Origin of the sequence: Caloramator quimbayensis (assembly GCF_900167605.1) — a bacterium.
GTDB classification, from domain to species: domain Bacteria; phylum Bacillota; class Clostridia; order Clostridiales; family Caloramatoraceae; genus Caloramator_B; species Caloramator_B quimbayensis.
This window is the reverse complement of sequence record NZ_FUYH01000014.1, coordinates 1-57,671: the sequence shown is the minus strand read 5'-3', so window position 1 is coordinate 57,671 and position 57,671 is coordinate 1. Positions and strand designations below refer to the sequence as shown.

Genomic DNA, 57,671 nt, shown 5'->3' with positions numbered 1-57,671 from the left:
AGCCTTTTATTATCTTCATGGCATAAAAGCCATTTATTCCTTGCAAATAAAATCTTTGATTCCTCATCGCAAAGATTAATTTCTTCTGTCAAACTCATATTTGTTCCCTTTGGAAGAATAACAATGCACTTAAATCCATCTTTAAAGGTTTTAATAGGCGAAAAATGAAGGGTTGTTGAATAAAGCTCAATTGCTGTCCCTTTATTGATAAAAAAGGCTTCAACGTTTTTTGTTTCATAAGAATTATTAACTATATCCCTTATATCTCCTAAAAGCAATATCATATCCGTAGCTGCTACATCAATTTCACTGCTCTTATGATATTCGAGGGCGTTGAGTTTAGAGTTTTTGCCATTGCAGTAGCCAAATTGAACATCTATATCCCCATAAAAAAACTTTTGAATTTGTTTTTTTATTCGAAGCTTTTCAAGATTTTCATCTGAAGCAACATAGATGTTTCCTTCTGCTGGTATTTGAGTTTTATATTCTAAATACTCAATTGCCTCTTTAAAATCGTATCCTTCAATTATTCTTCCATACTTTTTAAATTCTAAAGATTTAATATCGTGAATTTTAATACCTTCTTTTTCCATATAAATTACCTTCCTAAATCATGCTTATATTCTTAAAAAGCTCTTCATATTTTGAATTCTTTTTATAAAATACTGGAGGATAGCCTATTGGGGATTCAACCTCAATATAGCCTCCATCGTATTCATTTTTGCTCCAGAGATGAACCCACTTATCTCTTGGAAGATATGCCTTCCAAGAGCTCTTTGAGCTTTCATAAACCGGAGCAACTATTAAATCATCCCCAAGCATATATTCATATTTTAAATCATATAAATTTTTATCCTCTTCATAATTTAAAAACAGCGGTCTCATTACAGGTATCCCATAATTTGCATTTTCAATAAGTGCTTCCTTTATATATGGTTTTAGCATAGAGTGTATTTTAGTCATTCTCTCAAAATGTTTTAAAGTTTCTTCATCGGAATCAAACTGCCAATTATCAGCTGGTCTGTTTCCTTCATGGGTTCTCATAATAGGAGTAAATGCAGCAAAATCCGTCCATCTTAAAAGAAGTTCCTTGCTTCTTTTCATATCAAAGAGGGTTGTATATCCTCCAATATCGCTGTGGTGTATTCCCATGCCTGACATGCCAAGGGATAGAGCTGCTACTATTACAGAGGCAAGTCCATCATCAATACTCCAGTCAACGTTTTGATCCCCTGCCCAGGTAATAAGATTATATCTTCCGCATCCTGAATAACCAGCTCTCATGAAGAATATTATCTCTTCTGTCTTTCCTGCCTCCTCAATAGCTTCCCTGTTAACCTTTGCCCAAAGAACAGGCCATAGATTGTGCATTTTTTCTCCGCTTATATTATTATAAAGCTTAACATCGATTGGCAAATACTCTCCAAAATCTGCCATCCATCCAGAAATTCCAAAATCAATCATGTATTTTTTAATTATGCCTTTATACCAATTAAATGCATCAGGATTGGTTAAATCAACAATTCCAACATAAAATTCCCCAGCATCTATTACATATTCGCTTCCATCATTTCTTTTAACTATATATCCTTTTTCCGCAGCTTCTTTGTATAAAGAACCATCCGTTGCAAGATAGGGATTTATATAGCCAAGAAATTTTATTCCCTTTTCATTTAACTCTTTAATATATTTATCAAGACCTGGATATAAATTCTTATCCCAAATCCAATTCCACATAAGCCTTTTCCCGAAGGAAGTAATCCTTTTACCCTCCCAATCCTGACACCAGACTCCAGTAACTTTAATTCCGCTCTTTAATGCCCTTTCAACCTTACCCTTTACAACATCAGTTCCACCCTGTATTCCAAGACATATACCCTCTATTACCCAGTCAGGTAAAACTGTCTGTCTTCCTAAAAGCTGAGTTAAATTCTGTAATAATATTTTATAATTATTCTCTGCCCCGAAGTATATTCTATTAGGGACGTTCCAAATTTCAAGTTCATGATAATTTTCATTAGTAAAATCAAAATTCATATAGGTACTTTCATCAACATGGCAAAAATATTTTTTATTTGATATAAAGGTTGGCTGAGGATAAAAGGTTGAATAATAATCTCCTCCAGCATCATCATAAATATCAGCAAGTGCAGTTATTAAAGTTTTTTTATTTCTTCCAACCCCCTGCTCTGTTGTAAATAGAGGGAACTTTTTACCCCTTAAATCAAAATATGAAAATTGCTCTCCACAGCCATAAACATGTTCATCAGACTCCGCAGCAATCCTTATCCAGATCCTATTTATATTCCTGCTGTAATCAGTAAAGTTAACTAAAAGATTACTTTTATTCTCCTCAATACATAAATTTACATAACAAATATTATTTCTACTTAGCTTAATATCGACTTTATTGTTTTCTTGTTCTATTTCATAATCCAAAAGAGCAATTTTTTCAACTAAATAGTCGCTTATTTTAAAGTTACCTCTGTACATATTGTAATCTGCTATGCCTGTACCAACATACATAAAAGGCTTATCTTTTGAATGGGAAATCAAATCTATTCCTTTATATGTTATTTTAAATCCATTTTCAAACTTTAATATTTCCATAGGCCCCTCCTATTTTATAACCTCAAATCCCATAATCTTTGCGTATATTTCAAAGGGTCTTATAAAATCTCCATAAACTACTGAAACATGATGTGCTATGCCGTTATATATAACCTTATTCAAAACATCATTTATATTGTCCTCAAATCTTACCTTAACATAGGTTCCCTTTAATAGCTTTTCCATAGGAATTCCCTTTGCCCTTTGAAGGAAAAGCCTATATTTGCCTCTTGCTGAGTCAAATCTTAATATGCTAAGTTCTCCATCCTTCATTACAAAATCAGCAGTAACTCCTTTCCCTCCTGCAAAATAAGTATCGAGGGATCTTACACATTTACCATCCCAAAGGTTGCAGGGTGCAACTCCGCAGTGCCAAAGAAGCGCATAATCCTCTTTTAAATCAACTTGTGAAAGATCTGCAAGGAAAGGATATTCAGCGCCTATTGCTCTATGGGAAAGCATTGATATTGCACCTTCTAAATCTCCTTCACAGGACAGGATATAATCTTCGCTTTGAAGTATAGACATAGCAGCACAGGGGGAAATTCCAAAATCTGCTGCGAATTCAGGCCAGCATCTTACAGCCAAAGCAGTTATACTGTTCTTATTTACAAAGGCTTTTATTTTTTCACAAAGCTCTGCTACCTTTTGGATTTGTATATCATTTAGTGATGAAACATCAAATAGATTTTTAATTTGAACTATTCTATTCAATACATCCTTTTCATCGATTTGAGTATTATATATTTCAGAAAGCTCATAGTGATCTACTAAAATACCAAGCTTTTTATATGTATTAAGCTCATCGATATCAAGATTAAAAAATCCATGGGCTCTATATCCCACAACCCCAATATGAGCCTTTGATAATGCTGTCTTTATTCTTACTGCATCTAAGAAATCTTCATCTATTGTATCAGATATTATAGTATAATAGTCATCTTTTCCTGATTTATATAAATTTGAAGCATTAAGATTAACACCGCATACGGAATTTAATCTAATTTTTCCGCCATTGTAGGGAAGTTCATTTAATCCCCAGAGCATAACGGGTTTATCGATTACCTTTGTAAGCTCTAAAATTAAATGTCCAAGGTGGAATGTTCCGCTTATTACTACTAAAGCATCTATATTTTTGCTGTTTAAATAAAGCGCAGCTTTTTTTGCATCTTCCACCTCAATAACAAGATCATCTATAAAATGAAAGTTAACATTCTTAATCTTTCTTAAATCTTTTTTAATATTTTGATAAATATCATAGGCAGCATTAAAATCAAAAGTTTTTCTTGCAAGGCAAACAACACCAATATCGATTTTTTGTTTCATAATAATCCCCCTTATTTATTTGTTAACCTTTTTAATTAATTTTGCATCTAATATAATCCTATTTCAATATTAATTCTATGTCAATATATATCACTAATAAATTAAGGAAATTCAAAAATATTTTATTTTTTTAAAATATGAAACAAAAATCTTTAAAGTGTTTAGAATTAATTGTATAATATAATTAATTAAAATTTTTAATTATGAGGTGAAGAAAATGAAAATAGCAATCGGTTCAGACAAATCAGGCTTTATTTTAAAAGAAGCAGTAAAAAATCATTTAATTAATTCTAATTACGATGTTATTGATATCGGTACAAAGGATATTGAAAAGCCTATGCCCTATTTTGAAGTTGCTCCTATAGGAGCAAAAATGATTCAAAATAAAGAATGCGACAGAGCCATTTTAATATGTGGTACTGGTATGGGTATGGCAATAGTTGCAAACAAATATCAAGGAGTTTATGCAGCATGCGTTGAAAGTTTATACGCTGCTAAAAAATGCCGTTCAATAAACAATGCAAATATACTTACAATGGGCGGATGGATAATTTCAGATGTGATGGGTATTGAAATGGTAGATGCATTTTTAAATACAGAATTTACACAGGATCTTGAAGAATGGAGGCAGGAATTTTTAAAGAAAGCCTATGTTAAAGTACAGGAAATAGAAAATGAAGTCTTTGAAAATTCCCTTTAAGAGGTGATAAATATGGAATGGAGATATTCTCAGCCTGTTACTATAATATTTGGAAGCAATAAATTAAATTCTCTGCATGAAATATTAAATGAATATGGTTTAAAAAATGGTCTTCTTGTATGCGATCCTTTCTTTGAAAAAAATGGTTTAAGTCAAAGGGTAGTAGAACTATCTAAAGGTCTTATAAAGGATGTTTTCTTTGACATCACTCCAAATCCAACAGTGGAAAATGTAGACAGCTGTGCTGATATTATAAGAAAAAACAATATTGAATTTCTTATTGCATTAGGAGGAGGAAGTTCCCTCGACTGCGCTAAGGCCTCTGCAAGCATTTGCAAAACTAATGACTCAATAAGAGAATATATTGGCACAGGAAAAGTTTTTAATAACGATTCTCTTCCTATTATTGCAATTCCAACAACTTCAGGTACAGGAAGTGAAGTTACCTGCGTATCAGTTTTAACTGACCATAAAAATAACATAAAAGCACCTGTTGTACATAAAAATTTTTATCCTAAGATAGCAATAATAGACCCAGTTTTAACTATTACAGTACCTCCATACATAACTGCATCAACAGGTTTTGACGTATTAGCCCATGCCCTCGAAGGCTTTTGGAGCAAAAACCATCAGCCAATATGCGATGCTTTGGCAATACATGCTGCAAAACTCGTATTTGAAAACTTATATGATGCTTATGTTGACGGTTCTAATTTAGCAGCAAGAGAAAAGCTTAGCGAAGCAAGCGTTATTGCTGGACTTGCCTTTTCTATTCCAAAAACTGCAGGTAGTCATGCATGCTCATATCCTTTAACAAGCATATACAAAATCCCCCACGGAGAGGCATGTGCTTTTACCCTGGATTTATTTACAAGAATAAACACTAAGGTTGATGACAGGCTTTCATATTTTGCAAATCAGTTAGGATATGACAGTGCCTATGAAATGGCTGATAGAATCCTCGAATTAAAAAAGATGATGAATATGAAGATAACATTAAAAGATGCTGGTATTAAATTAGATGATTTAGAAGAACTTTCAAAGCTGTGCATGCATCCGAATATGCTGAATAATCCAATAGAAATGAATCCTTCTTCAATAAAAAATATGTTTTTAAGTTTAAATTATTAAAGGGCAGATTACCTGCCCTTTTTTATTGCTTCCTTTGCTGCTGAAACTATATTTTCTGGTGTCATATTATATTTTTTCATTAGATAATCCATTGGTGCAACTTCTCCAAAATGATCTAAAACTCCAACAGATTTTAAATAAACTGGGCATTCTTCAATTAAAAGCTCTGCTACTGCGCTTTTAAGCCCTCCAATTACGTTATGATTTTCGCAGGTTACAACCGCCCCTGTTTTTCTTACTGAATTTAATATAGTCTCTTTGTCAAGAGGTTTTATAGTATGAACATTAATAACCTCCGCCATAATTCCTTCTTCTTTTAAAATTTCGCAGGCTTTTAGAGCTTCATTAACCATTATACCTGATGCTAAAAGGGTTACATCCTTACCTTCCTTTAAAACATCTGCCTTAAACAAATTAAAATCATAATTTTCATTATATATTACAGGAGCAACCTTTCTAAAAAGTCTTATATATACCGGACCATCGTAGGAAACTATTTGGTAAAGCGCCTTTTCAAGCTCGACTGCATCAGCAGCTTCAAATATTACAATACCTGGTATGCTTCTTAAAACTCCAATATCCTCCATGCTCATATGTGTTCCGCCATTTAGCTCTGCCGATACTCCTGGGTCTGAGCCTATTATTTTAACATTTCTTTTAGCATAGGTAATTGATATTGCTATCTGGTCGCATATTCTTCTTGCAGCAAAGGCAGTAAAAGAACCTATAAAGGGTATAAATCCATAAGCCGCCATACCCGCTGCAACACCTGCCATATTCTGTTCAGCAACTCCCATATCAAAGGCCCTGTCAGCATATTTATTTCTAAGTGATAAAGTACCATTTGCCTTTGCAAGATCAGCATCAAGTACAACTATTTTAGGATTTTCGCTCATCATTTTATCAAGAGTATTACAAAATACTTGTCTTACTTCAACATTTTCATACATTTTATTTCCCTCCTATTCAAGCTCTTTAAGTGCTGCTATTCTCTGCTCGTTAGATATTTTTGTATTGTGGTTTCCTGCACCCATATTCTCTATAAAGCTTACTCCCTTTCCTTTAATTGTATTTAGTATAATCATGCTTGGCTTTCCCTTTGTTTCTTTTGATTTTAATAAAGCATTATATATTTCATTAATGTCATGGCCATCCACGCTGTATACGTTCCATCCGAAGGCCTTCCATTTTTCTTCAACATTTAAAAGGGACATAACTTCATCAACAGTTCCATCTATCTGCAGTTTGTTATAGTCAGTAAAGGCTATAAGATTATCAAGTTTAAAATGAGCTGCTGCCATTGCTGCCTCCCAAACCTGTCCCTCCTGACTTTCTCCATCTCCTATCATGCAATAAATATATGCGTTGTCTTTTAATATTTTAGATGCCTTTGCCATACCAACAGCACAGGATATTCCCTGTCCTAAGGAACCTGTTGTCATATCTATTCCTCTTGTTTTTAACATATCACAATGGCTTGGAAGGTTCGTCTCTGGTCTGTTTAATGTATCAAGCATTGATATATCAAAATACCCTTTATCCGCAAGTACAGCATACAGCGCTGGGCCTGCATGTCCCTTAGATAACACAAATCTGTCCCTTCCCTCCATATCAGGATTTTTAGGGTCTATATTCATAACCTTATAATATAATACTACAAGTGCTTCAACTGGAGATAAACATCCTCCGATATGACCAACACCAAGCTTTCCTATTTCATCAATAATTAAACGGCGTACATGTTTTGATTTTAATTCGAGCTGTTTTATTTCATTCTCATTCATTTTTAAGACCTCCAATTATTTAAAACTTTTAACTAATTATTGTAATAAAAGGATGCATTATCCTTTTACTGCACCGCTTGTAAGTCCAGATATAATCTGTTCTTGGAAAGTTATATATCCAATAAGGCTTGGTATTATACTTATAACTATGGCAGCATACATAGATGTATAGTCAGTTGTAAATTGATTTGAGAAGTATCTTATACCAACCTGAATTGTTCTCACGCTTTGTGAAGAAGTTAAAAGCATAGAGTAAATAAATTCATTCCAGCAATATAAAAATTGCAGAGTTGCTGCTGTAACTATTCCAGTCCTTGATAGTGGAAATATAATTTTAAAGAACCTTTGATAAAAATTACATCCATCAATTGTTCCTGCCTCTTCAAGTTCAACAGGAATTGTTTTCATAAATCCTCTTATAATAAAAGTTGATATTGGAATGCTTATAGCAGAATAAACAAGTATTAAGGCAAATCTCGTATCGTAAATTCCAAGCTTGTTTATTATTTTTACATAGGGAACCATAAGTGAATTAATAGGAACCAATATTCCTATTACAAGAAGTGAAAATATAGCCTCACGAAATCTAAATTCAAATCTTGATAAAACAAAGGATGCCATAGATGCAATCATTATATTTAAAAAAGTAGCACCTAAACTTACTATAATTGAATTTAGAAAAAGAATTCCAAGACCTGAAACCTTAAAAGCATTAGCATAGTTTTCAAATCTTAGCTTTGAAGGAAGGCTGAAGGGAGAGCCCATAAGCTCAGTATTAGTTTTTAAAGAAGATATAACAAGCCATACCATAGGCATTAAAGTATAAAAAAGGAAAAAAATAAGTACTATCCACATCAATACTTTTCCAGCTTTTGTTTTAAAATCAACTTTATGCATTAAAACGTTTTTCATAATATCACCTGCTCAGCCATCATTTTAATTATTCTCTGTTCTAAATATTCTTTTAACCGTTAGTATAACAAGTGAACCTATTAATAAAAGCACCACCGCTGAAGCATCAGCAATTCCATATTTAAAATCACCTATTTTCTTAAATAGGTATAAAACCATAACCATTGTTTTATTTGCAGGACCCCCATTTGTCATAACATAAGTCTGTTCAAACTGCCTTAACCCATAAACCATAGCTACCGTCATACAAGTACCTATAGTTCCTTTAATCATTGGCAGGGTTATATAGAAATCCTGTTGAATTTTCGTTGCCCCATCTATGCTTGCAGCTTCATAATAACTTTTTGGAATCGATGATATATCCGCAAGAAGTATAATCATAAAATACCCTATATAAAATACTCCGTACAATACAACCGAATAAAACGCAGTATGCAAATCTCCAAGCCAATTTCTTTGAAGATGCCCAAGTCCTAATATTTTTAATAAGCCATTTAATATTCCGTATTCGCTGTTATATACTGCCATCCACATCATAGATAGAGAAACAGTTGAAATAACATTAGGGAAATAATAAATAGTTCTTAAGGCTTTCCAGCCAAAGGGCTTTTTAGAGAGCATAAGCGCTACAATAACTGCCAATGGAACCTGTATAAAACCTCCTGCAATAACCCATCCAATGTTATTTCTAATCGCAAGCCTGAATATAGGATCTTTAAATATCGTAGTATAATTTCTTAATCCAACAAAGACTGGGCTGCTCATTCCATCCCATTCAGTAAAACTTGTAACTAGTATAAATCCAACTGGATAAACAAAAAATACTGTAAATAGTATTACTGCAGGTGCTAAAAAAAGAATCATTCCAATTTTATCGCTTATTGATATTTTTCGCATTTAAATCACCCTTGCACTTTTATTTAGAGCTTGTACATATGGGAAGAAAAACTTCCCATATGTACTTTTTTTATTCTACTTCTTATCTGCAGCTTTAAGTGCTTCTATAAATTGTTCAGGTGTCTTTTCTCCAAGTACGAGACTTGAAAGTGCCTGTGGAAACTCAGTTCCAACTGAAGGACTAACCATTAACTGAAAATGTGGAACAAGGTATGGTGCCTTATTCATCTGTTCAATCATTTCTCCCTGAAGTCTTTCTACTTTTCCATCTTTAGGTTTTAAATTTGTTTTAACAACGAATAAAGAGCCTGAATCAACTGAAAGCTTTTCAACATTTTCTGGCTTTGTTAAATACTTTAAGAATTCAACAACTGCTTTTTCTTTATTCTTATCAGTTTGTTTTGCAGCTCCTATATTGGACTGAACAAATCCTATATATCCTCCTTCACTTCCCTTTCCTCCTTCATATAAAGGTGCTGGAGCTACTTCAACATTGTCATACATATTGTTTATTCCTTCATTTTTAATTCTTCCAATAAACCATGGTCCATTTAAAAGAATTGCAACTCTTTCATTGAGGAAATGACCAGCTGTAACTGCTGCTGTTGCACCTACTGCATCTCCTGTTGTGTATTTAAAAAGTTTTTGCATCATCTTAGCAGCTTCAAGAAATGCTGGATCATCTAAGCCATTTTTATATACATCAGGTCCTCCGATTGCAACTACAAGCTGTGAATACCAAAGCATTGAAGTCCATGCATTGGCGCCTGTCATTTGTGCTGCAGGAACTATATTTTTAGCCTTCATTTTTTCGCACATATCAAAAAATTCTGTATATGTTTTTGGAAAATGATCATATCCTGCCTCAGCTAAAAGCTTTTTATTATAAAGTGCAGGTGCAACTCCATATTCGTAGGGTACAGCAAGCATTTGTCCATTGTATGTAACTGAATCAAGAACTCCTGGTAAGAAATCGTTTTTCCAACCATCGTTATAATACTGTGTTAAGTCCATAAGCTTGCCTGATTTATAATAGGGTTCTGCCATAGCACCGGTTTTAAATATAAATACATCTGGCATTGTACCAGCTGCTATGTTTGACTTCATCTTATCTTCATAAGCATCATAATCCGCAATTTCTTCTACTACAACTTTAATCTTTCCCTTGTTTTGTTCATTAAACTGATTTATAAGTTCTGACATAACCTTAGCCTTTGAATCTTTGGCAACCCAAAAGGACGGAAACTTTATTTCTATTTCTTTTTGGGCTTGAGTTTCTGCGCTTTTACCACATGATGTCAAACCGATTAGCATAGTTGAAAGAATCATAACTACAGCTAACACTTTGGCAAAATTCCTTTTTAACATTTTTAATCCCCCTCTTTCTTTATATTTATCAGCAGAGTCTGCTGAATAAATCATTAAAAAAATTCAATCAAGAATTTTATGAATATTTTTTATTTATTAAAAGTTTTAACATTTATATTGTAATTTATCCTTTTAAACTCTGTCAAGTATATAAAATATATCTTTTAATTATATTTATATTTATTTAAGTATCTAAGAATAACTTAATTCAATATTTAATATTCATTTTTATTAATACTTTTAATTTTTTTTAATAATTATATAATTCCCCCGACTTTATAAAACATCTCTCTAAGAGCAAGAGATACTCCACCTATATAATTAGTTTTATTGTTTTGTTTGCTGATATAAATAAGCTCATCAATATTTTTATTTATATTCAGGCTGACTAAAGAGCTTAATATTTTATTTAAAAAAACCTCATTATTAAATGCCTCTCCATAAAGAACTATTCTTTGAGGGTCAAATAGGCTTATTGCATTAGAAATACCAGCTGCAAAATAATAAATTGTCTTATCTAAATATTCCATAACATATTTATCACCTATTATGTAAGCTTGTATTACTTTATTAAAATCTATTTTTTCTTCTTTTCCATCACATATGTCATATAATACAGGGGTATTATTTGAAGAAAAAACGCTTTTAATATGTTTTAATATAGCCTTATAGGATGCAATACTTTCAAGGCATCCATTCCTTCCACACTTGCATTTTGGCCCATTTAAATCTATTATTGTATGCCCAAGCTCCCCTGCCGTTTTAGAGCTCCCATAATATATTTCACCATCTATAATCATTGAAGCTCCAATTCCTGGGCCGTATTTTATAAAAAGCATATTATTAAGGCCTTCTGTCATAGAATTATCTATTTCCGATAAAGCTAATGCCCTTACATTATTCTCAAGAACAGTTTTAAGTCCAATATTTTTTTCTATAATTTTCACTACAGGTACTTTTTCCTCCCAAAGTCCATAAGCTCTTAAGCTGAGCCCCTCTTTTTCATCAACAAGTCCAATAATACCTACTCCAACACCAAGAACATCTTCTTTAATAATATTGTTCTTCCAAAGAAGAGTAATACATTCGCTGCATATTTCCTGAAGTGTTTCTCTGTATGTTTTATTATAATTTAATTCAATAGTTTTTGAACTAATTACTTCACCCTTTAAATTTGCTATTCCGATACTAATAAGTTCAGTTTCTATATTTATACCAAGAACATATTTAAAATTGCTGTTAATATCGATTAATACTTTTTTTCTTCCTACCCTTTTATCTTCTTCGAATGATTGACCTATTTCTTTTAATATGCCTTCACTTATCATTTCATTTACAAGTATTGTTACTGCAGCAGGAGTAAGCTGCATAATTTTAGCAATATCCTTTCTTGATGTAGGTCCAAGGCATCTTAGAATATTTAAAATCTGACTTCTATTAGATTGTTTAAGTGCCACCATATTCCTGCCAAGTTCAGCCTTCATAAAAATCCCCCATTTACAACCGTAATATTTATTTTAAGTTTATATTAAATATTTTAAATAATCAATAATATTATAATAAACTGTAATTTTTATGTTTAAAAATTAATAAATTTTAATATAACTTTTAAGAAGGATTTTTAAATAAAATGTTTAATATATTAATTAAAGTTTTTAATTAATATGGAGGTAAAAATGAGTATAACAACTGTAATACTATTTGGATTAGTCGTTTTGATTACCCACTTTATCGAAGGAATAACTGGATTTGGATGTACTGTTTTAGCCCTTCCTTTTTGTACTATGCTTGTTGGTTTAAAGACAGCTGTTCCTTCCCTTATTATTATTGCACTTTTTATGGCTATCTATGTTGTAGTAATCTCATATAAAGACATAGTATGGAAAGCGTATTTAAAAATTATATTTTTTGTGCTTATAGGTCTTCCTATTGGTATTCACTTTTTTTCAATTCTTCCTGAAAATATTTTAAAAAAAATATTAGCTGTATTTATGATATTAGTTTCAATTAGAGGAATTTATACAAGTTATAAATCAATAAAGCTTAGAGAATTAAATCCAATAATTTTAGATTTGACTCTTTTTTTAGGAGGATGCATACATGGTGCCTTTGGTTCAGGAGGCCCGCTTTTAGTAATTTATTCTGCAAGAGCGCTCAAAGATAAAAGCAATTTCAGAGCTACCCTTTGTATGGTATGGGCAACATTAAACTCAATAATAGTTTATAGATATTTTTCTAATAATGTTTTAAATTCTAATATTTATAGAATTGTACTTTATAGTCTTCCGTTTTTGATTTTAGGAGCAATTTTAGGCAACATAGCCCATCATAAAATACAAGATAAATATTTTTCTAAAATCGTCTACGCTGTTTTACTAATATCTGGTATATTTATGTTAATATAAAAATAAAAAGGGGGAGTTCATTTGGAAAGCCGTAAAATTACATTAAAATCAAAACTTATGTATGGATGCGGAGACATATTTGGAGGGGGCGCTTTTCTTGTTATTAGTTTGTTATTTTTAAATTTTTTAACAGATGTTGAAATGCTCTCTCCTGCACTTGCTGGCAGTATTTTTTTAATAGGGAAAATATGGGATGCTATATCTGATCCTCTTATGGGAACAATCTCTGACAGAACAAAGTCCAAGTATGGAAGACGACGTGTATACTTTTTATTTGGAATTTTGCCAATTTTCTTTTCATTTTTTATGCTTTGGTACTCCTTTGGATTAAAGAGCCAATCTGCACTCTTTATCTATTACCTTTGTGCTTATTTGCTTTTTAATACAGCTTTTACTATGGTTATGATACCCTATACTGCTATTCTCGCAGATATGACGCAGGATTATAAAGAAAGAACATCCTTTTCAGGCTTCAGGCTTACTTTCTCTGCTTCCTCTGCTATACTTGCAGGAGTTGTACCAAAAATAATTATTAATAGATTTAGTTATAATTTAAAACTTGGATATATGATAATGGGACTTATTTTTGGTATTTTTTATGCTCTCCCATGGATTTTTGTATTTTTAGGAACCTGGGAAAACAAAAGAGTTGAAGAAATTAATATTAATAAAAGCAGTCTTTTTGAAGACTTGAAAATCGTATTTAAAAACAAAGCCTTTAGAATACATGCTGGTATGTTCATTTCAAGCCAGACTGCTGTTGATTTTTTAACTACAATCGTTATTTATTATTTAACATATTATTTAGGACGTCCGCAATCCTTCTCATTAGTTCTTGGAGGGCTGCTCATTACTCAGGTAATATGTATGCCTTTGCATATTAAGATATCTAAAAGATATGGTAAAACTGCACCCTTAAAAATAGGTCTTTCTATTTGGTTTGCAGCTATGGTTATAGCTTTATTTATAAAACCAAACTCAAATATATTATTCGTCGTTTTAATTGCAGCTATAAGCGGTATAGGAACCTCCTCTTCAGTTTTTGTTCCTTGGTCTATTATATCTGAGGTTGCAGATGTTGATGAAATGATATCAGCCAAAAGAAGAGAAGGACTTTATTGTGGAATGGCAACTCTTTTAAGAAAAACTGCTCAGGCAGTAACCGTATTTATAATAGGAGTTGTACTTCAATGGATAGGATATGTTCCAAACATAGAGCAGCTCCCAAATGTAAAACTTGGAATTAAACTTTTATTTAGCTGTGCTCCTATGATTTTTATAATTATTGCCTTTATATTTGCAAATAAATATTCAATGACTGAAGAAAAATACTATGTACTTATGGATGAGATAAAGAGAAGAAAAGGCGGAGGAAAGCCTGAAGAAGTAGATATAAAAGTAAAAAAAATATGCGAAGAACTAACTGGTTTAGAATACACCAATCTTTGGCAGGATAAATCAAGTATAAATACAAATATAAACTTATCAGTTTGAACTTAAAAGCACAATGTATTTTAAATACATTGTGCTTTTTATATTACTTAAATAGACTTATCAATACTCCTCCGAATTTAACAAACAAAGGAGCAAATACAAGCGAAACTATTGTCATAAGCTTTATTAAAATGTTCATCGCAGGACCAGCTGTATCTTTAAATGGATCTCCTACAGTATCTCCAACTACAGCGGCTTTATGCGCAAAACTTCCTTTTCCTCCATGTTCTCCTGTTTCTATATATTTTTTAGCATTATCCCAAGCTCCGCCTGAGTTAGCCATAAATATAGCAACAAGAACACCTGAAACTACAGCACCAGCTATAAGTCCTCCAAGAGCCTCAGGTCCAAGCAGAAGTCCTGCAGCTATAGGAACAACTACTGCTAAAACTCCGGGTAGAACCATTTCTTTTAATGCAGCTGCTGTTGAAATATCAACGCATTTACCATATTCTGGCTTTGCCTTTCCTTCCATAAGCCCGGGTATCTCTTTAAACTGCCTTCTTACTTCTTCAATCATATGGTTCGCAGCTTTTCCAACTGCGTCCATAGCAAGTGCAGCGAAAAGATATGGTACTGCACCTCCAAGTAATACCCCAATAAGAGTAACTGGGCTTAAAAGGTCTATTGATTTTAGTCCAACTGCCTGTGAGTAAGAAGCAAATAATGCAAGAGCAGTTAACGCAGCTGAACCTATAGCGAATCCTTTACCTATTGCAGCAGTTGTATTTCCAACAGAATCCAATGTATCTGTTATTTTTCTAACTTCATGGGGAAGCTCTGCCATTTCAGCTATTCCACCTGCATTATCAGCAACAGGACCATAGGCATCAACTGCAACTGTCATTCCTGTTGTTGAAAGCATTCCAAGAGCTGCAAGTGATATACCAAACAATCCGCTTAATACATCAGAAGCATTTGCAGTACCCCCCATTACAAAGAAGGATATAAGAACTGCAACTGCAATAAAGAATATCGGAAGAACAGTTGAATACATACCAACTGAAAAACCTGAGATTATAGTTGTAGCAGGTCCAGTCTCTGACTGCTGTGCTATCCTTTTTACATATTTATAATCTGCTGATGTATACATTTCAGTTAATTGTCCTATTACAATTCCAACTAAAATACCTGCTGTAACTGCATAAAAAGCATTTAAATTATTAAATATCATTTTACTTAATATACCCGATGATATTATTACGATTAAGCCGCTAATGTATGTTCCATTCATTAATGCTTTTTGTGGGTTTGATCTTTCATTTCCTTTAACCATAAGTGAACCTATTATTGATGCAATAATACCTATAGAAGCAAGGGTTAAAGAAAATGCTACTCCTTCACCTGTTTTATAAAGTACTGCACCAAGAGTTAATGTTGAAATTATTGAGCCAACATAGGATTCAAAAAGGTCTGCTCCCATACCAGCAACATCACCAACATTATCTCCGACGTTATCAGCTATAACCGCTGGGTTTCTTGGGTCATCTTCAGGAATACCAGCTTCAACCTTTCCAACAAGGTCAGCACCAACGTCTGCTGCCTTTGTATATATTCCTCCTCCCACACGGGCAAAGAGTGCGATAGAACTTGCACCGAGTCCAAAACCAGTAATAATATTTGCATCTCTTATTATATAATATAATAAGCCAACGCCTAAAAGTCCAAGTCCAACAACTGACATTCCCATAACAGCACCGCTTGAAAATGCTATTTCAAGAGCCTTATTCTGACTTGTTCTTGCTGCATTAGCTGTTCTGCAGTTAGCCTTAGTAGCAACCTGCATTCCAAAATAACCAGCAAGTATTGAGAATACAGCACCAATTACAAAACATATTGCAGTAGTCCAGCTTATAAAAAGTCCTAAAACTAAAAAAACTACAGCAATAAAAACTGCTAATGTTCTATATTCTCTTGTTAAAAATGCCATAGCACCTTCGTGTATGTAATTAGAAATTTCCTTCATTCTATCGGTACCGGAATCAGATTTTAAAATCTTTTTAGCAAGGAGCGCCGCAAAAATAAGTCCAATAATTCCTGCAACGGGTGCAAAAATAAGTGTAAAGTCGTTCATTATACTTACCTCACTTTAGTTTTATTTGTTTAATAAATATACAAGAAACATAGAAGTCAAAACAAATAATACCATTAGTACTGTGGTTAATTTTGAAAGCTTTCCCTCATAGGTTCTTGCTTTATTCTTGCCAAAAAATGTTTCAGCTCCACCAGCGATAGCTGAAGAAAGTCCCTGAACCTTTGCTGGTTGAAGTAAAACAACTAAAATAATTGCAAGACATATTAAAATGTGAAAAATTATAAAAGCTGTTTTCATATAAAACACCTCCATTTTTTTATTTTAAGACATACATATTTTATCACACTAAAATGATAAATACAACCAATTTTAGTTATACTTTATTCATTTAATCTTATTTTGTTATATTAATCATAAACATTGTGTTATGCTTTTTCCCATATTATATAAATAATGGAGGTTTACATCCCCCATTATTTATATTAAAAAACACTTATTCTTGCTTAAAATTGTAAAACACTTTTTTACCTAAATATCTTGCAGTATTTCCTAAATCATCTTCTATTCTAAGAAGTTGATTGTATTTTGCTACTCTGTCAGTTCTTGCTGGAGCACCTGTTTTAATCTGACCGGTATTCATAGCAACAACCAAATCTGCAATAGTTGTATCTTCTGTTTCTCCAGAACGATGTGATACAACCGCTGTATATCCCGCATGCTTTGCCATTTCAATAGCTTCAATAGTTTCAGTTAATGTACCTATTTGGTTAAGTTTTATAAGAATTGAGTTTGCTATTCCCATTTCTATTCCCTTTGAAAGACGATTTGTATTTGTAACAAATAAATCATCTCCAACAAGTTGAAGCTTTTTCCCAAGCCTTTGTGTTAAAACTTTCCATCCGTCCCAATCATCTTCAGATAAACCGTCTTCAAGGGATATTATAGGATATTTATTTATTAAAGACTCATAAAAATCTACCATCTCATCGGATGAAAGAACTTTACCTTCACCTTCGAGGTGATATTTATTGTCTTCTTTTCTAAAAAGTTCAGAAGCTGCAACATCAATTGCTATAGATATATCTGACCCGCTCTTATAACCTGCTTTTTCTATTGATTCTAATATTATCTCAATAGCTTCTTCATTGTATTTAAGGTTTGGAGCAAACCCTCCTTCATCACCTATTGATGTATTATAACCTTTTGAATTTAGAACTTTTTTTAAAGTATGATAAACTTCAGAGCACATTCTAAGAGATTGTGAAAAACTTTCAGCACCTATTGGCATTATCATAAATTCCTGAATATCAACGTTATTATCTGCATGTTTTCCACCGTTTAAAATGTTCATCATAGGTACAGGAAGTATATTTGAATTTACTCCTCCAATATATCTGTAAAGGGGCAGCCCCAAAGTTTTTGCAGCTGCTCGTGCAACTGCAAGCGAGACACCGAGTATTGCATTAGCTCCAAGGTTGCCTTTGTTATCTGTTCCATCAATTTCTATCAAAGCCTTATCGATTTCTATCTGGTTTAATGCGTTCATACCTATAAGCTCAGTGCTGATTACTTCATTTACATTTTGTACTGCTTTTAAAACGCCTTTTCCAAAATATCTGCTTTTGTCATCATCCCTTAATTCTACAGCTTCAAATTCTCCAGTTGATGCTCCCGATGGAACAATAGCCCTTTCAATCGTCCCATCTTCGAGCTCTACTTCAACCTCGACCGTTGGATTTGACCTTGAATCTAAAACCTCTCTTGCATATACATCGATAATCTCAACATATTTTTTCACTTTTTTCTCCTCCTATAATATAATTGGTTCTCCTGTCATTTCCTTTGGAATTTCAAGGCCCATACATTTTAAAATAGTAGGCGAAATATCACAGAGCCTTCCTCCATCCCTTAATTTGACATCCCCTTCACCAATCACTATAAAAGGTACTTTGTTTGTAGTATGAGCTGTGTAAGGCTCACCTGTTTCATAGTCTATCATCTGTTCAGCATTACCATGATCTGCTGTTATATAAACCGAACCATTTTTTTCAAGAACCCTTTTAACTACCCTGCCAAGGCATTCATCAACAGCATTTATTGCAGAAACGGCCGCATCATAAACACCTGTATGCCCTACCATATCTGGATTTGCAAAATTTAGAACAATAAAATGATATTTGTTTTCATCTATCTCTTTTAAAACCCTTTCAGTAACTAAATATGCACTCATTTCAGGCTGCATATCATAGGTAGGAACTTTAGGAGAAGGTATCAATATTCTGTCTTCATTTTCATAGGGTGTTTCAATGCCGCTGTTAAAGAAAAACGTAACATGAGCATATTTTTCTGTTTCTGCTATTCTAAGCTGTTTTATACCATTTTTGCTTAAATACTCTCCTAAAGCATTAACATACTTTTCAGGCTTATATGCAACATCCACATCAGTAATGGAGTTATCATATAAAGTCATACATACATAGTATACCCTGAAATAATCCCTTTTAAACCCTTCAAATTCTTTATCAACAAATGCTCTTGTTATTTCCCTTGCCCTATCAGGTCTGAAATTAAAAAATATAATTGAATCGTTTTCTTCTATTTTTGCAGTTATTTTATCATCTTTAACGATTACAGTTGGGAGAACAAATTCATCTACCCTGTTTTCACTATAGGATTTTTCTACTGCTTCCCTTGCACTGCCTGCTATTTCTCCTTCACCTTTAACCATCGCATTATAGGCAAGTTGAACCCTATCCCATCTTTTGTCTCTATCCATTGCATAGTATCGTCCTGATATTGTCGCTATTCTACCTATACCAATCTCTTTCATATAATTTTCAAGCTCATCGATATAGGTAAGAGCGCTCTGAGGAGGTACATCCCTTCCATCGAGAAAACAATGAACATAAACTTCAGATAATCCTTCAGATTTACAAAGTTTTAATAGAGCTTTTAAATGATCTATATGGCTGTGTACCCCTCCATCAGATAAAAGTCCGTACAAATGCATTTTACTGTTGTGTTTTTTTACATTATCAATAGCGCTTAAAAAGGCTTCATTCTTAAAGAACCTTTCCTCTTTAATCTCTTTATTTATTCTTGTAAATTCTTGATATATTATACGTCCTGCACCTATATTTAAATGACCAACTTCAGAATTTCCCATTTGTCCTTCTGGAAGTCCAACATCCAGTCCACTTGCACTTAAAGTTGTATGCGGATAATTATCCCAATAATAATCGAAGTTGTTAGTTTTTGCATTAGCAATGGCATTTCCATCTTTTCTTTCATTTATTCCCCATCCGTCAAGAATAAGTAACATGCGAAGTCTGTTTTGCATCATAATCCTCCTTAAAAGTTAACAATAGCAGCAAATTCATCTGCTTTTAAGCTTGCTCCTCCAACCAATGCTCCATCTATATCGCTCTGTGCCATTTGTTCCTTTATAGTCGAAGCTTTAACACTTCCTCCATATTGTATTCTAATCGTTTCTGCAGTATTTTCATCATACATATTTCTAATGTTCTGTCTTATAAAAGCAATAACTTCATTTGCATCCTCAGCTGTAGCTGTCTTACCAGTTCCAATCGCCCAAATAGGTTCATAGGCGATTACCATATTCTTAACATCCTCTGCCTTTATATCTTTTAAATCCTGTTCAAGCTGCATCTTTATAAGTTCAAAAGTTTGATTGCTTTCTCTCTGCTCCAAAGTTTCTCCAACGCAAAGTATTGGTTTAACACCATATAAGAAAGCTGCTTTTAGCTTTTTATTTATGAGCTCATCATCTTCTTTAAAATACTGTCTTCTCTCGCTATGTCCGATTATCACATATTCAACTCCAAGTTCTTTTAGCATTAATGGTGATACTTCACCCGTAAATGCTCCGCTTTCTTCATAGTACATATTTTGTGCTCCAACTTTAATGTTGGTATTTTCAACAAGAGTAACTACCTGAGGAAGTGATGTAAAGGGCGGACATAAAACTACCTCGCAGTTTGCATCCTTTACCTTATCTATTAATGCTAAAACAAGCTGTGCAGCTTCTTTTCCTGTTTTATTCATTTTCCAGTTTCCGGCAATTATTGGTCTTCTCATTTTAATCAACCTCTTTCAAATATCTTTTATTTATTGTTAAGTGCTGCTATACCAGGAAGTTCAAGCCCTTCTAAAAATTCGAGGGATGCTCCTCCTCCAGTTGAGATATGAGTCATTTTATCAGCATATCCAAGCTGCTCAACAGCAGCTGCTGAATCTCCTCCGCCAATTATTGTAGTACCATTTACTTTTGATAAAGCCTCAGCTACCTTTTTAGTTCCGTTTGCAAATGCAGGCATTTCAAATACTCCCATAGGACCATTCCAAATTACTGTTTTTGCATCACTAACTGCTTCTTCAAATAGTTTTACTGATTCAGGTCCTATATCAAGGCCCATAAATCCTTCAGGTATTTCAGTCTTAGACACTTCCCATGCAGCATCTGCTTTAAATTCCTTAGCAACGATATGGTCAACTGGAAGATAGATTTTTACTCCCTTTTTATTTGCCTTATCGAGCATTTCCTTTGCATATTCAACTTTATCTTCTTCAACAAGGGAGTTTCCAATTTTAATTCCCTGAGCCTTAAGGAAAGTATATGCCATTCCACCGCCTATTACAAGTCTATCAACTTTTTCAAGAAGGTTATTTATAACTCCTATTTTATCTGAAACTTTAGCACCGCCTAATATTGCAACAAAAGGTCTTTCAGGATTTTCAAGAGCTTTTCCCATTATGCTGATTTCTTTTTCTATAAGGAATCCTGCAACTGATGGTATATAGCTTGCAATGCCGGCTGTTGATGAGTGTGCCCTGTGAGCTGTTCCAAAAGCGTCGTTTACAAATATATCAGCAAGAGATGCAAGCTTCTTTGCAAATTCCATATCGTTCTTTGTTTCTGTAGTTATAAAACGAACGTTTTCAAGAAGAACAACATCTCCTTCTTTCATATCACCTGCCAGCTTTACTGCATTTTCTCCAACAACTTCCTTATCCTCAGCAAGAAGTACTTCTTTCCCTAATAGCTGTGAAAGCCTTTGAGCAACTGGTTTTAAACTGTATTTTGCATCATAGCCTTCCTTTGGTCTTCCAAGGTGTGACATTAAAATAACCTTAGCACCATTTTCGATTAAATAATTTATTGTTGGAAGTGCTCCAACTATTCTTCTATCATCTGTTATATTCCCTTCTTTATCCATAGGAACATTAAAATCACATCTTACAATAACTTTTTTTCCTTTTACCTCGATATCTCTTACAGTCTTTTTATTCATAGTATCATCTCCTTATTTATTTATAAAAGTAATGTCCGGCCCTATAAGAACCGGACACGATTTATAATCTTAGCTGATTATCCGGCCACAATCCGGAATTTTCTTATGTATTATAATCTTTCAGCTACGTAATTTACAAGGTCTACTATTCTGTTTGAATAACCCCATTCGTTGTCATACCATGCAACTACCTTAACCATATTTCCTTCAAGAACCATTGTTGAAAGAGCATCAACTATTGAAGATCTTTCATCTCCTCTATAGTCTATTGAAACGAGTGGCTGCTCTTCATAGCCAAGTATTCCCTTCATTGAACCTTCTGCTGCTTCTTTTAATGCTGCATTTACTTCTTCAGCAGTTGTTGCTTTTGACACTTCACAAACAAGATCAGTTACTGAAACTGTTGGAGTTGGAACTCTTAGAGCAAAGCCGTTAAGCTTACCCTTGAGGTTTGGAAGAACTTTACCAACAGCTTTAGCTGCTCCAGTTGTTGTTGGTATTATTGATTCAGCTGCTGCTCTTGCTCTTCTTAAATCCTTATGTGGTAAATCAAGTATTCTCTGGTCATTTGTATAGGAATGTACAGTTGTCATTAAACCTTTTACTATTCCAAACTTTTCGTCAAGAACTTTCGCAAAAGGAGCAAGACAGTTTGTTGTACATGATGCATTTGATATTACATGGTGGTTTGCAGGATCATACATATTTTCGTTTACTCCCATAACAATTGTAATATCTTCATCAGTTGCAGGAGCTGATATAATAACCTTCTTTGCACCAGCTTCAATGTGTGCTGCTGCCTTTTCCTTCTTTGTGAAAAGACCAGTTGATTCAATAACGATATCTACTCCAAGATCTTTCCATGGTAAATTCTTTGGATCCTTTTCAGCAAAAACTTTAACTTCTTTTCCATTTACAACAATTGAATTATCCTTTGCTTCAACTGTTCCATCGAATTTTCCAAAACATGAATCATATTTCAAAAGATGAGCAAGAGTTTTAGTGTCAGTTAAATCATTAATTGCAACAATTTCAATATTGCTGCCTAATTTAGTCTGAGCAATTTTAAATGCATTCCTTCCAATTCTACCAAATCCATTAATAGCGACTTTAATAGTCATATTATCCCTCCTAATATATTTAAATTGTTATATAATCTGCCTTGATTTTTAATCTTAGCAGTACATCACTTTTTAATATCACCCTTTAATTTCAATAACTCCAAAGCACATCCTTCATCGGTTACTAAAACCATATTAGGATTTTTTGTTTTAACTGCCTCAACTGCCTGTGCCTTGCTTTTTCCCCCAGCAATTGCAATAATATGCTCAATATTTTTAACATCTTCAAAATCTAAAGTCATTGTGGGAGTCTTATATATAATTTCACCGGCTTTATTAAAATAGCAGCCAAAAGCTTCAGCAACAGCTCCTTTTTGAAGAAGCTCATTTATTTCATCATCAGAAAGGCCTCTTCTTTTTGCCATTTCATCTGCTCTTCCTATCCCAAATATCAGTATATTAGATTTTGAAATTTTTTCAACTGTATCCTTTATATCTGGCTCATTAAGCATCGTTTCAAGAGCGTCACGGCTTAAATTATCGGGAACATGTAGTAATTTATAGCCTGCACCAATTCTTAAAGCAAGTTTTGATGCAAGAGTGCTTGCCTGAGTCTCAACTATTCTGCCTATTCCACCGCGCGCCGGAATTACAAGAAGATTGTTTTTGTTTATTTTTGGAAAATTTTCTACAACCTGTGCTACAGAACTTCCTCCTGTAACAGCAATAATATAATTATCTTCTATAAGGCTTTTTATATAGTTAGCGGCAATCCTTCCCATTTCTTTAAGAACTGTATTGTCGCTTTCGATATCCCCTGGGATAACTTTAACTTTATTAATTCCAAGATATTTTTGCAAAGTCTCTTCTATATTAGAAAGTCCGCTTATTTCATGAATCATTTCCTCTAATTTTTCAAGTATATTTTCTCCATCTTCTGTTATCATCATTCCAATAGAATTTATATCAACAAGTCCCTGCTCTTTTAAAAAGCTCACTTCAGTTCTTACAATTCTCTCCCCCATGTTAAGTTCCTGAGAAAGAGCTCTTCTTCCTATCGGCTGATTATAATATATGCTCTTTAGTATTTTATATCGTTTTTTTAAAAGTTCAATCATCTCAGGAATTATTCTTTGCTGAAGGCTGAGAATATTATTCATCCACTTCACTTCCTTTGGATTATTCTTGTCCCTATGGATGATTTTTGTCCCATCCATCTCAAAAGTTATGGGACATCATATGTCCCTTTGTCATTTATCTGTCCCACATCTTAAATATATCATTCATTTTGTTTTTTTTCAATATATAATTATAAATTATAGGATTTTATGTTATTTTTTCTTTTAGAGGAAGAAGGTATATTCATTTCTTCTCTATACTTTGCTACAGTTCTTCTTGATATGTTTAATCCTTCATTATTCATTTTATCTGCTATTTGCTGGTCTGATAATGGATTTTCAATATTTTCAGACTTAATTATTTCTTTAATTCTCTCTTTTAATCTAACTGTTGAAATATCCTCCCCTGTTTTAGTTTGTATTCCTTTTATAAAAAAATTCTTAATTTCAAACAATCCTTTAGGAGTTTGTATATATTTTCCCTTTACTGCCCTGCTTACAGTAGATTCATGAAGTGATGTGATATCAGCTATTTGTTTTAATGTAAGAGGTTTTAAATCGCTTCCATATTCAAAAAAATCAATTTGATACTCAACAATGGCAGTAACAACTTTTTTGATGGTTTCTATCCTTTGCTCAATGCTTTTTATAAGCCACAATGCTGAAGACAATTTTTCTTTTACATAATTATACTCAGGACAGTTTTTATTATTAATAAGTTTCCTATACAATGAGTTTATTTTTAAATTAGGAACACAATCTTCATTAACTGTTACAACATATTTACCATCTATTTTTTCAAGTATAACATCGGGTACAATATACTTAGTTTCATCAGAGCTATACCTAACACCCGGTTTTGGATCAAGAGTTTTTATTATATTTATATACTCTAAAGCTTTTTCATTGCTTATTCCGTTTTCCTTTGCTATTTTTATTATATTGCCCTCTCCTACTTCTTGAAGCATCGTATTTATTATATTTTCCAATATAGGATCATCAATATCCCTATTTTTTAATTGTATAATAAGGCATTCCTTAATATCCCTCGAACATACCCCAGAAGGCTCAAAGGTTTGTATAAGCGAGATTATTCTTTCAACATTTTCAATATTAACATTAAGCTTTTTTGATATTTCATTGATATCAGTTGTTAAATATCCATTTTCATCTATACAATCAATTACAAAATCCCCAATCTTTCTATCTATTTTATTTATCGGTGACAACATCAATTGTTCTTTCAGATAATCCCAAAGAGATGTTTGTTTTATTACAAAATTCAAAGGTGAAATATATTCTTTGTCCTCATCAAAATTTTGTTCTTCATCTCTATATTCATCTAAGTAATTGATAAAATCTATTATTTCTTCCTTATCTTCTTTTTCTTCCTTTTCTTTTTCATCCCTTTCAAGAAGAGGATTTTCTATAAGCTGTTCTTCAACATACTCATTTAGCTCGACTGAATTCAGCTGCAAAAGCTTTACAGCAAGCTGCAGCTCCTGAGTCATTATAAGTCTTTGTTCCTGTTGAAGTTTAAGATTATAATCGAGCTTCATAAGCATACCTCCAAATTTTTCTGAATGTTGATTTTTTATACGAAAATATTATAACATATTTCAACAAATTCTTATAGTATAGAGGCTTAAAAAAATAAGCATCCAATTGGATGCTTATTTCTCTCCTTTTTCGTAGGGTATTCCATCGGCCGCAGGAGGAACTGTTTTCCCTACAAAGCCTGAAAGAACTATCATAGTTATAATAAAAGGTATTGCTGAATAAAACTCTGTTGGGAATGGCCATCCCAATCCTTGAGCAACGATTTGGAACGCATCTGCGAGGGCAAATATTAAACATGCCCAAAGAGCTCCAAAGGGTTTATAATTACCAAATATCATAGCTGCAATTGCAATAAAACCCTTACCACTAACCATACCTTCTCTAAAAAGATTGGTATTGCTAAGGGATAATGATGCCCCTCCAAGCCCTGCTAATGCACCAGATAATATTACACAAAGATATCTTATTCCATAAACACCGATGCCTAATGTGTCTGCTGCCTTAGGATGTTCACCAACAGCTCTTATTCTAAGCCCTAATGGTGTTTTATAAAATATGTAATTTGTAACTATTACTAAAGCAATAGCTATAAATACATACCAATTAAGTTCCCCAAGGAATTTACCAATAACAGGAATACTCTGCATTGCTTCTTTAGGATAATAAAGAGGTGTTACACCATCAGTTTGTCCTTGCCTATTAAATAGAACCATTAATAGGTAGCTTGTTATTGCAGCAGCAAATATATTTATAGCAACACCAGATATAGTCTGATCAGCTTTTAAATGTATGCTCAAGAAAGCATGAACAGCTGCTATAGCTGCACCAGAAATTACAGCAAATATGATACCTATCCATGGATTATTAGTTTTAAAGGAACCATAAACTGCAAAAAATGCACCAATCGTCAGCATTCCCTCAAGGCCTATGTTAACTACACCTGATTTTTCTGAGAAAAGTCCTCCAAGGGCAGCAAATATTAATGGAGTTGCAAGCCTTAAAGTTGAAGCAAGCAGTGCAACAATTATAGGAAGTCCTGTGTTATTCATTTAAAAGCGCCCCCTTCTTTCTCTTTTCTGCAATCCATTTATATACATAATCAGCTGCAACAAATATAAGTATTATAGCTTGAATTAAAAATACTATTTGTTTTGGTATATTTGCCATCTGAAGTGAAATAGAGCTTGTATTTAGTGCTCCAAATAAAAGAGCTGAGAATATAATTCCTATTGGATTGTTTTTAGCAAGAAGAGCAACAGCAATTCCATCAAAGCCATAACCCGTAAAGCTAACCATCTGTATTGCATGATGCTGAATCCCTGATACATAAACTGCTCCTCCAAGACCTGCTATTCCTCCAGAGATAGCCATAGCAAGAATTATATTCTTTTTAATGTTAATTCCTCCGTATTCAGCTGCATATTGATTTATTCCAACAGCCCTGATTTCATATCCCCATGTAGTTTTCCAAAAGAATATATATATGAGCACCACCATTAAAAGACCTATATAAAGTCCTATATTTACTCTATAATCATCTCCTAAAAACCTCCAAAGCATCGCTGAAGGCTGGATGTCTGCAGTCTGCGCAAGACCTTTTTTATTAAACGGTCCCATTATAAGGTAATTAGAAAAATATAATGCTATATAGTTCATCATAATTGAATTAACTACTTCATTTGAACCTACTTTAGCCTTAAGATATCCTACTATCCCTGCCCATAGAACTCCTGCAAGGGTTCCAGCAATAAGTACGAGTATTACATGGATTACAGGTGGTATCCCTGGAATTATACCAACGATTGCTCCAACTGTAATGCTTATCATAAACTCTCCTTCTACTCCTATATTGAAAAGCCCTGTCTTAAAGGCAACAGCATTTGCAAGCCCAGTAAAAAGAAGAGGTATAACATATACTAAAGTCTCAATAAAACTATCCTTTCTTCCGAAACTTCCATTCCATATAGCCTTGAACATAACCTGAACGCCTTTAAAAAAGCTTATATGTTTTGCCCACATAACAAATATAACTGCTACAAACATAGCAACTATTATTGAAATTAAAGGGAATAACAATGATGAGGCTACAGATTTTATTATCTTTTTATTTTTCATTGTACCCCTCCTTTACTTTGCGATTCTAATGTTCCTCCAGCCATAAGTATTCCAAGGTCATTTTCTGTTGCATCCTTTGCATCAAGGACTCCAACTATTTCTCCATCATAAATTACAGCTATTCTATCAGAAAGCGCCATAACTTCATCAAGCTCTAATGAAACAAGAAGTACACCTCTGCCTTTATCCCTTTCAGCAACAAGCCTCTTATGAATATATTCAATAGCTCCAACATCAAGTCCACGGGTTGGCTGTGCTGCTATTATCAAATCAGGATCCTTTGCAATCTCTCTTGCAACAACCATCTTCTGCTGATTTCCTCCTGATAAGCTTGATGCAGCCACATCCTCATTAGGAGTTCTAACATCAAATTCATCAATAAGCTTCCTTGCAAATTCCTTTATTTTTGCATAGTTCATCATTATTCCATTAGCAAAAGGTTTTTTACTATGCATACCTAATATAGAGTTTTCCGCAAGAGAATATTTTAATACAAGTCCTCTCTTATGCCTGTCCTCAGGTATATTGCTTATACCAGATTCTATTATTTCTTTAGGACTTTTGCCAGTTACATCTTTATTATTTATTATAACTTTTCCGCTTTTAGCTTTCCTAAGTCCTGTTATTACCTCAAGGAGTTCAGTTTGACCATTGCCATCTACACCTGCTATACCAAGAATTTCACCTGCCCTAACCTGTAAATCTATTCCCTTGAGTGCTAAAAGTCCTCTATGGTCGAGAGCTTCAAGTTTTTCAACTTTAAAGATTACTTCCTTTGGATTAGCAGGTTTTTTTTCAACAACTAAGTTTACCTTCCTTCCAACCATCATCTCAGCAAGCTGCTCAATATTAGTCTCCTTAGTATTAACTGTATTTATTACCTTTCCACGTCTTATAATTGTTACTCTGTCACTCATACCCATTACTTCCTTTAGTTTATGGGTAATTAATATAATGGATTTGCCCTCTTTAACGAGATTTTTAAGTATTACACCTAATTCTTCTATTTCCTGAGGTGTCAAAACCGCTGTAGGTTCATCGAGGATTAAAATTTCAGCTCCTCTATAAAGTGCTTTTAATATTTCAACTTTCTGCTGCTGTCCAACTGTAATATCTTCAATTACAGAATTAGGGTCTATTTTAAATCCATAGGCATCTGCAATTTTTTTTGTATCCTCTACAGCTTTATTCATATCCAAATTTATAGATTTTTTAGGTTCTTTACCCAAAACAATATTTTCTGCAACAGTAAAATTCTGCACAAGCATAAAATGCTGATGAACCATACCAATTCCATTAGCAATAGCATCCGATGGGGATTTAATATTTATTTTTTTCCCCTTTACAAATATTTCTCCTTCATCAGGCTGATATAGTCCATATAGTATATTCATAAGAGTGGTTTTCCCTGCTCCATTTTCACCAAGCAAAACATGTATTTCACCTTTTTTGAGCTGAAAGTTTACGTTTTCATTTGCTCTAACTCCTGGAAATACCTTTGTTATTCCTTTCATTTCTACAACAAAATCCATTATTCATCCTCCTCTCCATCTTTCTATATGGCTTAAAAAAGCTAGATGCTGGAGCATCTAGCTTTTAATTACCCCTATAATTATATTTCAATATAAAATTGATAATAATTATAGAAATTCTCCAAATAAGTCTGTCTAAAATGCTGACTATTTAATTTCAACTGGCTGGAATTTCTTAACATCATCGAGTGTAGAAGGAACAACTATTGTTCCATTTACTATTGCTTCTTTATATTTGTTTGCAAGATCAAGAGTTGATTGCTGAACAGCTGGGTTAACTGTTGGTGATACTCCAACTCCATCTTCCTTAAGTCCAAGAATTAATGTTTTTCCGCCTTGGAACTTATTTTCTATTGTATCTTTAGATGCAGAATATGTTCCAACGTCAACTCTCTTAAGCATTGAGCAAAGAATAACATCCTTTGCATCTGGTACTGTTAAAGCTTGGTCAGAGTCAACACCTATTGCCCATTTTTTCATTTCTTTTGCTGCATTGAATACTCCAAGTCCAACTCCTCCAGCAGCATGATATATAACATCGCATCCTGAATTGTAAAGTGATTTTGCAAGCTCATATCCTTTGTTTATATCGCTGAAGCTGTTTGCATATTTTACATTCTTTCTATTTTCGAGATCCTTAGCTGCCTCAGGATTTACTGACTTAACACCAGCTATAAATCCTGCTTCAAACTTTTGAATAAGAGGCATATCGCTACCGCCTACAAATCCAATCTTTCCAGTTTGGGAAGTCTTTGCAGCTATAACTCCCATAAGGAATGAACCTTCTTCTTCCTTGAAACATATTGACTCAACGTTTGGAAGTTCAACTACTGAATCGATAATAGCAAACTTCTTGTCAGGATATGCCTTTGCAACCTTTGTTAAAGCATCCTGCATCTTAAACCCTACAGCAAAAACAAGATCATTTGCTGAAGCAAGGTTCTTAAGATTTGGTTCATACTGGTCGTTCTGCTTTGACTCAAGTATAACTGGTTCTACAGTATACTCGCTTGCAATCTTATCTAGTCCAGCAATTGCTGCATCGTTAAATGACTTGTCTCCCTTACCACCTTCATCTGTAGCAAGACCAATCTTAACGCTTGTTTCAATTTTTTTAGGTTGTTCCTGCTGTTGTTGCTGTTGTTGTGACTGCTGTTGCTGCTGTTGTCCGCAGCCAGCAAAAAGGCTTGCAGTAACTAAAACAGCTAAAACAATTGATAATAATTTTTTCATTTTTAATACTCCCCCTTTATGTAAATTAATTTTTCTAACAAATAAATATTCTTCATTTTTTTCTAAAATCCTTCTTTTATTTTTTCTTTACTAATTATTTTTTATACATATTCTTATACTTATAATTTATAACATATATTATAAACTTTTCAATATAATTTTATTCAAATATTGAATATATATGTTAATTTTATTTAAACAAATAACCTACTATAAAGTAGGTTATTTGTTTAAATTAGGATATGTATCCTTTTTTGGTTAATACTTCCTTTGCCTTTTCAGCATCTTCATCTGCAACAAGTACAACTGGTCCTGTACACCCCATTCCGCTTTGAGAATATATGTTGTTTTTCCACAATTCTTTAACTGCATTTTCTAATTCAAGTATATCAATTCCTGAAATTGTGAATGTAACAACCTTTTTTGCAGGGGGCTGTATTGGTTCAGCATTTTTATTATCTTCAACTTGATTTACTTCCTTAAGCAGCTCTTTAAATCCAATATTATTTAATTTTTTAAATTCTTCCTCAGCAATTTTAATTATATTGTTTTGGGCACAGGTAGCACAGTATCTTAATGCTTCAGATATTAAAGGTGCTCCTGAGGCCCTCGATATAATACAAATGAGCCTGTGATATCCTTCACCAATTCCAGGACCATAGCCATATCCCAAAGATTCATAATCTCCTCCTGTAGTAAAGGATGAGAATATCTTTATTAAAAGATTTCCTGTTAAAGTGTCTGTAACCATAACATCAGGAGTGCCTGATAGAAGGTCATTCCCTCTCATAACGCAGCCTCCATCAGCTCTGATAGACTCAGAAAAGTTTATTTTATATCCTTTATCATTTATATTTTTTAATATTCTTTCAACTTGTCTTGCTCCATCAACATTTAAAATGCCAATAGAAGGATTTTCTATTCCACATGCTTTTGCAGCTATTATGCCGTAAATCGCATTTTTAACCATACCTTCAACTCTATTTGTCGATGAGGTACCTGTTGTTGTAGATATAATCATTTCCTTTCCTCTGCCCGGAGTAATTACTCTCCCAACTGTTGAAACTCCAATTGGGAAATTGTAATGCTGTGTTACGCAGCCTTGAATTTCTCCACTATCGAGAAGCTCTTCCATTAATTTATGACCTTCTTCATCAGAATTTGCTTCATATGTTTTAAGATTAGTACTAACCTTTGGTCCTATTAATACAACTTCAAAATCTTTATATTTTCTTGATGCTAATTCTGCAGCTTTTATAAGTTCATCCATCCCATGTTCGCTTCCAAGAGTTGTTAATCCTATCTTTACTTTTTTACCAAATTCTCCACTTTGTATTGCATCGGCTATTTCATTAAATACTTCACCAATTATTTTTTTTACATTTTCTTTAGACATAGTATCACCTCTTACTTTGAAAGTAGGTAAGAAGCAAATTCCTTCATAGCCTCTGCCACCATACTTTTTACTTCTTCCTTTGATACTGTACCTTCATCTTCTTTTCCTGAATTCTTTTCTACAATAAAAGATATACCATCAAAAAGATTAGTCATCCTCGCAAGGAATAGACTTCCTTTACCAACTATCATAAATCTATTAATTTTTCCTTCTTTTATTTTTTCCATTCCATGTCCTATTATAGGTACTCCAGAAGGTACATGTCCCTGCGTAGGTGCATATCCAACAAAACCATGATTTTTAACAAATTCAGGAAGATGCGTTCTTTCAATCTGGCCTTTTTTAACTGCAAGAGCACCAATCATCTTATAATTTTGTATAGGTACATCTCCTGCACCAGCGGGTTCAGTAATTTCAGGGTTTTGCATTTCTGGAGCATATAAATCTATATCAGTAAAGCTAAGACCAGTCTTTTCAAGTGGTGCTGCTACTATAGCTTCAATAACAGCCTGAGGAGAAGCCCCGGCACCTATTGAATGTTTTCCTACTGAATCAGTTCTTATAACAGGACTTACACCATCGTTCTCTGATACAAGAACTGCAAACCCGCCCAGAACATCTTCAAGTATAGGAATACCCTTTTTAACATGATCTCTTCCATTCATTCCAAGCTTTGCAGTAGCTCCACCGCCTACAACTATTATATTTTTAAATACTCCTGATTGAATTAGCCCTGCAGCATTAAGCAGTGCATGGGTTGGTCCTGCACAAAATCCTCTTACATCACAGCCTGTTGCATTTTTAAGACCTGCTATTTCTCCTATAGCCTTTGCAAAATTGCCGCCTCCTCGTTGATTCATATCACCGCAGGCTTCTTCTGAACACTCAATTATATAATCGATTTCATTAGCATCAATTCCAAACTTATCTATAAGATTTAATATTGCAAGAACCCCTGATGCCTTAACTGCAAGGTTTTCTGTTATAACATGGGCAGTTAGATTCTTATCAAATTCGTGTGCCCTTTTAACGCATCCAACCAATTTATTATTTATGTAAAGTCCTTCTGCGCCAACATTTTCAATAAGTTTTTCTATTTCCTCTATTTCCGAGCCATCTTTAAGTTTTGATGCATATACCTTTAGAAGTTTGTGATGTTCAAACTTTTCTTTAACTTCTTCAGTAAATGCCTTTTCAAGCACAACAAGATCGAATACATCGCTTATTTTCATTAATCCATAGAACTCATCCTCAGGCATAATTTCTCCAAATTTACCATACCTTGAGGCATTCTCAATTTTCTTTTCATACCAAGGCCTTTGCATTTTACTAAGCTCTTCTGGGTCAAAATTACCTATGTAGGTTTGATTGACAGGGTAAGAAACAACATCTTCAAAACTTCTCAAATGCTGAGACACTTTTTTTAAATATTCTGAATCCGGATTTGTTTCTCTCTCTAATGTTTGGGTTGTTCCATTATGAATTACCATATCTGGAGTATTAACTAATATATAGCTTGCTCCTTTAATAACTGGAAACATCAAAACACCTCCATAATTTTTAAATTAAAAGCTGGGGTTTTGCCGGATATCAGATTCGGAATTTTATCCCTTTTGATGCTTCGGCTCTGACCCCAGCTATAAAATTAGTCTTCAAATACAGTTTGATCTTCTATTGGAGTTTGAAGAGCTTTTAGTGCTTTTTCAACAAGTTTTCTTCTTAAAGCCTTTTCATCTTCCTTTGAAAGATTTGGGTTACCAAGAGGATGTGGAATAGCAACAGTTGGTACTATCCTATTCGCCCCTACTGTCTTTGATATTGGAACTATTGTACACATATGAACAACTGGAAGTCCTGCTCTTTCAATTTCTTTAACCATCGTTGCACCGCAACGTGTACATGTTCCTCAAGTAGAAGTTAGTACTACTGCCTCAACTCCATCAGCTATAAGTCTCTTTGCTATTTCTGCTCCAAATTTTGCAGCACTTTTAACTGCAGTACCATTTCCAACTGTGGAGTAATACTTTTCATGAAGTTTTCCAATTATGCCTTCTTTTTCAAGTTCCCTTAATACATCAACAGGAAGTACTCTGTCAGCATCCTTATTTGCATAAACAGGATCATATCCTCCATGAGCTGTTTCAAAGGTTTCTTCAGTAAGGTCGTATACACCCTCTATGCTGTATTCTCCAAATTTAGAAGCACTTGAGGACTCAATTTTATCTGGATTTCCCTTTGGAACAATTCCGCCTGATGTTACAAGAGCTATTTTAGCCTTTGTAATATCTAAAACAGGAGGATTAGGAGCAACTTTATCAAACAAAGGCATTACAAACTCGCTTTCAAACTGTTCTCCTTTTATTTTCTTAACGAGCATATCAACTGCTCTCTTTGAACCTCTAACTTCAGCAAAATAATTTTTTCTTATTCCTCTTGGGATATACCCTTCTGCATCAGGAGCTCCAATTGCTTCTCCCTTTGCTAACTTTAATCCTAATGCAGCCATTTTAGGTACAGCATCTCTCATACCTGCTGCATTATCCTTTGTAGATATTATATATATATCCTTTTTAAACAAATCAACACCTGGGTTTTCAACATACATACCTGTTACAACAGGTATATTAAGATTATCCTTTACTGCCTTTGCAATAGTTCCGCAGGCAGTACCATATCTTCCTGCATTAAAGGCAGGACCTGCAATAAATAAATCGGGATTATATTTTTTAATCATTTCTAGTATCTGTGATACAGCGCTTTGGTTTTCTGCAAAATATGAATCTCCGCAGATTACAGTTGCAACAATTTCAGCCTCTCCTTTAAAAGCTGCTTTAAAAGCCATACCTGGCCCTAGGATGCCATCTCTAACCTCTGGTGGAATATTAGCTTTTTCTTCTCCACCTATTTGAGCAAAGAATTGATTTATATAATGTACAACACGTATCATCTATTTTATCCCTCCCCCAAGATTAATCCTTAAACTGGGTATATTGTTCTCTTATTGATTTAACTTCATTTGAAATTGCTTCAACATCAAGAACCATTTCCATCATGCCGCACTGTTCATCAAAAACAGCAGCATCGCATTCATTTTTAATCTCTTCTTCAAGCACATGGTAAACCCTGAGTCCTAAGGATATTCCTGCAAGGGGGCCAGCATAGGTTGGGTCTCCTGCAGTTACGGTTTCTGCTGAAAGGCCGGCAGTCTCAGCCTCTGAACCTCCAAGAAGTACTACAACGTTTTCAGCACCAAATTTTTCTGTTAAATCTTTAACTCTTTGTTGGATCTCCAGATCCATTGCTCCTGCGGCTGTTCAAACGAAACATTCTGTTGAAGCAAATACTACATCAGCTCCTGCACTTTTAGCACATTCTTCAATTGCAGGGCCTGGTATACCATCTCTATCTCCTATCGCAATTACTTTTCTATCCTTTAAAATCATTTTTTTACCTCCCTTTATTAATAAGATTTTGCTGAAAGATAACCAAAGCCTACTTCACTTGTTGCACCAGTTATAACCTGTATTTCGGCCTCAATTGATCCATCGGGTCTTAATGAACCTGCAAATCCTCCAGCAATAATATCTGCAGCTTCTACATGTCCTATAACCTTATCCATCGGAGGCAATACAATAACTTCGTTAGCATTACCTGCTGTAACGACTGCATTACCCTTTGGAGTTGAATCAGCAAGTGACTGAGATGAACCATCACGTCCAGCATATTCATCTGTTACAAGCACAGTCTTAATACCCTTTTCTTCTATTTTATAACAATTCATAACGAGGTCAGCATCAGGGTTCCCAAAACCTTCTTCTGAAATGATAGCTGCATCAGCTCCTAAAAACTCAACAAGCTTTGCAGTATAGTTAGAAGATCTTTCTTTATCAGCGAGGTAAACATTCTCATTTGTTATTACACATCCAATAAAGTTATAATCTTTTCCATGTCTCTCGTATAAGTCTTCTATTATTGGATGATTCATGTGAACGTATGTTGGATTTTTGTCGCACGCTGATACACAGTTTCCGCTGACTATTGCTCCATCAAATACCTCTGTTGGATATATAAAAGTAGGAATAATTTTTTTAGCATCAACTCCATAAACATAGGTATCATGAAGAAGTCCCTGACTTTGAAGCATATAAACATATACTACCTTTGGAAGATTAGGGTATTCTTTTACTTGTTCAAGAAGAGGTTTTGTTTCATAAACCTTTACCTCGTCTGGTTCTACATTTTTTCCTGCCTTTCCTAAGTATGATGCTGCTTTAAGTCCAACCATTCTTACAGCCTGTTCATGTTCATGCTGCATTAGATTATCTACAGGTTCACAGATAAATACTATGTTGTGAGTTTTTGAAAAAGGAGTATATTTTGCACCCTCTCCAGACATATCGATGATTCCTTCCTGGAATCCTACGATTTTACCTGTTGTTACAACTGCTGCTCCCTTTAATACATGGGTTCTTCCAGAGCCTACTGTATCAACCTTTGAAATAAATCCTGGGAATATTCCTCCATTCCCCTCAGCTTTAACTCTTGGCTCGATTACATCCTTTACAGGTATTATTCTTACCTTTTCTCCTGGATGAACGATGTCGACATCGATTGATTTTAGTCTCTCATCTCCTCCTACTTCCTTTAATAATTCTTCTTTGTTTACATAAAGGATGCCATCTTTAACTTCTGTTTTTGAACCGAATTGTACATCTTTGATAAAAATTTTTCCTAATTCAAGGCGCAAAGCCTTCACCTCCCGATTTATTTATATAAAGGATAACCTTTATATTCCTTAAAATTTCTTTAGCATCTCTTCAATATCAGCTGCTGAAGATATTTTATCCGGAGTTAAAACCTCAGCCTTTTCACCATTAACATAAACAATCATAGTTGGAAGTCCTAAAACCTTCTGTGCTATTGCAAGTCTTCTGTTTTGGCTAGTGTTTAGGCTGCAGAATTTAATTTTATCTCCATATTTTTCTTCAAGCTTGTGAACATCTGGCATAAGCTGTTTGCATGTTTCACATTTATCTCCCCAATAGTCGACAAAAACTGGCTTTTCTGTGTAATTTAATACTTCAGCCTCAAAATTATCTTTGTTTACTTCAATCATATAAAAACCTCCTATTTATTAAACTTTTCATTAATATATTCCTCTGCCGCAACTGCAGCTATTGCACCATCAGCAGCGGCAGTGATTACCTGTCTTAAGGATTTTACCCTTACATCTCCAGCAGCGAATACTCCTTCAACATTTGTTTTCATATTATCATCTGTAGGAATATATCCGCCTTCGCTTAAATTGATATGTCCTTTAAATGCAGAAGTAATTGGATTTAATCCTACAAAAACAAACACTCCATTTACTGATATTTCGCTTATTTCTCCAGTTGCAACATTCTTTACTGTTAAACTTTCAAGAATTTCGTCTCCATTTGCCGCAATAACAACACTATTCCAAACAAAATTAATTTTCGGATTATTAAAAGCCTTCTCCTGCAAGGATTTTGCAGCTCTTAAAGAATCTCTTCTATGTATAACAGTAACGCTTTCTGCAAACTTTGTAAGATACAATGCTTCAGTAATTGCAGAATCTCCTCCTCCTATTACAGCAACATCGAGTCCTTCAAAAAAGTCCGCATCGCAGGTAGCACAATATGAAACTCCTCTTCCTCTCAGTTCAAGTTCTCTTTCAAATCCTCCAAGCCTTGGTTCTGCTCCTGTTGCTATTATTATTGTCTTTGCACTATATTCTCCATTTTTACAATGCACTTTTTTTATGTCATTTGAAAAATCTACTGATATTACTTCATCCTTAATAAATTCTGTCCCAAATTCTTCAGCCTGTTTTTTCATTCTTTCTGTTAATGCAGGACCTGTACAATTTTCAATAGAGCCAGGATAGTTTTCAAGTTCTGCTGTAGTCGTTGCTTGTCCTCCAAACTTTCCCTTTTCAATAACTAAAACGCTTAGTTTTGATCTTGAACCATATAATCCAGCAGATAATCCAGCAGGTCCACCTCCAATTATTATTATGTCATAAATACTTGACATATAATTCACCCCTAACTTTAATTATTTATTGCATTATTTATTAAATCATAATCAATAAGTGCAAAATCCTTTAATACATTCTCAGGCCAATTTTTAGGCTGTCTGCTTTCAATTAAATTTTTTGAAACTTCTATGCTGTTTTCAATATACATTAAAGATTGAATATCAACATTATCATATTTATTTTCAGAAATAATAACAGTTTTATAGGGAGTTTCATTTGGTTTTACACTTCCCATTAATGGATGGGTTAACAGCTTATGGCCATAATGTATGTAATCTCTAACTTTTATTAAAACATCCATAAGCGTTCCCTCAATAAAAATCAATTTCGTTTTATTAATCAGAATATTTCGAACATATTCGTTATTTGTTATTATTATTCCCTTTTCTTTCAACGCTATCACACCTTGTATTTTATTAAAACAAAAAAGAATGTAACAGCTTACACCATTACATTCTCTGCTTTTCCAGAGGTCTGTCAGCAAATAATACTTTTGCCTGAGAGTATCATTAAATCCGGTAAATTTAATTTACCCCTTCGGCGCCCTTTAGGGTCTCTCATATTTGCTTCATCCAGAACATATTATTTTGTATTGATATCTTCTATATTCTTATTATAAATTATTGTTAAAATAAATTCAATTCCGTTTTTTGCAAATTATTTTTCTTTTTTGCTCTATCTTTCTTGATTATTCCATTTTATTAGTTATTTTTTTAACTATTTTTTACTATTTCATCATTATTCTATTTAAATTATTTTTCAAAAAAATATACTCCAATAACATTCGGCCCTGAATATGTGGCAATTACTGTTCCAACATCCGGAATCACTATATCTTTTTGAGTTAACTCTTTAACTCTATTTAAAAAATCAGAAGCTTCTTTTTCAAATCCTATGCTTCCAACTGCAAGATTGTAGTCTTTATCTAAATTATTCTCTGATATATACTTTAATAGCAGTTCTATTCCCTTTTTAACTCCTCTCGCCTTTTCCCAAATCAGTAATTTTCCATCCTTCGAATGTATTATAGGCTTAATATTAAGAAGTGTACCTATAGTTGCCTTAGCAGATGATATTCTTCCTCCTTTTTTAATATACTCGAGGGTGTCGAGAATAAAAGCTACTCTAACTCTACTTGAAAGCTCTATTAATCTTTCATATATTTCTGTTATCTCTATTCCTTTTTCAATCATACTTTGAGCTTCCATAACTAAAAGTCCGGTTCCAAAACTTACACTTCTTGAATCAACAACATAAACATTATCTGAACCTATCATCTGTTTTGCAATAAGAGCAGATTGATATGTCCCGCTAAGACCTGATGAAATATGAATAGATATTATATAACAATCCTCTTTTAAAAGATTAGAATAAATCTCATAGAAACTCTGAGGGTTTACTTGAGATGTTTTAGGCAATTCTTTTCCTTCTTTTAAAAATGAAAACAATTTATTATTATCTATATCTATTCTATCTCTGTAACTAATACCATTATAAATAACAGTTAATGGTGCAACTATTATATTCTTTTTTTCAATATAATCTTTAGGAAGATCCGCTGTGCTATCAGTAACCACAAATATTCTCTTCATTTTAACCACCTTTATTATTTCATATTAGGAAAACCCATCTGTTTTAATGCCTCGTAAACTACTATAGATACTGTATTAGATAAATTTAAAGATCTTTCGCTGTCTTCTATCATAGGCACCCTTATCATAGTATCTTTTAATAAATCTCTAATATATTGAGGAATTCCTGAGGATTCTCTGCCAAACATAATAAAATCGCCCTGTTCATATTTGACTTCACTATATATTTTTTCTGCTTTTGTAGTTGATAGAAATATTCTATTATTCTTGTTTTTATCAAAAAACTCTTCAAAGTTTTCATAATATACGACCTGAAGCTTTGGCCAATAATCAAGACCTGCTCTTTTAAGCTGCTTATCATCAATTGTAAAGCCTAATGGTTTTATAAGATGAAGCTTTGAATTTGTAAGCACACAGGTTCTGCCTATATTGCCTGTATTTTGCGGTATTTCAGGCTGATATAGTACTATGTTTAAATTCATAATCCCACCTCCTGTTTTTTTGATATCTTTTATATCTAATTATATCAACTATTATTTTATATAAAAATATTAATAAAATCTATTTTGTTATAAAAAAAATCCTCCATTATGAGGAGGATTTTTAAAAGTTTTGCACCTTCTTAAGTTTTTCATCCCATATTTCTTCAGATACTTTTGCCCATTCTTCTGCTTTAGGCTCAATTTTTGCTGCTAATTCATCAACTGTTTCATCATCTAAAACCTGAGTTGAATATGCATCTGATTCATGAACCATTTTCTTTATCATCTGAGGATTGTCAAGGAGTGGGCATGGTCTTAGATGGTTCTTATTAAATGGCATGTTTCTTCTATATGCCATAAACAAAGGTGACTGCAAAACTTCAATTAATGAGTGTTCTTTAATGTTCATATTTGAATAATGAATAAATGCGCAGGGTTCACAATCTCCATTTGCATTTATATGGAAATATCTCTTTCCACCAGCTATGCAGCCATTAGAAAATTCTCCATCATTCCAAAAGTCCATAACGAATATTGGTTCTGTTGCTCTTATCTCATTTATTCTTCTATACATATATGCTCTTTGCTCAGGTGTTGCCATAAAATCTGTGTCGCTGTCTCTTCCAACTGGAACATAAGTAAAATACCATCCAAACCTGCATCCCTTTTCAATCATTAAATCAATATATTCCTTTGAAGCAACAGCCTCAGTATTATATCTATGATAGCAGGTTGAGAAGCCAAATATAATTCCTGCTTCTTTTAAAATATCCATAGCCCTCATTACAGCGTTAAAAGTTCCCTCTCCTCTTCTAAAGTCAGTTTCCTTTTCAAAACCTTCTACACTAAAAGCAAGAGAGAAATTCCCAACCCTTTGTAATTCCTTTGCAAATTCTTCATCTACAAGAGTTCCGTTAGTAAAAGCAAGAAAAGCGCAGTCATCATGTTTTTCACAAAGCTTTATGATATCTTTTTTCCTTATTAGAGGTTCTCCTCCTGAAAAAATATACATATAAGTCCCAAGCTCTTTTCCCTGTCTAATAATTTTGTCTAAATCTTCAAAAGTTAAATTCCATGTGCTGTATTCCCCTGCCCAGCAGCCTTTGCATTTTAAATTACAAGCAGATGTTGGGTCAATCAAAATAGCCCACGGAACATTGCAGTTATATTTCTTTTCATTTTCAAGCTGAACAGGTATCCCAAAGAATGATGCATTTAAGAAATAGTTAATACCTATTTTTTCTTTAACATTTGGATGAATTTCAGTAAGAAGTTTATAAGTATATTTATACCAATTGCTATCCTTATCATCCAAATATTTCTTTACTGATTTTACATATTTTTTATCCTGTTCTCTTATGCAGATTTTATCAGCCCAGTTAATGAGCTTTGGTATATTATTTTCAGGATCCTTTAGCATGTACTTAACTACTTCCTTTATGGCAGCTTCACCAATTCTTGTTTTAGCAAGGTTCATAACATATGCCCCCTTTTTTTATATTTTTTTCTAATATATTTATATTATTTATTATGTGGTATTTATTACTATTTACCACACTTATTATTTTACTCCTATTTTATTTGAATTTCAAATATTTTTATACCGACCAGTCATGTCATTTTTCGACTTCAAAAGTATATAACATATTTTTTATGTTTTTTTGACATTATAATATATATATATGTAATATTAGGGGTGCTTTTTATGAACTTTTATCCTGATTATGTCTTTATAGAATCTGAAGCTGAAAACTATGCTCTTGGGAAGGAACTAATAAAAAAATTTGAATCTCTGAAAATACCAATTTTTAGTTTTAAAGAGTTTAAAAAAATAAATAATTATGAAAAATCTTCAAAAGAGTTTTATTCTTTTAGTAAAAGAAGTTTAATAGTTGGAATAAAAAAAAGTATGAAGCTTGAATGCTGCAAACCATCAGCAGATTATCAATTCTCTCTTGTTACAGGATGTCCCGGAAGCTGTGAATACTGTTATCTTCAAACAAACCAAAGTTTTAAACCTTTTATAAGAGTATACGTTAATATTGAGGAAATTTTTGATAATATCGATAAATATATAGCTGCATCAATCCCCAATATTACAACCTTTGAAATTTCAAGCTCAAGCGACCCTATAGCAGTAGAGCATCTTACAGGCTCAGTAAAAAAAACTATTGAATTTTTTTCAAATAAGGAATTTGGGAGGTTAAGACTTGTTACTAAATATTCAAATATTGATAACCTTCTAAATATTAATCATAACAACCATACAAAAGTTCGTTTCAGTATAAATTCGGAATATGTTATAAAAAGTTTTGAACATAATACTGACAAAATAGAAGAAAGAATAAAAGCTGCCTCATTAATATATAAATCAGGATATCCATTGGGCTTTATAATTGCTCCAATAATGCATTATGATGGTTGGACTGAAGAATATAGAAAGCTGTTTGAAATGCTGAAAAATAATATTCCTAATCCTAATAATGAAAATCTTTCCTTTGAACTTATACAATATAGATTTACTACAAGAGCTAAGAATGTCATTGTTGATAGATTTCCAAACACAAAACTCGATATGAATGAAGAATCGAGAATTAAAAAATGGGGGCCCTATGGTGTTTATAAATTTGTATACACTAAAGATATTTCAAATAAATTGAAGGACTATATTTCAAATTTAATTATTGATTATTTTCCAAATTCAACAATAGAATACTTTACATAAAGTCTCTCTCTACATTTTTTATAATGATTAATAATATTATCTTAATTAAAAATTTATTAAATATATAAAACCATAGACTTTTGGATGTTATAAATTAGTAATTCCCAAAAGTTCTATGGTTTAAAAATAAATCTTATATTTTTAGCATTCAATTATAAATTTATTTATAACCTTTGCAACTCCATCTCTTTCATTAGTATCAGTTACATAATCTGAAACACTTTTTAAACTTTCTGTTGCATTTCCCATTGCAACACCCAACCCTGCATATTCAATCATGCTTATATCATTTTCATTATCTCCTATACATATAACTTCGTCGCGGTTTATTTTAAAATTTTCAGCTAAAATTTTAACTGCATTACCCTTAGAAACCCCTTCTGTCATAATTTCTAAATTGTTATAATATGAAGATACAATTGATAAACTAAATTCATTGCAGATTTTTTGTCTTAAAATATTCAATTTCTCTATATCATCAGTTGCAAGAGCTACTTTTAATATTTCTTCATTTTCTATAGTTTCCTTAAAATCTTTAACTATTACTATTTTTACTCTTTCATTCTCTGGAACCATTCTGTTCCACTTATCATAATTCGAAGAAAAATTTATAAGTTTTTTAGTATAAATCTTTTCAGTAGTATATAGATGAGGATATATACCAAAGCTTTGAATTATATCTACAAGTTTATATAATAAATCTTTATCGATTGCTTTTTTATATATTATTCTATTTTCATCCTTCTCCCTAATATAAGCTCCATTTGATGCAACTATTGGAGCTGGGGTTTCAATTAAAGATGCATAAAACCTTGCAGAGGTAAATATTCTCCCTGTGCAGACTACGATTTTAACCCCAAGTTCAGAAGCTCTTTTTATTGCTGATTTATTATTTTGTGAAACTTCCTTATTATCATTCAAAAGTGTTCCGTCCATATCAATTGCAATCATTTTATATTTCATCTTTATCCTCCAATTATATCCTATAGTTTAAACATTAATATAATATCATATAATAAATAAAATATACAAATTTAGTATTTAAAATATATTGCATTTTTTTCTTATTTTGTTTATTATAAATATGAAAAATAAAAAACAGCCGTTTGCTAGGGGAGCTTTAAGCTGAGAGGAAGGTCAAACCTTCGACCCTCTGAACCTGAACTGGGTAATTCCAGCGAAGGGAAGCATTATAGTTCTCCTCCTGTTTTACGGTGTAAAGGGAGGATTTTTTATGTCATCTATTACAAACATTTTTTCTGATTTTTCAAAAGTCAAAATTCAATCCTGGGCTTTTATTATAGCCCTTATTGCAGCTTCATTTCTAATAAGAAAAGCTCTTAAAAAAGAAAACTTTTCTACAAAAAAATTGACCCACGCAAGTCTTTGCATAGCTGCATCTTTTATATTATCCTATATAAGATTCTATCATTGGCCTCAGGGAGGCTCAATAACTCCTGGGAGCATGCTGCCTTTAATGCTGTTTGCATATATGTATGGTCCTGCAGAGGGAATACTTGCTGGAATGGTTTATGGTATACTTCAGCTCATTCAGGATCCTTTTATAGTTCACTATGTTCAGGTTCTTCTCGACTATCCTTTAGCCTTCGGCGCTTTAGGACTTGCAGGTTACTTTAAAAAAAGCTTCAGCCTTGGAGTTATTGCAGGTGGATTTGGAAGAATGTTTTTTCACTTCTTATCTGGAGTGTTTTTCTTTGCAAGCTATGCTCCACAAGGCATGAGTCCAATTTTATATTCTGTTATTGTTAATGGAACTATAGTTGGAACAGAAGTTGGAATCTGTTTTGTAATATCCTTAATTCCACAGTTTAAAAATGCAATATTAAAAATAAGGTCTCAAGTATCATAAAAAATGGATGCAAAGCATCCATTTTTTATATACATACAGAAACATACCTAATAAAATCTCTTTTTAATATCTGGCACCTGTCAATAACGCTGAAATTGCATTCTTTCAATTCATTATCCATAGGATTTGAACTTATGAGTATCATTTTGTCAGATATACGTCTCGCGTTTTTTAATATCTCTATTTGTTTAATTTTTGTAGTTATAGATAAAATCCCATAGGGAATATCAATTATTGAAACATCATATTTGTTTTTTATATCTTTAATATCAGATACTTTTACAACATCAGGATATTCAAAAAATCTAATATTTCTCTTTGCTCCTTCTATTACTTTAGGATTTATATCATAGCCTTCAATATCAAATCCCATAGACAAAGCTTCAATTACAACTGTACCAATACCGCAGCAGGGATCAACTAATCTTATATTTTTATTATTTTTAGCAGCTATATTTACAACAGCTCTTGAAATCCTTGTTGGAAGAGCGTTACAATAATAACAGGGTTTTTTATTATGAATATCCCAAAGTCCAATGTTCTTTTTATATTCGCCTATAATCCATATGTTTTTATAATTAATAACGCTTAGAATTATATCCGGATTATGAATTTTTGCTTCACCTATAACAGCATTTCCTATTACATCTTCAACCTTATGTTTTAATGAAAGGCTCATTTCCCCCTCAAGTTCAATATACTTAATTTTAAAATTATCGTATGAAATTTTATATTTAATGATAATATTTTTAAGTTTCTCTAATGTATCTGCCTCTGCAACGATTTTTACCTTTGCTTTTATAAAGGGACTTCTATTTACATCAACATCTACGCAGCTTAAAAAATATTTGTTATCAGGAACAAAATCAAACAAATATTTCATTTCCATTTTACACAGCTGCTCTTCATTAAAATTATAATTTATTATATACAAATACATGAGGGATTCCCCCTTAATAAAAATAGAAAAACAGGGTTTAAACTCAATAGAGCTTAAACCCTTAATTGGTGCGGGTGAAGGGATTTGAACCCCCACGGTTTCCCGCTAGAACCTGAATCTAGTGCGTCTGCCAGTTCCGCCACACCCGCAGGTACAAAAATATTTTAACATTATTTTTTTTAATTGTCTATAATATTTTAGTATTAACCCATATACTTCCATCAGATTTTTTTTGTATAAAATCATATACTAACAGTTCATCTATCAACTTAAAAAGCGCTTTGTCTTTCATTTTAGCTTCAACCATGACATCAAAGTCAAAATCAAAGCATTTAATTTCTTTAATGAAATCAATAAAATCATTACAATTTACGTAATCATTATGACTTCTTATATTTTTTTCATCTTTAGGACTTGATATATGAATTTTAGGAGGAAATTTTTCATTCTTCCATGTATCAAAAATATCTTTTATTAAACTTTTAATTCTCAAAGGTGAAGGATTGCAAAAATCATGATGGATATCTAAAACCATAGGTAATTTTAAGTCATTGCAAATTTTTAAAACATCTTCAGCATTAAAAAGTTTATCATCATTCTCAAGGGCAATTCTTTTTCTGACTTTATCATCGAGCAAGCTGAATCCCTCATAAAATCTTTTAATAGAATCTTCCTTATTTTTATACATACCTCCCACATGTATTATCATTTTATGTTCACAACCTAAACCCATCAATTCAAACATGCTGTTATGATAATTTAAATCTTTTATTGATGCCTCTATAACCTCTTTTCTAGGACTATTTAGCAATGTAAAATGATCAGGATGTGTTCCCACTCTCATACTTTTTTCATTTACGAAATTTCCAATCAACTCAAATTCTTTTTTCAAAGCTGTTTTCCAGTCATAGTCTTTAAATTCTTCATGGGTAGCAAAGGGTACAAGCTTTGATGTAAATCTATACAATTTAATGTCATAGGCATTATTATATTTTAATATCTTTAATGTATTTTCTAAATTTTGTTTTGCAATTAGCTGAAGCTTATTTTCCCAATAGATTCTATCTATTTTTTTTAAATTTTTAAGCGTTACAGTTTTATTTGGTGAAACGTTATCTAATTTCATAGATATAGCAACATATCCAAAATTTATATTCATACTAAGCCCTCCATAAGGCTCAATTTTATATTTTATTTTCTTAAAGGCATATACATGTTTAAATAATCTTTTATATAAAATCTAATAATACCAACATTATTTTTAACACATTTTTTTATACTTTTAAACAATGTAATTAGTAAAATCAAATCATCATCTGATAAAACATTATTCCCATATATCAATTTTTCATATAAGTTTACATATTCCTCCATACTAATATTTATTCTGTTTCCAAACCTTTGACTGTATTCTCGGAAGGTTTCTCCTGTATTATAATTAACACCTACATATTTCCCGAATTTAATTATTTGCATTGATAAGTCTATTATTTGCTTTTTTTCTGTTTTGTATATATTATTTTTTTTAATATACAAAGCAACTGAAATCAAAAAAGCAAAATTTAATATAGTTGAAAATATGTAATAATTTCTTTTATTTTTTTTCGAATCACTTTCTGTTTCTTTTTCAATCTCATTTCTTATTTTATTATTTATAATATTTGTTTCATTATTTTTTGTTTTTTCCCGTTCTAAATTTTCTTGAGTATTTTTCTTTATTACATCGTTTTTTTCTATAAGTTCCTCCACAGATGTATGTCCCGGTGTAGGATCAAAAGTAACCCAGCCTATTTTGTCAAAATATATCTCAACCCATGCATGGGCATTAGAGTTTAAAACATCTGTATATCCATTAAATCCATTTTTGGCTGTTACATCAAATCCTTCAATATATCTTGTTGGTATATTTACAATTCTGCACATAACAGCTAAAGCAGATGCAAAATAAGTGCAGTATCCTTTTTTTTCATCAAATAAAAAATAATCAACAAAATCTCTTTTGGGTGGAATATAAGATACATTTATATCATAGGAGTAGTTTTCTTTTAAAAAATTATTTAGTGCTATTGCTTTATAAAATGGTGAAGAATACTCTTTTGTTTTTTCATAGGCAAGTTCATAAACTCTCTTTGGGATATTATCAGGAAGCATTAGATATTTTTCTAATGCTTTATCATAGCTATTAGGATAATTTATACTGTCAGGTGCTGCTTGAATATTTTCAAATTCATCAAAATATACTGTATATACCTCTCCATTATTTACAGCTTTAGGATTATATATTTCACCATCAGAGTCAATATAAAAGTAATTCCATTTATTATTTACATACTTTGAATTTAATAAATTAAAGGCTGTTGTTGTTATAGTTTTTATTGGATATATATCTATTTTTTTCTTTGTTCCTTCATTCATTGGAGATGTATATTTTTTAAATACAGAGTTCGTTTTATTCCACATGTATCCATTATAATAATCTTTAACAGTTCCTCTAAGATGTATTTCATTTTTATCACTTTCCAAATAAATTTTCATTGCTAAAGTATTATCTATTTTAATAGGCCCTCCAAGCTTTTTAGGATTCTGTTGAAAACCTGTTTGAGAAAATACAAATCTTTTTTTTGTAATATTACTTGTAGAATTTATACCTATTTCATTTCTTATATTATTAAATTTCTCAAAAATATTCATTTCAAACCATTCTACAGAGTGAGCATCAGCGCCATTTGGTAATAATTTTACAATAAAATTCACTAAAAACATTATTACTGCCACAATAATGAATATTTTGAAATAATGATTGGGCTTGATATTAACTTTTAAATCAATCCATCTATATTTTGATTTAATATATTCATTATATGAAATCAGTACTAAACATAATAAAATAAAAAGGCTGCTTTTACTTACTATATCAACAGGACTTATAAAATAGTATGTTATAAAAATGCTCCCTCCTAATATAAACATAATCATTGTCCATTTTTTTATAACAACAACATAAAAAATAAATAATACAAATATAGGCAGCACAAAATATATTACACTTTGAAAATAACCAGCATATCCTTCTATAATATACTGATTTTCAATTAAACTATAAATAAAATCTTTTGATTCATATACTAACTTATAAATCGTATTTAATAAATAAAGCGGTCTTGGAATAATAAAAAATAAGAATATACTTAGAAAAGAATATTTTACTGTATACAAAAAATAATAGTATAGCAATGATAAAAAAATTAAAATAAGAACTAAATATATATTATATTTTATAGAGGCAACCATAAAAGTTGCATCAACTATACAAAAGGTAATGCCCGTTATGATTATTAAATATACTATAAATTCCGAAAAAGTTATTTTTTTTTTCATACTTTCTCCAGCGCCTCTTTAATATCAGAGTTTGAACTGATTTTATACATAATTATACCATTAGTTAATATTCTTTCTTTTAAATCTCTTTCAATTATAAAATCACTTACATAAATTATTATAAAATCATATCCACTTTCTTTAATATAACAATAAGTCTCTACATCTTTAATAGTAATATTTCCCGTTATTATTATTAGAGTTGAACCTTTTTTAATAAATTTTATTCTTTTTTCTATTAAATCTCTAATTTCGGATTTCCCAGCAGGCTTAATTTCGCATAATATATCAAGAAGGCTCTTAATATCTTTTGTGTCTCTTATAGAGGTATAATAAACATTTGAAGAATTTACATACAAGTTTAAAGATACAGCTTTTTTTAGCAAATAAGCTGCTATAGAGGCTGCTGATTCTACTGCTCTTTCCTCCAGTTCTTTTGAATTTTCCCCCAAAAAGCAGTTTGAATTAAAATCAAGAAAAATAAAAGCGGATGCACTTCCTGTCATGTCATAATTTTTTATATATAGCTCTCCTTTTTTTGCCGATACCTTATAGTGTATTCTTTTAAAGTTATCTCCTTCATTATATTTTCTTATATCTGAAATGCTTGTATTATCTTCATAAGCTTTTTGTAAAGTATTCAGAGTTCCATAGGACTGCATAGAATTCAAACTAAAAAAATTAATTTCCCTTACTCTTGGATAAACCTTTAAATTTACACTTGAATAAATTTTGTATTTCCATGAAAATATTCCAAATACATCAGTTATTTTAATCTCTAAAGGGCCTAATTCATAAATACCTCTATATTTTAGCTTAAAATTTTCAAAAGTAAATTCTCTGCAAAGAGGCATAAGTGAAAATATAAAAGTAGTCGGTTCCTCTTTTGAAAATTTTTTTATCGTTTTATCAACTACTTCAATTTGAGGAGTAGGCAATAGGGTATCATTATCGATTATTGATTTTATTTCAATATAGTCATCAACATAATAATCCTTATCATCATATTTTTGAAATACTGTTATTTTTCTTTTAATGTAACTTGCCCAAATAAAAGATAATAAAAAAGTTAAAAAAATTATATTAAAAATCAAATATGGTATCTTTCCTCCTGCTATTCTTGATGTTATAAAAAAAATAAAAAGCAATAAAATTGCTGATTTTTTAACTTTAAACATTTTTAGCAACTCCATATACAGGTACTGAAGAAATTATTTTATCTATAACCTCTTCAGATTTTACACCTTTAAGTCTATATTCAGGTTTTAATATTATTCGATGGGATAATACAGAATGAACTAAAGATTTTACATCATCTGGTGTTACATATTCTCTATTAAATAACAATGCTCTCCCTTGGCTGCATTTTAGAAGATTAATACTCGCTCTAGGACTTGCGCCTAGAAGAATTTCTTCTCTTTCACGTGTTGCTTTTATTAGGGATATAATGTACCTTTCTATTTTTTCATCAACATATACTTTATTTGCAACTTCTCTTAAATAAATTATATCTTCAGGTTGTGCAACTGGTTTCAGTCCATTTAGAGGATTATATTCTTTATATCTTTTAAGCATAACTAGTTCATATTCTTCATCAGGATATCCTATCCTTATCTTCATCATAAACCTGTCAAGCTGCGCTTCTGGAAGGGGAAAGGTACCTTCAAATTCAATAGGGTTTTGAGTAGCAAGAACAATAAAAGGCTCCTTAATCTTATAAGTATTGCCATCAACTGTTATTTGGCGTTCTTCCATAACTTCAAGCAAACTCGACTGCGTTTTAGGAGATGTTCTATTTATTTCATCAGCAAGAATAATTTGACTCATAATTGGTCCAACCTTAAATTCAAAATCACCTGTCTTCTGATTATAGACTGATATACCTGTAATATCAGATGGTAGTAGGTCAGGTGTAAATTGTATTCTTTTAAATTCACAATTTATAGATTTTGCTAATGCATGAACAAGTACTGTTTTGCCAATTCCAGGAACATCCTCTATTAATACATGTCCTCCGCTAATAAAAGCTATGATTATTTTCTCTACTGCACTTCGTTTACCATAAATAACGTTCTCAATATTTTCTATTATTTTTTCTATTATCATAATTTTATTCATACTATCACCTTTATTAATTTTACCATATCATATATTTTTTTCCTATATGATACAGAAATAAAGGGAACTATCGATAGCTCCCTATGGTGTTGAATTATTAACTTCAGCAGCTGCATCATCAGGCAAGTTTGAAACAGGCTTTGTTCCAACTCTGACTTTTCCTTTTCCAGCTTTATAATTATCCTTTGAAATAATCTCACTTTTTATTAGCTTACCATTCTGGTATACTTTTCTGTAAGTAATAGATTTCATACCATCTATAGGCTTTTCTTCTACTACTTTTTGTCCAGCTAATAAAGTTGGATCGTTTATATATTCAGTATCTGCAGGTGTTTTTTCAATGACTTCAGAAGTTATTTCTACTGTTTGTCCGGGATTTTCCTTTGCTCCATAAATAGTTACAGTAATACTTCCTCCGCTTACGTTAGCTTTAATATATATAGGATATTTATTTGTATTTTTAAATTTCATATCGATGTAATCACCTGAAATCGTTGCATCCCTTCCAGCAGGCACATATCCTACTCTTAGCTGATGTGGCCTTCTTTCAACAATTGGAAAATTAGCATAAAGAGCTGCATTATAAACCGTTGTTGTAACCTGACATATACCTCCTGCAAGCCCTGGTACATGAGTACCATTAATTATTACAGGTGCTTCCTTATATCCCTTTGATTCAAGTCTTGGTCCTAAAGTTTTATTCATTGAATATATTTCTCCAGGCATTACAACTGTCCCATCAACAAAGGAAGCAGCAACTTTTATATTCCCTGATCTATTTACATCACCAAGATTAAATTTAGTTGTAAAGCTCGAAATTTTAGTATCTATTTTATTGAGCATATCAGCCTTAATTTTAGCTTCAACTATATCTACTGGTACATTTATATTTTCGTTTGAATCATTAGGATTTATTGAAGATATTATTAATTCTTCAAGCTTTTTTTCATTAACCTTTCTTCCGTTTTTATCTGGAGTAACTTTAAAGGTAGAAGATGTTAATTTAATTGAAGCATTAACAGGATCAAAGTTGATTTTTTGAGATATTTTCTTAATCTCTTTATTTACTATTGATGTATCAGAAATAAACTGCATCTTAATATCATAATTGTTATTTTTCAACTTATACCTTAAAATAGTCTTTTCAAACATATTTCCTTCTTTTCCATAATTAAATGCAGTATCTACTGCTTTATCAACATCATAATGTGCTTTCAGCTGTTTATAATCAATAGTAAAATTATTGTTTTCATAACTAATATATATCTTTTTATTTTTTAAATTCTTATTAAACTTTTCTTCAAGAATATTTTTTGCTTCTTCTTTTGTCATTCCTCCAACATTTACACCATTAACACTAATTCCTTCAAATATCATATCCTGCGCTGATGCTGTATCACCAAGTATTATTCCAAAGGTTATAAATATAATAATTAATAATAGCAAAGGTATTATGATTTTAAAGCCTTTTTTCACATTATCCCTCCCAAGCGATAGCATTCTTTTTAATTATATCATTTTTTATAATGAAGTAAATATAAGTGATTATAAAATATATTTATATCTAATTATAAAGACAAGCTTTTAATAAGAATAGTTCCATAAATATAATAAATGTTTCAGTTATTTTCTTTTATTTCATTATAATATTTACATATATGATTTAAAGGACATATACTGCACTTAGGATTTTTAGCACTGCATATTTTTCTTCCATGCCATATTAACCAATGATGAGCATTTGACCATTTTTCTTTTGGAATATTCTTCATTAGCTGCTCTTCTGTCTCATTAACATCTTTTGAATTTGAAAGTCCAAGTCTATTTGAAACTCTATACACATGAGTATCTACTGCAATAGCATCTTTATTAAAGGCATTTGACAAAACAACATTAGCAGTTTTTCTGCCGACTCCAGGCAGTTTTATTAATTCTTCGAGGGTACTTGGAACTTTTCCATCGTAATCTGTTACTATTTTTTTACTTGCTTCTATTATGTTTTTAGCCTTAGTTTTATATAATCCACAAATTTTAATATACTTTTCTAATTCTTTATTATCAAGCCTTCTAAAATCTTCTGGAGTATTATACTTTTTAAACAATATTTCAGTAGCTTTATTTACAGTTAAATCTGTAGTTTGGGCTGATAACATAGTGGCAATAAGCAATTCAAAAGGAGTTGTAAAGTTCAATGCACACCTTGCATCTTTGTATTCCTTCTCAAGTATATTAATTATTTTTTCATTATTATTCATACGTTCACCCATTTCTAATTATTTTACAAGTAAATTATAAATTTTAATATAAATCAAATCAATAAAAACAGGCAGGTAAATCCTGCCTTAAAATTTATATTATACCCATTTTTGTTCCAACCTTTTTATAAATTTCAACTGCTTCATCAAGCATATCTTTTGTATGAGCAGCCGTTACAATATTTCTAACTCTTGCCGTACCCCTTGGAACCGTTGGAAAAGCTATTCCTTGGGCAAATACTCCTGAATTAAATAACTCATCGCTGAATTTCATTGCCTTTGCCTCATCTCCAATAATAACAGGAGTTATAGGAGTTTCACTATGTCCTATATCATATCCAATAGATGAAAGCTTTGATTTAAAATATCTTGCATTGTCCCAAAGCCTATCAACAAGTTCACTGCTCTCTGATAGTATTTCTATAGCTTTAATGCAAGCTCCAGCTGCACCAGGAGTCATAGCAGTTGAGAAAAGGAATGGTCTTCCTCTTAATTTAAGCCAGTCAATAAGTTCTTTCGTTCCTGCAACATACCCTCCAACAACTCCAATTGCTTTTGATAGAGTTCCTATCTGACAGTCAACTTTTCCGTATAAGTTAAAATGTGATACAGAACCACTTCCATTTTTTCCAAGTACTCCAGAAGCATGGGCATCATCAACATATGTAAATGCACCATATTCTTCAGCGATTTCAACAATCTCAGGAAGTTTTGCTATATCGCCATCCATTGAAAATACTCCATCGGTTATAATCATAAGTTTTTTATATTGTCCGCTTTCGTAAGCTTCCTTTATTGTTTTTCTTAAATCATCCATATCGCTGTGTTTATATCTAATTATTTTCGCTCCTGAAAGCCTGCATCCATCGATTATACTGGCGTGATTTAGTTCATCTGAAAGTATAGCATCTTCTTTAGTCATAAGAGCACTTACTGTTCCCATGTTGCAGTTAAAACCTGATTGAAAAACTATTACAGCTTCTGAATGTTTAAACTTTGCAAGTTTTTCTTCAAGCTCTTCATGTATATCGAGTGTACCTACGATAGTTCTAACAGCACCTGCACCAGCGCCGTATTTTTCTGTTGCTTTTATAGCTGCTTCAACTAATCTTGGATCGTTTGCAAGTCCAAGATAATTATTAGAAGAAAGATTAATAACTTCCTTTCCATTTATAATACACCTTGGGCCTGTTGGTCCAGTAACAACTGGAAGCTTTCTATAAAGCCCCTTTTCCTTTAATTCATCAAGATTTGCGCTTAAAAACTCATGCAATGCTTTGCTGCCCATATGATTACCTCCTAAAACAAAATTAAAATAAATTTTAACAAATTCATATATATAATATTCTATATTTTTTCCTTATTCCCTCTATTTTTTACTATAATATATTTTCTTTATTTATAATTATTCTTTATCGCTATATATTCCTCTATACTCATTAGGAATAAGGTTAGAAATTTTCATCATAATTATATTTAAACACTTTTCATTATATTTTTCCTTCTCATCTTCTATTGATTTATCAGGTAAATAAAATGGTTCCCCTATAGTAACTTTAACATCTGCATGGGTAAATTTTTCACTTGACATATCCTTATCATTTATAGGCATTAAATTTTCAGTCCCTGTAAGGCCTAAAGGAACTATTTTAGCTCCTGTTTTTTTTGCAATAAGTACAACTCCTTTTTTGCCTTTAATCATTTTGCCTGTTCTTGAACGGGTTCCCTCTGGAAATATGAGAATAGATTTTCCTTCTTTTATTTTTTCAATACATTTTCTCAATGCTTCAGTATCAGGAGTGTTAGGATGAATTGGTATTATATTAACTGCTTCAAGTCCAATCCTGCTTACTGGATTTGAGGCGAGTTTAACTCCTGCAACAAAATAAGGTTTATATTTTTTTAGAACCCTATTTAATATAAGTCCATCAGAATTGCTTAAATGATTGCTGACAAAAATAACAGGCTGTTTAAGATTTTTTAAATTTTCAATACCCTCTATTTCTATTCTCGCATATTTGTTTATATAATAATCTGTTATCATTCTCGAAAAAGGTTTTATTATAAAGGATGGAGCATTTAGTATAATATTTGCAGCTCTTTTATTTATCATTCTATCAGTCCTCTCATCTTTTATTTTATATTAAAAAACTTATTATCGAACTTATAATACTAATTATAAATGATGCAATTACAGCTGAGCTAAGACTTGATATATAAAATCCACTTGTAGCTGTAGATACAAACAAAAGCGAAACTCCATTTATAATAAATGTAAAAAGGCCTAAAGTTATAATATTTATTGGAAGTGAAAGAAGAATCAATATTGGCCTTATAACAGCATTAACAAGCCCTAATACAACCGAAGCTACTATTGCAGCCCCAAATCCGCTAATATTTACTCCCTTTACAAATCCTGCAGTAATATAAATTGCTACAGCATTGATGAGCGTTCGGGTTATAAATCCTTCTTTTTTTTTACTTTTCATTTAAGTTCCCCCTTAATCTATTAATTGATTTTTCTGCATAATGCTTTAAATAATCATCATTAAGTTTTGATTCAAGAAGAGGGATATAATCTTTATTGTTACTGTTTCCTAAAGCTATTATCATATTCCTTTGAAATCTCTTTTTCCCTATCCATCCTGAAGAAGTTGAGCCAAAAAAGTTTTTAAATTCTTTATTTGTCATATTTAAAACCTTATCAGGACTTATATTAATATTCCATTCTTCAGGATGAAATTCCTTTACATTCGAAAAAATTACTCCTTTGTTAAAGGGACATACATCTTGACAAGTATCACAGCCGTATACTCTTAGCCCCATTTTTTTTATTTCAATATCGTTTATAGTTTCTTTTTTCTGAGTAATATAAGATAAACATTTCTTAGCATTTAAGTAGTAGGGTTTTTCCAAAGCATTAATCGGGCATACATCTATACATAGAGTACAATCTTTACATAATGAATCAATTTCCAAATCCCTTTCAATATATAAATCTGTTATAACTTCTCCAAGGAATACAAAAGAACCATATTTTTGTGTAATTATACTCGTGTTTTTTCCATAAAAACCTATACCGCATTTTTTAGCTATCTCTCTATCATGCAGGCATCCTGTATCTGCATAATATACACATTTCCCACTAAACTCATTTGTTATATATTCTGATATACTTTTTAGCTTATAATTCATAACTTTATGATAATCCATTCCAAGGGAGGATTTTGATATATAAGGCTTTGTTTTATCTATTTCAACTGTTTTATATGGTACAGCAATAGATATAATAGTTTTTGCTCCTTCAAGCAGCCTGTTAACATCCGTTCTAATGCTTTCATCACTATTTTCAAAACCAGACAGGTGCCCAAAAATTTTTCTCTCTCTGAGTCTTTTTATAAATTCATCACTAAAATAAATATCAGTAAAACCTATGCAATCTATTCCTATTGAATTTGCAAATTTTATTATTTTTTCTCTAATCATTATATTATCATCCTTTTATATAATATTACAAATGATTTTAATTTAACTTTTATCAATATATAGTATAGAATTTAAAACAAAAATGCACAATATATTTGAGAATATAAACGGAGGGAAAAAAATGAAAAAGAAAGTTGCAATTGAACAAAATTTGGATAACGTCAAAGAATATCTCGAGGAAAGAGGAATAAAAACAGAACAGTTTAGTGGAAGTCAGTTAATTAATTCATCTAAAATTTCAAAATATGATGCAATAATTGTTTCTGGAAGCAATAAAGATTTTCTTGGCATGGAGGATGCTAAAACTAAAGTTCCAGTTATCGACGCTACAGGTATGACTCCTCAAGAAATTTATAACAACATTACAAGATAGTTAAAGGGAGAACCAAAAGCGGTTCTCCCTTTTAACGTGCGCCCGGCATGGGCAACAGCTCGGCGGTGAAAGTCCGCTATGGGCTTGGTAGTGGGAACCATTAGCCAATGGCAAGGGTGTCCATCGTGAGGTGGAATCTGAAGGAAGCCGGAGGCAAAGTCTCGGCTCGATGAACAAGAACCACATATTAGGCTGACTTGAGGTGGATGAGTTTGCGTTACAAAATAAAGTCCAACACTACCCGAACCTCATACAGTAAATGTGGCGAGTATATGGGATGAAGGCGGTTGCTCTTACCCGGGGAGGTCTAACAGATATGCCATAAAAAGAATGAACTTTCTCAATGGCAACCTATTCAGCGATGAATAGCTGAACTGTTAGAAGTCAGCAGAGGTCATAGTA

Annotated in this window: 52 protein-coding genes, 1 tRNA gene and 2 riboswitches (1 of these 55 running past the window's edge); of the genes, 7 read left to right on the top strand and 46 right to left on the bottom strand. The window is 32.1% G+C overall.

Annotation, left to right across the window (positions count from 1 at the left end; genetic code table 11):
• The 3 genes in view from B5D15_RS09985 to B5D15_RS09975 are tightly spaced (at most 13 nt apart) and all read right to left on the bottom strand, a layout consistent with a single transcriptional unit that may run on beyond the window.
• On the bottom strand, positions 1-593 hold the 5' portion of the coding sequence (locus tag B5D15_RS09985; RefSeq protein ID WP_078696980.1) for a DUF4867 family protein. It extends 58 nt beyond the left edge of the window; only the first 593 of its 651 coding nucleotides appear in the window; it begins with the start codon at positions 591-593; the stop codon falls past the left edge of the window.
• Positions 594-606: 13 nt separating this feature from the next.
• Complete coding sequence (locus tag B5D15_RS09980; protein WP_078696979.1) at positions 607-2,610, bottom strand: alpha-glucosidase; 2,004 nt, start codon at positions 2,608-2,610, stop codon at positions 607-609.
• Between the two features lie 9 nt (positions 2,611-2,619).
• On the bottom strand, positions 2,620-3,936 hold the full coding sequence (locus B5D15_RS09975; protein WP_078696978.1) for a fucose isomerase: 1,317 nt from the start codon (positions 3,934-3,936) through the stop codon (positions 2,620-2,622).
• A gap of 217 nt (positions 3,937-4,153) precedes the next feature.
• Between B5D15_RS09975 and B5D15_RS09970 the strand changes: the two genes are divergently transcribed.
• Positions 4,154-4,636, top strand: coding sequence for an RpiB/LacA/LacB family sugar-phosphate isomerase (locus tag B5D15_RS09970; RefSeq protein WP_078696977.1), 483 nt, complete (start codon positions 4,154-4,156; stop codon positions 4,634-4,636).
• A gap of 12 nt (positions 4,637-4,648) precedes the next feature.
• A complete protein-coding gene (locus B5D15_RS09965) occupies positions 4,649-5,767 on the top strand; it encodes an iron-containing alcohol dehydrogenase family protein (RefSeq protein WP_078696976.1) in 1,119 nt (372 codons plus the stop codon).
• An 8-nt stretch (positions 5,768-5,775) separates the two neighbouring features.
• Here the strand turns inward: B5D15_RS09965 and B5D15_RS09960 are convergent, their stop codons facing one another.
• The 6 genes from B5D15_RS09960 to B5D15_RS09935 all read right to left on the bottom strand — a co-directional run bounded on the left by B5D15_RS09960 (position 5,776) and on the right by B5D15_RS09935 (position 12,212).
• A complete protein-coding gene (locus B5D15_RS09960) occupies positions 5,776-6,717 on the bottom strand; it encodes a transketolase family protein (RefSeq protein WP_078696975.1) in 942 nt (313 codons plus the stop codon).
• Between the two features lie 12 nt (positions 6,718-6,729).
• Positions 6,730-7,551, bottom strand: a complete 822-nt coding sequence (locus tag B5D15_RS09955; protein WP_078696974.1) for a transketolase — start codon at positions 7,549-7,551, stop codon at positions 6,730-6,732.
• 57 nt (positions 7,552-7,608) lie between these two features.
• A complete protein-coding gene (locus B5D15_RS09950; protein ID WP_207651464.1) occupies positions 7,609-8,463 on the bottom strand; it encodes a carbohydrate ABC transporter permease in 855 nt (284 codons plus the stop codon).
• A gap of 24 nt (positions 8,464-8,487) precedes the next feature.
• The gene (locus B5D15_RS09945) at positions 8,488-9,360 is read right to left on the bottom strand and encodes a carbohydrate ABC transporter permease (protein WP_078696973.1); all 873 of its coding nucleotides are present in this window, start codon (positions 9,358-9,360) and stop codon (positions 8,488-8,490) included.
• 75 nt (positions 9,361-9,435) lie between these two features.
• Positions 9,436-10,728, bottom strand: a complete 1,293-nt coding sequence (locus B5D15_RS09940; protein ID WP_179122257.1) for an ABC transporter substrate-binding protein — start codon at positions 10,726-10,728, stop codon at positions 9,436-9,438.
• 257 nt (positions 10,729-10,985) lie between these two features.
• Positions 10,986-12,212, bottom strand: a complete 1,227-nt coding sequence (locus B5D15_RS09935) for an ROK family transcriptional regulator (RefSeq protein ID WP_078696971.1) — start codon at positions 12,210-12,212, stop codon at positions 10,986-10,988.
• 192 nt (positions 12,213-12,404) lie between these two features.
• Here B5D15_RS09935 and B5D15_RS09930 point away from each other — a divergent pair, with 192 nt between their 5' ends.
• Together B5D15_RS09930 and B5D15_RS09925 are read left to right on the top strand one after the other, a co-directional pair.
• Entirely contained in the window at positions 12,405-13,133 is a 729-nt protein-coding gene (locus B5D15_RS09930) for a sulfite exporter TauE/SafE family protein (RefSeq protein ID WP_179122256.1), read from the top strand.
• 21 nt (positions 13,134-13,154) lie between these two features.
• Entirely contained in the window at positions 13,155-14,627 is a 1,473-nt protein-coding gene (locus B5D15_RS09925) for an MFS transporter (RefSeq protein WP_207651463.1), read from the top strand.
• Positions 14,628-14,670: 43 nt separating this feature from the next.
• Here B5D15_RS09925 and B5D15_RS09920 read toward each other — a convergent pair whose 3' ends face one another.
• The 24 genes from B5D15_RS09920 to B5D15_RS09805 all read right to left on the bottom strand — a co-directional run bounded on the left by B5D15_RS09920 (position 14,671) and on the right by B5D15_RS09805 (position 41,601).
• Complete coding sequence (locus B5D15_RS09920; protein WP_078696969.1) at positions 14,671-16,701, bottom strand: sodium-translocating pyrophosphatase; 2,031 nt, start codon at positions 16,699-16,701, stop codon at positions 14,671-14,673.
• Positions 16,702-16,722: 21 nt separating this feature from the next.
• On the bottom strand, positions 16,723-16,959 hold the full coding sequence (gene secG / locus B5D15_RS09915) for a preprotein translocase subunit SecG (protein ID WP_078696968.1): 237 nt from the start codon (positions 16,957-16,959) through the stop codon (positions 16,723-16,725).
• A gap of 196 nt (positions 16,960-17,155) precedes the next feature.
• Entirely contained in the window at positions 17,156-18,460 is a 1,305-nt protein-coding gene (gene eno / locus B5D15_RS09910) for a phosphopyruvate hydratase (protein WP_078696967.1), read from the bottom strand.
• 12 nt (positions 18,461-18,472) lie between these two features.
• Positions 18,473-20,002, bottom strand: coding sequence for a 2,3-bisphosphoglycerate-independent phosphoglycerate mutase (gene gpmI, locus B5D15_RS09905; RefSeq protein WP_078696966.1), 1,530 nt, complete (start codon positions 20,000-20,002; stop codon positions 18,473-18,475).
• 11 nt (positions 20,003-20,013) lie between these two features.
• The gene (gene tpiA, locus B5D15_RS09900) at positions 20,014-20,760 is read right to left on the bottom strand and encodes a triose-phosphate isomerase (RefSeq protein ID WP_078696965.1); all 747 of its coding nucleotides are present in this window, start codon (positions 20,758-20,760) and stop codon (positions 20,014-20,016) included.
• A gap of 26 nt (positions 20,761-20,786) precedes the next feature.
• Entirely contained in the window at positions 20,787-21,974 is a 1,188-nt protein-coding gene (locus tag B5D15_RS09895; RefSeq protein ID WP_078696964.1) for a phosphoglycerate kinase, read from the bottom strand.
• Between the two features lie 110 nt (positions 21,975-22,084).
• Positions 22,085-23,095 carry a type I glyceraldehyde-3-phosphate dehydrogenase gene (gene gap / locus B5D15_RS09890; RefSeq protein ID WP_078696963.1) on the bottom strand — a complete coding sequence of 337 codons (1,011 nt, stop codon included), beginning with the start codon at positions 23,093-23,095 and terminating at the stop codon, positions 22,085-22,087.
• 65 nt (positions 23,096-23,160) lie between these two features.
• Positions 23,161-24,195 carry a sugar-binding transcriptional regulator gene (locus B5D15_RS09885; protein ID WP_078696962.1) on the bottom strand — a complete coding sequence of 345 codons (1,035 nt, stop codon included), beginning with the start codon at positions 24,193-24,195 and terminating at the stop codon, positions 23,161-23,163.
• 149 nt (positions 24,196-24,344) lie between these two features.
• On the bottom strand, positions 24,345-25,712 hold the full coding sequence (gene rpoN, locus B5D15_RS09880) for an RNA polymerase factor sigma-54 (protein WP_179122255.1): 1,368 nt from the start codon (positions 25,710-25,712) through the stop codon (positions 24,345-24,347).
• 114 nt (positions 25,713-25,826) lie between these two features.
• Positions 25,827-26,762, bottom strand: coding sequence for an ABC transporter permease (locus B5D15_RS09875; protein ID WP_078696960.1), 936 nt, complete (start codon positions 26,760-26,762; stop codon positions 25,827-25,829).
• A complete protein-coding gene (locus tag B5D15_RS09870) occupies positions 26,755-27,828 on the bottom strand; it encodes an ABC transporter permease (RefSeq protein WP_078696959.1) in 1,074 nt (357 codons plus the stop codon). The genes B5D15_RS09875 and B5D15_RS09870 overlap by 8 nt, the downstream gene beginning before the upstream one ends.
• Positions 27,825-29,360, bottom strand: a complete 1,536-nt coding sequence (locus B5D15_RS09865) for an ABC transporter ATP-binding protein (RefSeq protein ID WP_078696958.1) — start codon at positions 29,358-29,360, stop codon at positions 27,825-27,827. The genes B5D15_RS09870 and B5D15_RS09865 overlap by 4 nt, the downstream gene beginning before the upstream one ends.
• 147 nt (positions 29,361-29,507) lie before the next feature.
• Positions 29,508-30,593 carry a BMP family lipoprotein gene (locus B5D15_RS09860; protein WP_078696957.1) on the bottom strand — a complete coding sequence of 362 codons (1,086 nt, stop codon included), beginning with the start codon at positions 30,591-30,593 and terminating at the stop codon, positions 29,508-29,510.
• Positions 30,594-30,828: 235 nt separating this feature from the next.
• On the bottom strand, positions 30,829-31,989 hold the full coding sequence (gene grdD / locus B5D15_RS09855; protein WP_078696956.1) for a glycine/sarcosine/betaine reductase complex component C subunit alpha: 1,161 nt from the start codon (positions 31,987-31,989) through the stop codon (positions 30,829-30,831).
• Between the two features lie 11 nt (positions 31,990-32,000).
• Entirely contained in the window at positions 32,001-33,533 is a 1,533-nt protein-coding gene (gene grdC, locus B5D15_RS09850) for a glycine/sarcosine/betaine reductase complex component C subunit beta (protein ID WP_078696955.1), read from the bottom strand.
• A gap of 101 nt (positions 33,534-33,634) precedes the next feature.
• Entirely contained in the window at positions 33,635-34,936 is a 1,302-nt protein-coding gene (gene grdB / locus B5D15_RS09845) for a glycine reductase complex selenoprotein B (protein WP_078696954.1), read from the bottom strand.
• Between the two features lie 22 nt (positions 34,937-34,958).
• The gene (gene grdA, locus B5D15_RS09840; RefSeq protein ID WP_078696953.1) at positions 34,959-35,432 is read right to left on the bottom strand and encodes a glycine/sarcosine/betaine reductase complex selenoprotein A; all 474 of its coding nucleotides are present in this window, start codon (positions 35,430-35,432) and stop codon (positions 34,959-34,961) included.
• Positions 35,433-35,449: 17 nt separating this feature from the next.
• Entirely contained in the window at positions 35,450-36,736 is a 1,287-nt protein-coding gene (locus tag B5D15_RS09835; RefSeq protein ID WP_078696952.1) for a glycine/sarcosine/betaine reductase component B subunit, read from the bottom strand.
• A gap of 48 nt (positions 36,737-36,784) precedes the next feature.
• Positions 36,785-37,105: a thioredoxin TrxA gene (gene trxA / locus B5D15_RS09830; protein ID WP_078696951.1), complete on the bottom strand. Its 321-nt coding sequence runs from the start codon at positions 37,103-37,105 to the stop codon at positions 36,785-36,787.
• 11 nt (positions 37,106-37,116) lie between these two features.
• The gene (gene trxB, locus B5D15_RS09825; RefSeq protein WP_078696950.1) at positions 37,117-38,046 is read right to left on the bottom strand and encodes a thioredoxin-disulfide reductase; all 930 of its coding nucleotides are present in this window, start codon (positions 38,044-38,046) and stop codon (positions 37,117-37,119) included.
• 17 nt (positions 38,047-38,063) lie between these two features.
• A complete protein-coding gene (locus B5D15_RS09820) occupies positions 38,064-38,444 on the bottom strand; it encodes a GrdX family protein (protein ID WP_078696949.1) in 381 nt (126 codons plus the stop codon).
• An 81-nt stretch (positions 38,445-38,525) separates the two neighbouring features.
• Positions 38,526-38,622: riboswitch (glycine riboswitch) on the bottom strand.
• A gap of 180 nt (positions 38,623-38,802) precedes the next feature.
• A complete protein-coding gene (locus B5D15_RS09815) occupies positions 38,803-39,642 on the bottom strand; it encodes a DegV family protein (protein WP_078696948.1) in 840 nt (279 codons plus the stop codon).
• A gap of 14 nt (positions 39,643-39,656) precedes the next feature.
• Complete coding sequence (trmL, locus tag B5D15_RS09810; protein ID WP_078696947.1) at positions 39,657-40,124, bottom strand: tRNA (uridine(34)/cytosine(34)/5-carboxymethylaminomethyluridine(34)-2'-O)-methyltransferase TrmL; 468 nt, start codon at positions 40,122-40,124, stop codon at positions 39,657-39,659.
• A gap of 121 nt (positions 40,125-40,245) precedes the next feature.
• Positions 40,246-41,601, bottom strand: coding sequence for a radical SAM protein (locus B5D15_RS09805; RefSeq protein WP_078696946.1), 1,356 nt, complete (start codon positions 41,599-41,601; stop codon positions 40,246-40,248).
• Between the two features lie 228 nt (positions 41,602-41,829).
• On the opposite strand from B5D15_RS09805, the gene splB reads away from it, so the two are divergent.
• On the top strand, positions 41,830-42,849 hold the full coding sequence (gene splB, locus B5D15_RS09800; protein ID WP_078696945.1) for a spore photoproduct lyase: 1,020 nt from the start codon (positions 41,830-41,832) through the stop codon (positions 42,847-42,849).
• Positions 42,850-42,990: 141 nt separating this feature from the next.
• Here splB and B5D15_RS09795 read toward each other — a convergent pair whose 3' ends face one another.
• On the bottom strand, positions 42,991-43,812 hold the full coding sequence (locus B5D15_RS09795) for a Cof-type HAD-IIB family hydrolase (RefSeq protein ID WP_078696944.1): 822 nt from the start codon (positions 43,810-43,812) through the stop codon (positions 42,991-42,993).
• A gap of 138 nt (positions 43,813-43,950) precedes the next feature.
• A riboswitch (TPP riboswitch) is annotated at positions 43,951-44,052 on the top strand.
• Positions 44,053-44,083: 31 nt separating this feature from the next.
• Between B5D15_RS09795 and thiT the strand changes: the two genes are divergently transcribed.
• Positions 44,084-44,719, top strand: coding sequence for an energy-coupled thiamine transporter ThiT (gene thiT / locus B5D15_RS09790; protein WP_078696995.1), 636 nt, complete (start codon positions 44,084-44,086; stop codon positions 44,717-44,719).
• 25 nt (positions 44,720-44,744) lie between these two features.
• Here thiT and B5D15_RS09785 read toward each other — a convergent pair whose 3' ends face one another.
• From B5D15_RS09785 to queG, 12 genes are all read right to left on the bottom strand, one after another.
• Complete coding sequence (locus B5D15_RS09785) at positions 44,745-45,659, bottom strand: TRM11 family SAM-dependent methyltransferase (RefSeq protein ID WP_078696943.1); 915 nt, start codon at positions 45,657-45,659, stop codon at positions 44,745-44,747.
• Between the two features lie 66 nt (positions 45,660-45,725).
• A tRNA-Leu gene (locus B5D15_RS09780) sits at positions 45,726-45,808 on the bottom strand.
• A 38-nt stretch (positions 45,809-45,846) separates the two neighbouring features.
• Positions 45,847-46,818 (bottom strand): UV DNA damage repair endonuclease UvsE, encoded by a 972-nt coding sequence (gene uvsE / locus B5D15_RS09775; protein ID WP_078696942.1) that lies wholly within the window; start codon positions 46,816-46,818, stop codon positions 45,847-45,849.
• A 32-nt stretch (positions 46,819-46,850) separates the two neighbouring features.
• Positions 46,851-49,037: a transglutaminase-like domain-containing protein gene (locus B5D15_RS09770; RefSeq protein ID WP_078696941.1), complete on the bottom strand. Its 2,187-nt coding sequence runs from the start codon at positions 49,035-49,037 to the stop codon at positions 46,851-46,853.
• Positions 49,034-50,215, bottom strand: coding sequence for a DUF58 domain-containing protein (locus tag B5D15_RS09765; RefSeq protein ID WP_179122254.1), 1,182 nt, complete (start codon positions 50,213-50,215; stop codon positions 49,034-49,036). The genes B5D15_RS09770 and B5D15_RS09765 overlap by 4 nt, the downstream gene beginning before the upstream one ends.
• Positions 50,208-51,155, bottom strand: coding sequence for an AAA family ATPase (locus B5D15_RS09760; protein WP_078696939.1), 948 nt, complete (start codon positions 51,153-51,155; stop codon positions 50,208-50,210). Before B5D15_RS09760 ends, B5D15_RS09765 begins: the two co-directional genes overlap by 8 nt.
• Before the next feature lie 81 nt (positions 51,156-51,236).
• Positions 51,237-52,631: a VanW family protein gene (locus B5D15_RS09755; RefSeq protein ID WP_179122253.1), complete on the bottom strand. Its 1,395-nt coding sequence runs from the start codon at positions 52,629-52,631 to the stop codon at positions 51,237-51,239.
• 143 nt (positions 52,632-52,774) lie between these two features.
• Positions 52,775-53,410: an endonuclease III gene (gene nth, locus B5D15_RS09750; protein WP_143287281.1), complete on the bottom strand. Its 636-nt coding sequence runs from the start codon at positions 53,408-53,410 to the stop codon at positions 52,775-52,777.
• Positions 53,411-53,504: 94 nt separating this feature from the next.
• On the bottom strand, positions 53,505-54,698 hold the full coding sequence (locus tag B5D15_RS09745) for a glycine C-acetyltransferase (protein WP_078696936.1): 1,194 nt from the start codon (positions 54,696-54,698) through the stop codon (positions 53,505-53,507).
• Between the two features lie 117 nt (positions 54,699-54,815).
• Complete coding sequence (locus B5D15_RS09740; RefSeq protein ID WP_078696935.1) at positions 54,816-55,523, bottom strand: lysophospholipid acyltransferase family protein; 708 nt, start codon at positions 55,521-55,523, stop codon at positions 54,816-54,818.
• 25 nt (positions 55,524-55,548) lie between these two features.
• Complete coding sequence (locus B5D15_RS09735; RefSeq protein WP_078696934.1) at positions 55,549-55,899, bottom strand: phage holin family protein; 351 nt, start codon at positions 55,897-55,899, stop codon at positions 55,549-55,551.
• Entirely contained in the window at positions 55,889-56,896 is a 1,008-nt protein-coding gene (queG, locus tag B5D15_RS09730) for a tRNA epoxyqueuosine(34) reductase QueG (protein ID WP_078696933.1), read from the bottom strand. Before queG ends, B5D15_RS09735 begins: the two co-directional genes overlap by 11 nt.
• A gap of 121 nt (positions 56,897-57,017) precedes the next feature.
• Here queG and B5D15_RS09725 point away from each other — a divergent pair, with 121 nt between their 5' ends.
• Positions 57,018-57,269 carry a YkuS family protein gene (locus tag B5D15_RS09725; RefSeq protein ID WP_179122252.1) on the top strand — a complete coding sequence of 84 codons (252 nt, stop codon included), beginning with the start codon at positions 57,018-57,020 and terminating at the stop codon, positions 57,267-57,269.
• Positions 57,270-57,671: the final 402 nt, after the last annotated feature.

Coding starts and splice junctions, on each gene's coding strand:
- B5D15_RS09980 (WP_078696979.1), bottom strand. CDS start 2,610: ATGGAAATATTAAAGTTTGAAAATGGATTTAAAATAACATATAAAGGA.
- B5D15_RS09975 (WP_078696978.1), bottom strand. CDS start 3,936: ATGAAACAAAAAATCGATATTGGTGTTGTTTGCCTTGCAAGAAAAACT.
- B5D15_RS09970 (WP_078696977.1), top strand. CDS start 4,154: ATGAAAATAGCAATCGGTTCAGACAAATCAGGCTTTATTTTAAAAGAA.
- B5D15_RS09965 (WP_078696976.1), top strand. CDS start 4,649: ATGGAATGGAGATATTCTCAGCCTGTTACTATAATATTTGGAAGCAAT.
- B5D15_RS09960 (WP_078696975.1), bottom strand. CDS start 6,717: ATGTATGAAAATGTTGAAGTAAGACAAGTATTTTGTAATACTCTTGAT.
- B5D15_RS09955 (WP_078696974.1), bottom strand. CDS start 7,551: ATGAATGAGAATGAAATAAAACAGCTCGAATTAAAATCAAAACATGTA.
- B5D15_RS09950 (WP_207651464.1), bottom strand. CDS start 8,463: ATGAAAAACGTTTTAATGCATAAAGTTGATTTTAAAACAAAAGCTGGA.
- B5D15_RS09945 (WP_078696973.1), bottom strand. CDS start 9,360: ATGCGAAAAATATCAATAAGCGATAAAATTGGAATGATTCTTTTTTTA.
- B5D15_RS09940 (WP_179122257.1), bottom strand. CDS start 10,728: ATGTTAAAAAGGAATTTTGCCAAAGTGTTAGCTGTAGTTATGATTCTT.
- B5D15_RS09935 (WP_078696971.1), bottom strand. CDS start 12,212: ATGAAGGCTGAACTTGGCAGGAATATGGTGGCACTTAAACAATCTAAT.
- B5D15_RS09930 (WP_179122256.1), top strand. CDS start 12,405: ATGAGTATAACAACTGTAATACTATTTGGATTAGTCGTTTTGATTACC.
- B5D15_RS09920 (WP_078696969.1), bottom strand. CDS start 16,701: ATGAACGACTTTACACTTATTTTTGCACCCGTTGCAGGAATTATTGGA.
- secG (WP_078696968.1), bottom strand. CDS start 16,959: ATGAAAACAGCTTTTATAATTTTTCACATTTTAATATGTCTTGCAATT.
- gpmI (WP_078696966.1), bottom strand. CDS start 20,002: ATGCAAAACAGACTTCGCATGTTACTTATTCTTGACGGATGGGGAATA.
- tpiA (WP_078696965.1), bottom strand. CDS start 20,760: ATGAGAAGACCAATAATTGCCGGAAACTGGAAAATGAATAAAACAGGA.
- B5D15_RS09895 (WP_078696964.1), bottom strand. CDS start 21,974: ATGAATAAAAAGACTGTAAGAGATATCGAGGTAAAAGGAAAAAAAGTT.
- gap (WP_078696963.1), bottom strand. CDS start 23,095: ATGACTATTAAAGTCGCTATTAATGGATTTGGTAGAATTGGAAGGAAT.
- B5D15_RS09885 (WP_078696962.1), bottom strand. CDS start 24,195: ATGAATAATATTCTCAGCCTTCAGCAAAGAATAATTCCTGAGATGATT.
- rpoN (WP_179122255.1), bottom strand. CDS start 25,712: ATGAAGCTCGATTATAATCTTAAACTTCAACAGGAACAAAGACTTATA.
- B5D15_RS09875 (WP_078696960.1), bottom strand. CDS start 26,762: ATGAATAACACAGGACTTCCTATAATTGTTGCACTGCTTGCTTCAACT.
- B5D15_RS09870 (WP_078696959.1), bottom strand. CDS start 27,828: ATGAAAAATAAAAAGATAATAAAATCTGTAGCCTCATCATTGTTATTC.
- B5D15_RS09865 (WP_078696958.1), bottom strand. CDS start 29,360: ATGGATTTTGTTGTAGAAATGAAAGGAATAACAAAGGTATTTCCAGGA.
- B5D15_RS09860 (WP_078696957.1), bottom strand. CDS start 30,593: ATGAAAAAATTATTATCAATTGTTTTAGCTGTTTTAGTTACTGCAAGC.
- grdD (WP_078696956.1), bottom strand. CDS start 31,989: ATGTCTAAAGAAAATGTAAAAAAAATAATTGGTGAAGTATTTAATGAA.
- trxA (WP_078696951.1), bottom strand. CDS start 37,105: ATGATTGAAGTAAACAAAGATAATTTTGAGGCTGAAGTATTAAATTAC.
- trxB (WP_078696950.1), bottom strand. CDS start 38,046: ATGTCAAGTATTTATGACATAATAATAATTGGAGGTGGACCTGCTGGA.
- B5D15_RS09815 (WP_078696948.1), bottom strand. CDS start 39,642: ATGAAGAGAATATTTGTGGTTACTGATAGCACAGCGGATCTTCCTAAA.
- trmL (WP_078696947.1), bottom strand. CDS start 40,124: ATGAATTTAAACATAGTACTATATCAGCCTGAAATACCGCAAAATACA.
- B5D15_RS09805 (WP_078696946.1), bottom strand. CDS start 41,601: ATGAACCTTGCTAAAACAAGAATTGGTGAAGCTGCCATAAAGGAAGTA.
- splB (WP_078696945.1), top strand. CDS start 41,830: ATGAACTTTTATCCTGATTATGTCTTTATAGAATCTGAAGCTGAAAAC.
- B5D15_RS09795 (WP_078696944.1), bottom strand. CDS start 43,812: ATGAAATATAAAATGATTGCAATTGATATGGACGGAACACTTTTGAAT.
- thiT (WP_078696995.1), top strand. CDS start 44,084: ATGTCATCTATTACAAACATTTTTTCTGATTTTTCAAAAGTCAAAATT.
- B5D15_RS09785 (WP_078696943.1), bottom strand. CDS start 45,659: ATGTATTTGTATATAATAAATTATAATTTTAATGAAGAGCAGCTGTGT.
- uvsE (WP_078696942.1), bottom strand. CDS start 46,818: ATGAATATAAATTTTGGATATGTTGCTATATCTATGAAATTAGATAAC.
- B5D15_RS09770 (WP_078696941.1), bottom strand. CDS start 49,037: ATGAAAAAAAAAATAACTTTTTCGGAATTTATAGTATATTTAATAATC.
- B5D15_RS09765 (WP_179122254.1), bottom strand. CDS start 50,215: ATGTTTAAAGTTAAAAAATCAGCAATTTTATTGCTTTTTATTTTTTTT.
- B5D15_RS09760 (WP_078696939.1), bottom strand. CDS start 51,155: ATGAATAAAATTATGATAATAGAAAAAATAATAGAAAATATTGAGAAC.
- nth (WP_143287281.1), bottom strand. CDS start 53,410: ATGAATAATAATGAAAAAATAATTAATATACTTGAGAAGGAATACAAA.
- B5D15_RS09745 (WP_078696936.1), bottom strand. CDS start 54,698: ATGGGCAGCAAAGCATTGCATGAGTTTTTAAGCGCAAATCTTGATGAA.
- B5D15_RS09740 (WP_078696935.1), bottom strand. CDS start 55,523: ATGATAAATAAAAGAGCTGCAAATATTATACTAAATGCTCCATCCTTT.
- B5D15_RS09735 (WP_078696934.1), bottom strand. CDS start 55,899: ATGAAAAGTAAAAAAAAAGAAGGATTTATAACCCGAACGCTCATCAAT.
- queG (WP_078696933.1), bottom strand. CDS start 56,896: ATGATTAGAGAAAAAATAATAAAATTTGCAAATTCAATAGGAATAGAT.
- B5D15_RS09725 (WP_179122252.1), top strand. CDS start 57,018: ATGAAAAAGAAAGTTGCAATTGAACAAAATTTGGATAACGTCAAAGAA.